Here is a 57671-nt window from a genome sequence, read left to right as displayed (position 1 = left end):
AAAAGAAGAAGCTCACAAAAGAGTGTCTGAATCTGTTTTAGCATATAAAAAAGGTGAACTAAAAACTGTACCTTATGAAGATGGTATGGATAAAATAGATAATTGGCTCAAAACTGTCTAATGTTCAAAATAGAAAAGAACATAACTTTCAATGATAGTCTTTTTTCAATCTTAAAATATATTGCAAAAGATTCTCCCTCAAGAGCAAAAAACTTCAAAATCCAAATAGATAACAAAATAAGAAATATTCCAAATATGCCTTTTAAAGCTAGAAAATCATTTCATTTTAATGATCATAATACAAGAGATTTAGTCTTCAAAGGTTATACCATACCTTATTATATAGATGAAAATTTATCTATTATAGTTATTCTTGATATTTTCAAATGGCAAAATAAGTAATAAAAAGAGAGCAAAAACTTGCCCTCTTTTCTCTTAGAATATTTCACAACCCAGAAATATCTCCCATTTCAACTTCTACACTATGTCCAGTTCCACCATCAAACAAGATATAAAAATTCATATTTGGTTTATCAAAAGAAACACTTGAAAGTTTATCAAGCTTTTTTTCTTCTAAAACCTTACCATCATCATTCATTAGCTTTATTTTTACTCCACTTGCACTTGAACCATCTGAATATCCACCTTCACAATGTATTTTTCCATCATCATATTCACACATAAAAAAAGGTGAATGAGCCAAAGCAACATTTGGTAAAAGTACAAACAAACATAAAAACATAAATCTTTTTATATTTTTTATCTTTATCATTTCATATTCTCCATTTTATATTTTTCTAGCCATTCCAAAGTTTTTGGAAAAGTCTCTTTTATATTCCAAGATTTTTGATAAACTTCTCCATTGCTACTTACAACTGTAAGCCAAAGTTCACTTTTCTCATTTAGATTATTTAGTTGAATTGTACTTGTCCTATCCCAATAAGGTGAATCAAAAACTATTCCTGCATTACTTAAATTTCTTGGTTTATTTATTCTTAAATAAGCATATTTTATTTTCAAATCACATTCTTGGCAAAATCTCAAATGAAAAGTTTGCATAGGCATACCTTGAGGAGTAATAAATCCTTTTCCACTTATATGTTCAGCTAACACAAACTCAAACTCACCTATTTTATCTTTTATTGCATTTTCACTTACAAGTGGGTGTTTTGGAAGTGTAAATAAACTATAAGCAACACCTAAAGGCAATAAAACTAAAGCTATTATTCCTACAATTTTTGCAAATCTAAACTTCTCTAAACTCTCATTTTCTACTTTAGAACTTATATTTTCAAAGTTATTTTTCTCTTTTTTATAAGCTTTAAATCCTATAAAAACTATCACCAAAAGTGAAGCTAAAATCAATACTGCTAAATACAAAAACATTCCATAAGAAAAAGTCCAAAGATAAACACAAATAAAAAAAGTAACTACTAAAAAACTCCAACCAAAACTTTTAAATAAAATTCTTTCTTTATTTGAAATTTCGCGATTTAGTAAAACTAAACTCTCTTTTTTACTTCCCATTGCCAAAAATAAAAATCCAATAATTGCCAAAATTATTACAAATAAATATCCAAAGATAGAAATATTAGGCATCATAAAACACCTCCTTTAAGTAAATAAAAACTTAAAGCAAAAGATACAAAAGTCCAAACAACTATATAAATCAAAGTTTTAATTATATTTTTTGTATAAAAAACCCAAAGTATAACTGCAATTCCTATTAAAAACTCTATTTTAAAAGCTTCAACTATCTCTTGAATATTTGGATTTATTTCTAAAAGAACTAAAATAAAAGTAGTAATTGCAGAAGCTAAAAAGTAAGTTCCAAAAGTAGCAGCTAAAACTCTAAAAAACATATCCATATTTTTCATAACTGCTCCTTTAATTCTTCATCTTTTACATTTTCAACTCTTTGCCATTTTTTTTGAAGTCTATATCCAAAAAGAGCAAAACACAAAGCAAATAAAAGCATAGTTATATCAACCATTGCTAGTACAAAATCACCCTCTTTTAAAGTAACTCCTAAATGTCTATTTGTAGTTAAAAAGTTTATTATAGGGATTAAGGCAAAACTAAAACTAGCTATATAAAAACTCTCAACCCAAGCTTTTTTAACTGGTTGCACAAAAGCATAAAGTATAAACCAAAGCCAAACTAAAAACAGAATATGAACTTCCCAACTAGCTCTTTCAAACATAATAGTTGGTAAAACTCTATTTGCTATAAAAAATCCTGCAACTCCAACTAAAAGTCCTACAGAAACACCAATATTTAGTTTTTCTACAACTTTAAAACCAAAAGAGATATTTTTTTCTTTTCTTTTTAATACCCAAAGATTTAAGCCAGTTACTACCATAATACAAGACATTACTCCACAGATAAACAATAACCATCTTAAAGGATATGAAGCAAACCAAGCTTCATGAAGTGAAACTAAACTTCTAAAAAGTTTTGTTCCTGTACTATAACTATCAATAATTTCTAATTTTTCACCCGTAATTGCATCAAATCTCATAGTTGTATCTGATGATTGACTTCTTGTAAGTTCACTTCCAAAAGGTGGTTTTAAATCTATAAATAAACCTTGTGTTATATTTTTACCAACTTCTATATAAGCTATATTTCCAACTCCAAATTTTTTTTCAGCTTCAACTAGCATATCTTTTATATTTGCTGTTGGTCGCTCCAAAATAGTCAAAGAACTACTATCCTCTAAAGCTTTTTTTGTTTCTTTTCTTTCTTCTTTTTTATCAGCTATCATCTTATATGGAATAGTTACATAATAAGGACTATAATATACAAGTCCAGTATAAAGTATCATCACTACAAAAGGTAGAGTTAAAACACCTGAAATATTATGAATATCAAGCCAAGAGCGTTTATTACGATTGCTTCTAAAAGTAAAAAAGTCTTTAAATATTCTTTTATGAATAATTACTCCACTAACAACAGTAACTAAAGCCAAAAAAGCCAAAATTCCAGTAAGGATAATCCCTAAATATTTATCTATATAATAAAACTGATGATGTAAGGTTATGAAGAGTTCTCCACCTTCCGTTTGTCTAACTTGTGTTGGTTTTATCTCTTCTAAAGTTAAAGGATTAAAATACCAACTTTTACCCCAATCCAAAGAACTTCTTACTTTTATCTGAGTTCTAATAGCTCCATTTGGAGTTTGATTTTGTATATGTGGAAGTTTTATTTCCCACTCTTTTGCTTCTGAAGCAACTTTTTCCATAAAATCAAACATAGCATTTAACTGTTCATCTTGTGGTTTTTGCACTAGATTTACTTCAAGTGGTCGTTCAGGCTCTAACCATCTTGTAATATCATAATTAAAAAAAGAGAGAGTTCCAGTTACAAGTATAAAGAATATAGCCCAACCAACTATCAAAGAAACCCAAGTATGAGTAAACCTCATACTTTGATTAAAACTATTTTTCATAGAAATTTATAGCTTAAAATTTTAATGTTACATTAAAAGCAACACTTCTAGGATCACTTAAAATATAAGAATTTGCCCAATATTTTTCATCAGTTAAATTTGAAGCATAGATTCTAAAAGTAGTATCATATCCATCTAGTTTTGTTTCATATCTAGCACCAAAATCAACTGTTGTATAAGCATCAAGTTTTTGCGTATTTGCACTATCAACCCATTGAGTTCCAGTATAGTAAACTCCACCATTTAAAAATATTTTTGGAGAAACTGGAAGTCTATATTCTGCATACATTTTTGCTTGAACTTTTGCTACATTTTGAGACTCTTTGCCTTCAAGTGCTTTATCTTCTGTTTTTTCTACTTTTGGACTAAGATATGTAACACCACCCATCAAAGTTAAACTATCTGTTGGTTTTCCAGTAAGTAAAATTTCAATGCCTTGATTTATTTGTTCACCATCTTGAGTTGTTGTTTGTGTTTTACCATTTCCATTATCAGCAAAATATTCTGTAAAATTATTTGCTTTTTCTATTCTAAAAAGTGCAGTACTTAAAAGTAAATCAGGATTTATACTCCATTTTGCTCCAATTTCATACTGTTTACTTGTAAGTGGGTCAAAAACTTGCCCATCTTTTGTATCTGCTGGATTATCTATAACTGAACCATTTTCAAGTGACTCTATATATGTTACATAAGTTGTTAAATCTTCTATTGGTTTATAAATAAGAGATATTGTAGGAGTTAATTTAGATTTATCATAACTTCCATCTAAATTTCCATTATTATCATAATCTTTCATTTCCATTGAAGTATAGTTTACTCCAATTAAAGCACTCCATTGTTCATTAAAAGTGATATTATCACCTAAAACTATATTTGATTTAAATTGTTTCCTAGATAAACCTTTTTCTACTGTACTATTTGGAATTGTATAGTTCCAGTTATTATAATCAGCCAAATTTTTACTACCAAGAGGAGCATCCCAAGCATTATCATGCCATCCACTAGCATAAAACTTTTCTGTTCCTAAAGAGCCACCAAAAGTTAAAGAGTGATGAATAGAACCTGTATTAAAATCTCCATCTAAATAAGCATAAGCTCCATCATTTTTAGTTGTTTGTTTGTAATTCCAATCTAAAGTTCGTCCTAAATTTCCTGTATTTGTATTTATAAAATTATAAAAATATGGTCTTATTCTATCTGCATCTTTATGAATATATGCTGTTCTAAGCCTTAAATTATCACTAAAGTTATAGTTTGCTTTTAACTCTAATTTATCACTATCAACATCTACATTAGCCCAATCAGGAATATATCCTTTCTTTGTATCAAAACTAGAAGCATCAGGTCTCTTCCCCGTTATAATCCAAGTAGGTTTTACACCAGTTGTTGATTCTCTATGAGCATAATATAGTCCTAAATCAAGATTATCAGTTGGCTTATAAGCAAATGATACCCCTATGAGTTTTTCTTCATCTTCATAGTTTTCTATTGCAGTATCTCCACCTTGATAATTACCAAATACTCTAACACTTAATTTATCAGTAATATTTTGTGAAGTATCAACTGAAGTATAGTAGTTTTGTCCACCATTATTTCCTAGTGTTACTTTTGTAAATGGTGTTGCTTTTGGATATTTTAAAGCATAGTTTATAGTTCCACCTACATTTCCACCACCATATAAGAACCCACTAAGACCAGAAATAACTTCTATTCTATCAACTTCATTTGTACTTGTACCAAAAAAAGAAAAAGGAAGTGGTATTCCATCTATTAAAGCTTGTGCAACACTAAATCCTCTAATTGCTGTTGAAATCTCACCATTTTGTGAAGCATTTTCATCATTTTTCATAACTGGATTTACTTTTGCAACTTGATTCATATTTGAAGTAATAGTATTTTCTAATAAATCACTCGATAAAACTGTCATTGAGTACGGTGTATCTTGAAGAGATAAATTTCCCCAAACTCCTAAAGTTTTTACATCTTCTACTAAATATCCACTTTCAGCACTTCCATTTTTATAATTAGAACTAGAAACAGATATTTCATCTAAAACAGTAGTATTACCAAAGTTTTGATATTGTGGTTTTTCTATTATATAGATTATGCTATCTTCTTCGATAGCTTTGAGATTATGTTCTTCTAGTACGCTATTTAGATTACTTAATACCGTACCCCCCCCCGAAACTCATTTTTTGCGAATCTATACTTTTATCTTTCAGATTATTAGCTTTTGAAATATATGTTACATTATATTTCTTTACTATATTCTCTACTGCTTCTTGCAAACTTATCTCTTTTGCATTTAACATTGTTCCACTTAACATCATTGATGTTAATACTGATATGAAAATCTTTCTTTTCATCTTCTAATCCTTTGTATTAATTTTGAGAATTTGTTTCTCTATATAGTAAGACGATTTAAATGAAAAAAATGGACAATTTTTGCAAAAGAATTTTGAAATTTGTTGCTTGGAGTTACTTTTTGTAACAAAAATGAGTAAATTATTACATCTATAATTTTAATTTAGTTTCTAAAGAAGTAAAATTTATATTGACAAATTTATTACAATTTGTAATATTTTTAGAAGATATAAACTTATTATGTTAGAATCCATTAAATTTTAAAAGGTTTTTTTATGGCAAAAAAGAAAATTACACTTTTTGAGTGTCAGCATTGTGGAGAACAATCTACAAAATGGCTTGGTAAATGTCCAAATTGTGGCTCTTGGGATAGCTTTATAGAGTTAAATCAAGAACAACAAGAAGTTTTAAAACAATCTATAAAAGTTTCAAGTTCAACTTCAAAAGCAAAACCAATAACTGAAATTTTACAAGATGATGTTACAAGATTTTCTTCATTTAATTATGAATTTGATTTAGTTTTAGGGGGAGGCATAGTTCCAGGGAGTTTAACTTTGATAGGTGGAAGCCCTGGGGTTGGTAAATCTACACTTTTACTAAAGGTTGCTGGAAGTATCGCAATCAGTGGTAAAAAAGTCCTTTATGTATCAGGAGAAGAGAGTGCTGGTCAGATAAAACTAAGAGCAAATAGACTTGAAGCAAATAGTGAAAACCTATTTTTATTGAGTGAGATAAAACTTGAAGAGATTATGGATGAACTTCTTAGAGTTGATTATGAAGTTTGTATTATTGACTCTATTCAAACTATTTACTCTTCAAATCTAACATCAGCTCCTGGAAGTGTAAGTCAAGTTCGAGAGATAACTTTTGAACTTATGCGTAAAGCAAAAGAGTCAAATATTGCTATGTTTATAATTGGACATATTACAAAAGATGGAAGTATTGCAGGTCCAAGAGTTTTAGAACATATGGTTGATACAGTTTTATATTTTGAAGGAGAAGCAAGTAGAGAACTGCGAATGCTTCGTGGCTTTAAAAATCGTTTTGGAAGTACGAGTGAAATTGGTATTTTTGAAATGACTGCTGAAGGACTAATAAGTGCAAAAGATATAGCTTCAAAATTCTTTGATAAAAGTAAATCACAAAGTGGTTCAAGTTTAACTGTATCTATGGAAGGAAGTCGTGCGATAATACTCGAAGTTCAAGCACTTGTAAGTGAAACAACTTTCCCTAATCCAAAACGAAGTGCAACTGGATTTGATACAAATAGATTAACTATGCTTTTAGCACTTTTAGAAAAAAAACTTGATTTACCTTTTAATCACTATGATGTTTTTATAAATATTAGTGGAGGAATAAAAATAAAAGAGAGTAGTGCTGATTTAGCTGTGATTGCTGCGATAATTTCTAGCTTTAGAGATAGACCTATTTCAAAAGAGTCAGTTTTTATAGGTGAAGTTAGTTTAACTGGTGAAATAAAAGATGTTTATAGTATAGATTTAAGACTAAAAGAAGCTCAAGCACAAGGTATAAAAAAAGCTGTAATTGCTCAAAAAACAAATTTAAAACTAGATATCAAAACTTTTGAAGTTGATGAAGTATCTAAAATGATAGAGTTATTTTAACTCTATCATAAAGCCCTACTTTTCGAGTCTTTTTTTAGCACCAGTCATAAGTCTTTCATTTGAAACTATCGCTCTTGTGTGAGTACCTATTCCACAAATTCCTCCACTATCAATAACTTCTATTTCAAACTTATAAAGTTTTCCTTCCATTCCTATAAAAGTTGCAGTTGAAATAGCTATATCATTTTCCAAAGTTGGGGCAAGATGTTTTATATCAACTTCTACTCCAACACTTAATTCACCTTCTTTTAAAAGAGGTATCATCATCTTTGCAGCACTACACTCCATCAATGCAACCATTCTAGCAGTTGCAAAAACTTCTGGAAAACCATCATCTTTTGAAATTTCAAGATTTGCAGCTAAATCTTTTTTCAATACTTTATACTCTATATTCGCTTTTGTTCCTACTTCTAAAATCATCATTTCTCCTTAGATTTATAGTAAAAAGTATATACTACAAAAAAAGTTTTAAAATAGGATAAATAATTGATAGATTTAGACAATCAAACAGATTTTGGATTTGATATAGCAATAATAGAAAATATAGCTTCAAAACTTACACAAAAAGATATAGAGCTTTTAATAGTAGATAACTTAACAATACAAGAAATAAATAAAGAATATAGACAAAAAGATAAACCGACTGATGTTTTAAGTTTTCCTTTTGAAGGAGATTTCTCACATGTTCCTTTAGGAACAATAATAATTTCAATAGATTTTGTAAAAGACAAAGCCAAAGAGTATGGACATAGTGAAATTGAAGAGTTAAGTTTACTATTTATTCATGGAATTTTACATCTTTTGGGATATGACCATGAAGTTGATAAGGGTGAACATAGACAAAAAGAAGAAGAGTTGATAAAAGAGTTTAATCTTCCAGATAGCCTGATAATTAGAAATTCATAAATAGTCTAAAATTAGACTATTTAGAACATTTTATACAAATACCATTTAAAACTATATTTGTACTCTCAATTTTAAAAGAACTTATTTTTGAAACTTGCTCAAGAACATCGCTTGAATCAAGTATTATATCTTCAATGTACCCACAGTTAGAACAAACTAAGTGTGCATGTTCAGCTTTTACTAGCTCATAAACAGTTCTTGAATTTGGAATCTTAACTTCACTTAAAAAAACTTTTTCAACCATTGAATTAATATTTTTATAAATTGTTGCTAATGAAACAGATGGAAATCTATCCAATAATTTTTTATATAAATCATCTATATTCATATGTCCATTTTTATAAAGTTCTTCTACAATAGCTACTCTTTGAGGTGTTACTTTCAAATCATATTCTTTTAGCAAATTTGCAAAATTTGTCATTATTTTCCTTTAAATTTTTAATAAATTATATTCATTTAATTAATTGTTTTACTAGTATAACATTTTTTACCTTTCTTTAATTTACAAATAAATCTTATTAAAAAATATTTAATTAAATATCCAATTTTTAACTCTTAAAAAACTTTATTTAGCTAATATTTCAAAAAAATTAGGAATAAGTTTTGTATAAATATTTGATCATTTTTATTTTTAGTATAGTTTTAAATGCCCAAAATATAAAAGTTGCTTCATACAATGTTGAGAATTTTTTTGATTTAAATTATGATAAAACAGAGTATGATGAGTTTATACCAAATAGCAATTTTTTATGGAATCAAAGAAATTTTAATATAAAACTAAATAATATTATAAAAGTTATTGAAGATTTAGATGCTGATATTATAGCTTTACAAGAGATAGAAAATGAAAGTTTAATGAAACTTTTAAAACAAAAACTTCCAAAATATAGTTATTATAGTTTTATAAAATATCCAAAATCTGCTGTTGGTTTGGGAATTTTGTCAAAAATAGAGATAAAGAATTCTGCTTCAATTGATGTAAAATTTACAAATGCAATTTATCGCCCTATTTTAGAAACAACTTTTGTAAAAAATGATATTGAATTCAAGATATTTAACAATCATTGGCCATCAAAAAGAGCAAGTGAAACTTATAGAGTAAAATATGCAAAAACTTTACAAGATAGACTAAAAGATTTGCCAAATGACTATGACTATATTTTAGTTGGAGATTTTAACTCTGATTACAATGAATTTCAAACTTTTAAGAAAAACTTAAAACTAAACCAAACAAATGGAATAACTGGAATAAATCATATTTTAAATACAACTATTGAAGATAAATTTCTAACTTTAGATGATATTTTAGGAAATAAAAAAAGAGTTCATTATAATTTATGGCTTGAAGTAAAAAATTTTGAAAGATTTTCAACAAAATTTAAAAATCAAAATAATACTCCTGATAATATCATAGTTGCTCCTGCACTTTTTGATAATAAAAACCTATCATATATTCCAAATAGTTTTACTATTTTTAAGCCAGATTATCTTTATAAAAATGGTCAAATAGTAAGATGGCAAATGAGCCAAGGGATAAAGAATAAAATCCATAAAGGAGAAGGATATTCAGACCATCTTCCAATATTTGCAAACTTTTCTTTAAAAGAAAATGATACAAATCCTATAAATATCCTAAATTTAGATAAAAAAATCACAGATATTGCAACTTTATATGATAAAAATAAACTTATTTTACCTGCATTTTTAGATGATATTGTAGTAATTTATAAAAATGAAAATCAAGCTATAATCAAACAAAAAAATAGTCGTGCAATATATATTTTTAAAGATGCAAAAGATTTAAAACTAGGTTATTCTTATGATATTCAAGTAAATGAAATATATGATTTTTATGGATTAAAAGAGATAAAAGAGTTTGTCATTTTAAAAGAAAAAAATCAAGTAAATGATTATAAAACTTTATTTTTGGATGCTTCAAAGATTGATATTTTTGACTTTAAATATGAAAATGAAGTTATAACAAATCTAAGTGGTGAAATACGAAAAGGAAAGTTGTTTTTCAATAATAAAACTATAAACATTTTTGCAAAAGATAAGTCAATTCTTCCAAAAGATGGTGAAAAAATCAACATCTTAGAAGCACAATTAGGTTCATTTAAAGGAAATATGCAAATAATTTTTCATAAAAAAACAGATTATAAAGTAGAAAAATGAAAAATATAAAATTAATAAAATCTATTTTTACAAATAGTAGTGGGATTTTAGTTTCAAGAATTACTGGATTTGTAAGAGATTTAATGACTGCTTCAATACTAGGAGCAAATATATACTCTGATATATTTTTTATTGCTTTTAAATTCCCAAATCTGTTTAGAAGTATATTTGCAGATGGAGCTTTCACACAAGCTTTTATACCATCTTATGCAAAATCGAAGCATAAAGTTAGATTTTCATCTATCATATTTTTACAGTTGATTGCTTTTTTGCTTGTTTTATCTTTGTTTGTAACACTTTTTTCTCATATTGTAGCAAAAGCTTTTGCTATTGGATTTAGCAGTGATACTATCGATTTAGCAGCTCCACTTTTTGCTATAAATTTTTACTATCTACCTTTAATATTTATAGTTACTTTTATGGGAGCATTGCTTCAATATAAACACCATTTTGCAACAACTGCATACTCTACTGCTCTTTTAAATCTTTCAATGATTGCTAGTTTGATTATTGCAAAAGGAATGGATAGTTATACAATCACTTTTTATCTATCTTTTGGAGTTATAATTGGTGGAATTTTACAAGTATTAGTGCACTTAATAGCTATAAAAAGAGCAAATTTATGTAAAATATTCACTTTTAAAAAGCATAAGAAAAAAGAAGAAAGTAAATTTTATAAAAACTTTTTAGCTGCAACATTTGGTTCTTCAACTTTACATATTTCGGCTTTTATTGATACTTGGTTAGCATCTTTTTTAGTAAGTGGTTCAATATCTTATCTGTATTATGCAAATAGAGTTTTTCAATTACCACTTGCTATTTTTGCAATAGCAACTTCAATAGCCCTATTTCCAATGGTCGCACGTGCAATAAAAAATAAAGATGAAAATCAAGCTTTAAAATTGATGAAAAAATCATCTTTTATTTTATTTGGTGTTTTAACTATATCTATGATTGTAGGAATATTATTTGATAATTTTATAATAAAACTTCTATTTGAAAGAGGTGCTTTTACAAGTGAAGATAGTAAAAATACAGCTTTAATATTGACTATGTATTTAATAGGTCTTTTACCATTTGGTTTAGCAAAAATATTTTCACTTTGGCTTTATGCAAAAGAACAACAAATGTTAAGTGCCAAAATATCTATGCAAAGTTTACTTTGGAATATCGTATTTTCATTGGCTTTAATATATCCTTATGAAGCAGCTGGGTTGGCGTTTGCAAGTACTCTTAGTGGTTTTATTCTTTTTTATCTTACTATCAAAGCTTTTGGCTTTGATAAGTTTATTAAAATGTTTAAAAAGTCTTAATTTAGCTAATTTTTGTTAAAATCTATGACTTTTTTTATGCAATTTACTTAGGATATATATGAAAGATTTTTTTAAACAATACTCACCATTTTATAAAAATTATAAACTAGAGATATTTTACTCAATTTTAGGAATATTGATGGTTGCTTTGGCAACAGCTGGGACAGCTTATGCAATACAACCACTTTTAGATGATATTTTTATAAATAAAGACCAACAAATGCTTTATATAATGCCTTTTATAGTTATAGCTTTATATGCAACAAAAGGCTTTGGTGGATATATTCAAACATATTTTATTTCATATATAGGTCAAGATATTACAAGAATTGTAAGAGATAATCTATTTTCTCATGTTTTAAAACTTGATATTTCATTTTTTCAAAAAACACATGGTGGAGAACTTGTAAGTAGAATAATCAATGATATAAATAGAATTCAAGCAGCTGTTTCAAATAATTTAGCAGAGATTTTAAGAGAAAGTTTGACAATTGTTGCTTTGGTGTCTTTAGTAATTTATCGTTCTCCTGAACTTGCTTTTTATGGTCTAGTTGTTCTTCCTCTTGCTGTTTATCCGCTTACTCGTTTAGCAAAAAGGATGAAAAAACTATCTTTTAAATCTCAAGAAAGTAACTCTGATATCACTTCATCTTTAACAGAATCTTTTAATAATATTGAAATTATAAAAGCAAACTCAACAGAAAATATGGAAACAAAAAAATTCTCAGTTTTTAATATGATATTTTTTAAGTACAATATGAAAGCTGTAAAAACAAACGCCTTAACTTCTCCAGTTATGGAAACATTAGGGGCTATTGCTTTTGGTGCTGTTATTTTAGTAGGTGGAAGTAAAGTTGTAAGTGGAGAGCTATCAACAGGAGAATTTAGTTCATTTATTGCAGCACTTTTTATGCTATATACTCCAATAAAAAGAATATCTTCTTTATACAACAAAATGCAAGATGCCTTTGCTGCAAATGAAAGAATCAATAATATTTTTGCAATAAAACCAAATATTACATCTGGAGATATCACTCAAATAGAAGATGTTAAAAATATAAATTTTTTAAATGTAAGTTTAAAATATGATGATTTAGTAGCACTTAAAAATATAAATCTTGAAGTAAAGAAAGGTGAAATACTTGCTTTAGTTGGAGATAGTGGTGGTGGAAAATCTTCACTTATAAATTTACTTATAAGATTTTATGATGTAAATAGTGGCGAAATAAAAATCGATAATAAAAATATAAAAGATTTTGATTTACAAGCATTAAGGGATTGTGTTTCAATAGTTACTCAAAGAGTTTATATTTTCAATGATACAATCGCTTCAAATGTTGCTTATGGACAAGAATTAGATGAGATAAAAGTTATAGAAGCATTAAAAAAAGCTCATGCTTATGACTTTGTATCAAAAATGAAAAAAGGTATTCATACTACTTTAGATGAATTTGGAACAAATTTAAGTGGTGGTCAAAGACAAAGAATTGCTATTGCTAGAGCTTTGTATAAAGAACCAAAAATTTTAATTTTAGATGAAGCAACTTCAGCACTTGATAATAAAAGTGAATCAATTATTAGTGAAGTGATAAATGAAGTAAGTCCAAATAGGATAACTATTGTTATAGCACATAGACTAAGTACAATAAAAAATGCTTCAAAAATTGCTGTATTTAAAGCAGGAGAAATAGTAGATATTGGAACTCAAGAAGAACTTTTAAAAAGTAGCCAAGAGTATCAAAGACTATATAATTCAGCAAATTTTTGATAATATAATTCAATTTTTTACAAAGGAAAGATTTTGTTTAGCTATGAAACACTAAAAAAAATACTATTTTTATTTGACCCAGAAAAAGCTCATCATATTGCAGAATGTGGTTTAAAGACAGTTGGCTCTTGCAAGATTTTAAAATCTTATATGGAGAAAAAAAACTATATTAATGATGAAAAACTTCATCAAGAAATTTTTGGTTTAAAATTTGAAAATCCAGTAGGACTTGCAGCTGGTTTTGATAAAAATGCAACAATGATAAAAGCTATGAAAAGTATGGGATTTGGTTTTACTGAAATTGGGACAATGACACCAATGCCACAAGATGGAAATCCAAAACCAAGAATGTTTAGATATCCTGAACAAAAATCTGTTCAAAATGCAATGGGATTTAATAATTTAGGTTCTCATGCTGTTTTAAAAAATTTGAAAAAAGTTTATCCTTTTTCTATCCCAATTGGTGTAAATATTGGTAAAAACAAAAATACACCTGAAGAGTTTGCATTAAGTGATTACAAAAGTTTAATTAAAAAATTTGAAAAATATAATGACTATTTGGTTATAAATATATCTAGTCCAAATACTCCAAATTTAAGAGATTTACAAAATGAAAAATTTATAAGTGAACTTTTCACTATGGCAAAAACTTTAACATCTAAACCAATTTTATTAAAAATTGCTCCTGATATGGAAGCAAATCAGGCAATTGAGCTATGTAAAACTGCAATTTCAAATGGAGCAGCTGGAATAATAGCTACAAATACAACTATTGATTATAGTTTAGTTCCAAATTGTAAAGATTTTGGTGGATTAAGTGGTGCTTGTTTAACACAGAAATCTTCTAAACTTTTTAAAGAAATTGCACGTGAATTATTTGGAAAAGCTATTTTAATAAGTGTTGGTGGAATTTCAAATGGCAAACAAGCATATGAAAGAATAAAAGACGGTGCATCTTTAGTTCAAGTTTATTCTGGACTTGTGTTTGAAGGACCTTCAATGGTAAGAAAAATAAATCAAGAGATTTTAGAACTTTTAAAAGAAGATGGTTTTGAAACAGTTAGTGAAGCAATTGGAGCAAATTTAAGATAATGAATTTTGTTTTTAAATTTTTTATATTTTTTATTTTTATGGGAGAATTAATGAGTGCAAATAGTTTGCCAAAATATTACACAAAAACTTTAGAAAATGGTTTACAAATAGTAGCAATTCCAATGGAGAATGGCTCAAATGTAATTTCAACTGATGTTTTTTATAAAGTTGGAAGTAGAAATGAAGTTATGGGAAAAAGTGGAATAGCACATATGCTAGAACACCTAAACTTTAAATCTACAAAAAATCTAAAATCAGGAGAATTTGATGAAATAGTAAAAGGTTTTGGCGGAGTAAATAATGCTGGAACAAGTTTTGATTATACACACTATTTTATCAAATCATCTTCAAAAAATGCTGATAAATCTTTGGAGTTATTTGCAGAACTTATGCAAAATTTAACTCTAAAAGATGAAGAATTTCAACCAGAACGTGATGTTGTAGCTGAAGAAAGACGTTGGAGAACAGACAATAATCCAATGGGTTATCTACAATTTAGATTATTCAACAACACTTATATTTATCATCCATATCACTGGACTCCAATTGGATTTATGAGTGATATTCAAAACTGGACAATAGAAGATATAAGAGATTTTCATTCAACTTACTATCAACCAAAAAATGCGATTGTAGTTGTTGCAGGTGATATAAAAAAAGATGAAGTTTTTGAACTTGTTGAAAAACATTTTAAGAATATAAAAAATACAAAAGAGATTCCAAACGCTATTCATACTACTGAACCAAAGCAAGATGGAGAAAAAAAAGTAACTATATATAAAGATTCAGAAGTTGAAATGTTGGCTATGACTTATCATATTCCAAATTTTGAACATGAAGATCAAGTAGCTCTTTCAGCTTTATCTCAACTTCTAAGTAGTGGTAAAAGCTCTATTTTACAGAAAAACTTAGTTGATGAAAAAAGATTAGTAAATACAGTTTATGCTTATAATATGGAGTTAAAAGACCCTGGGGTATTTATGTTTTTAGCTGTTGCAAATGAAAATATTGATGCTTTAAAAATAGAAAAAGAGATTTTAGATATAATTGCAAAAATTCAAAAAGGTGAAATTTCACAAAAAGATTTAGATAAAATCAAAATAAATACAAAAGCAGATTTTATCTTCTCACTAGAAAGCTCAAGTGAAGTAGCATCTTTATACGGAACTTATCTTGTAAGAGATAATATAAAACCCCTTTTAGATTATGAAAAAAAACTTGAAAATTTAAAAGTTGAAGATATTGTTGAAGTTGCTAAAAAATATTTAGTAAAATCAAATTCAACAACTCTTATTTTAAAAAAAGAAAATAAATAAAGGAAAAGTATGGAAACAGTTATTGGTTCGATGACCGCACTTGTTACCCCATTTAAAAATGGTAAAGTAGATTTAGTAAAATATGAACAATTAATTAAAAGACAAATAGCACAAGGAATAGATGCTGTTTCTCCAGTTGGAACAACAGGAGAAAGTGCAACTTTATCACACAAAGAGCATAAAGAGTGTATTGAAGTTGCGGTTGCAACATGTAAAAATAGTGGTGTTAGAGTTGTTGCTGGTGCTGGTTCAAATGCAACTCATGAAGCATGTGATATTGCTAAATTTGCACAAGATATTGGAGCAGACGCTATTTTATCAATTGCTCCATATTACAATAAGCCAACACAAGAAGGACTATATCAACACTACAAAGCAATAGCAAATTCTGTGGATATTCCTTTTGTTTTATACAATGTTCCTGGAAGAACAGGAGTTGATTTACTTCCTGAAACGGCCATTAGACTTTTTGATGATATAGATAATATCAAAGGTATAAAAGAAGCAACTGGTTCTTTAGAAAGAGCAACTTCAATAATCTCTCAAAGAGAAGATTTTGTAGTAATTTCTGGTGATGATAGTGTAGATTTTCCAATGCTCGCAAGTGGTGCAAAAGGGATAATTTCTGTAACATCAAATCTACTTCCAAATTTAAAATCAAAACTTGTAAATAGTGCATTATCAGGAGATTTTAAAACTGCTTTAGCAATTCATAATGAACTTTATCCATTAAATAAAATTTTGTTTTGTGAGAGCAATCCAATACCAATAAAAGCAGCCATGTATTTATCTGGTCTTTTAGATAGTTTAGAATTTAGACTTCCATTAACTGCACCAAGTGCTGAAACAATGAAAAAATTAGAAAAAACTTTAGAAAAATATGAGGTAATAAAATAATGAGTAATAACATGCAAGGGAAAACTTTAGTAATTTCTGGTGGAACAAAAGGTATTGGTAAAGAGTGTGTTTATAAATTTGCAAGTAATGGTATAAATGTAGCATTTACTTACAATTCAAATGGTGAAATAGCAGAAGAAATCTGTAAAGATGTTGAAAAAGAATTTGGTGTAAAATGTAAAGCTTATCCTTTTAATATCCTAGAGCCAGAAAAATATGGTGAGCTATTTGAGGAAATAGATAAAGATTTTGATAGAGTCGATTTTTTCATCTCAAATGCTATGATTTATGGAAGAGCCGTTGTTGGTGGTTATGGTAAATTTATGAAATTAAAACCAAGAGGACTAAATAATATTTATACTGCAACAGTAAATGCTTTCGTATGTGGTGCACAACAAGCAGCAAAAAGAATGCAAAAAATTGGTGGTGGAGCAATAGTAAGTTTAAGTTCTACTGGGAATTTAGTTTATATTGAAAATTATGCAGGACATGGAACAAATAAAGCAGCTGTTGAAGCAATGGTTAGATATGCTGCAAATGAATTAGGTGAATTTAATATTAGAGTAAATGCAGTTTCAGGAGGTCCAATAGATACTGATGCACTTAAAGCATTTACAAACTATGAAGAAGTAAAAGCAAAGACTGCTGAATACTCTCCTTTAAATAGAATTGGTCAGCCAGAAGATTTAGCACAATCTTGTTATTTTTTATGTACAAGTGATGCTTCTTGGATTACTGGTCATACATTAATTGTTGATGGTGGGACAACTTTTAGATAATGAGAAAATCATTAAATCTTCCAAATACTTTAGCTCTTTTTAGAATAGCATTAGCTCCGCTAATGCTATGGTTTTTTATTGATAGAGCAAATCCTATTTTTTCATCTTGGCATATATCTTGGTTTGATTATTTTGCAGGTTTAATTTTTGTAATAGCTTCTATTACAGACTTTTTTGATGGCTTTATTGCAAGAGCTTGGAATCAAATGACAAAATTGGGTGGTATATTAGACCCACTTGCAGATAAAATGTTAGTTTTAGCTGGTTTTTTAGGACTTATGGTAATTGATAGAGCAAGTGCTTGGGCTGTATTTTTAATACTTTCAAGAGAGTTTTTTATAACTGGACTTAGAGTTGTTGCAGTTAGTGAAGGTAAAGATGTAGCTTCAACAATGGCAGGAAAAATAAAAACTGTTGTACAAATGATTGCTATTGGATTTTTAACTATGAACTGGCCTTATGCAACGTATATTTTATGGTTAGCTGTTATTTTAACTATATATTCAGGATATGAATATACAAGAGATTATTTCAAACATTAAGGGCTTTTTTTGGGAACTATAACTTTTATATTAGTTTTATCTTTTTTAGTTTTTTTTCATGAATTAGGACACTTTTTAGCTGCAAGATATTTTGGAGTAAAAGTTGAAAAGTTTTCAATAGGTTTTGGAAAAGCAATATATTCTAAATATTGGGCTGGAACAACTTGGCAATTTGCAATGATTCCTCTTGGTGGTTATGTTCAAATGAAAGGTCAAGATGATTCAAAACCAACTTTGGTTGAAACTGGTAATGATTCATACAATACTAAAAAACCTTGGCAAAGAATTGTAATTTTATTTGCAGGACCTTTTGCAAACTTTATTTTAGCTGCTATTCTTTATTTTACTATTGCACTAATGGGAGCAAACACATGGGCAGCTCAAATAGGGAATGTTCAAGAAAATTCTCCTGCTTTTTATGCTGGTTTAATGGCAAATGACGAGATAATAAGGATAAATGAATCAGAAATAAAATCTTGGGATGAAATAGGAAAAATTATCACAACAACACAGGGGACTTTACAATTTTTTGTAAAAAGAGATAATCAAATTTTAGTAAAAACAATAGCTCCGCAAATTAGTGATAGCCAAAATATATTTAATGAAAAAATTCAAAAAAGGATGATAGGAATAGCTCCTTCAGGAAAAGTAATAACACTAGAATTGACTATTCCTCAAGCTTTAGTATATGCTTATGAAAAAACTATTTTTGCTTCAACTATGATTTTTCAAGGTATTCAAAAATTGATTTCAGGGATTATTCCATCTAGTGAAATTGGTGGCGTTATAACTATTGGAAAGGTTATAAGTGATGCTAGCGAGAGTTCATTTATAGCTTTACTTACAATTACCGCTTTAATTTCTGTAAATTTAGGAGTTTTAAATCTTCTTCCAATTCCAGCACTTGATGGTGGTCATATTATGTTCAATCTTTATGAAATGATTACTAGAAAAAAACCAAGTGAACAAGTTTTTATGTTTTTAACAATTATGGGATGGATAATTTTAGGATGTTTGATGATTCTTGGAATTTACAATGATATTAATAGAATATTCTTGAATGGATAATAAAATTTCTTAAAATTATCTATACTTTTTTATGATTTTTTAGAAAAAAGTATGGAAAAATCAATTATAACATTCTAGGAATTTGGGATGAATGGTGATGTAAAATTGGATTTGGTTTTGAAAGATCTATTACATAACTAAATCTAGCTTCAAAATTTAGTAATTCTCCATCAACTGCAAAACGCCAATTATAAATTCCACTTAATGAAAAGATTTGATTTTGCAACTCTTGTTGAATTAATGTTTTTTCATGTAGAGCAATACTTAAATCTTCTCGACCAGCAAGTTTTTCAAAATAATTTCTTAACTTATCAGGTGTATTTAATAGTCTATTTGAAAATGTTGGTATTAAAACAGCATCTTTATCATATAAACTAAGTAGTTTTTCAACATTACCACTATTAACTGATTGCATCCATTGTTCTAAAATATCTTTAGGGTTTTTTATCATTATTTTTCCTTTATATTTAAATTAAAATTATTTATTCAATACTCCAAAGCAAAGTTTTACCAGCAAACATTGGAACTACTTGTTCATTTTCAAAAGTATAAATTTCTGGAACTATAAAATCTTTTTTGATTAAATTAACTTGTTTTTTAATAGGTGCTAGATTATAAATTCTTTGTGCATTTAAACTTACAAAACTATTTAAATTATCCAATTTTTCATACTTTTCAAATAGTTCCGTTAAAACTTGTAATGCAATTGGTGAAGAGAAAATACCTGCTGCACCATCTGCTGCTTCTTTGTTATTTTTTGGATGTGGTGCAGAATCTGAACCAAACATTATTTTAGAATAAGCTTCTAATACAACTTTTAGTAAAGCTTCTCTATCTTCATATCTTTTAACTATTGGCTTACAAAATAAATGAGGATTTAATTCTCCACCAACAACATCATCAAGTGTTAAAAGAAGATGATGAATTGTAACTGTTGCATATAAGTTTTCGTATTTATATAGTAAAGTTACAGCTTCTTTAGTTGAGATATGCTCCATAATTATTTTAAGATTTGGGAAATTTATCGCTAAAGATTCATAAATAGGTAAAAACTCTTTTTCTCTATCCATCACAAAACCTTTTGTTTCACCATGAACACATAAAGGAATATTAAGTTTTTCCATAGATTGTAAAGTTGGTCTTAAAAGTTCAACATCCATTGAAGCAACTCCTGTTTCGGAGTTAGTTGTAACACCAAAAGGATAGAGTTTTACTGCAATTATCTCATCTTTTATATCTTCTAAAAATGAATAAGTATAATCTACTTGAAAAAATATCGTAAGATAAGGATTAAAATCATCATCTTTACAAGCTTCTTTTATTCTTTTTTTATATTCTAAAAGAACTTCTTTTGTAGTAATTGGAGGGACAAGATTTGGCATTACAACTGCTCCTGCAAAATTTTTTGATGTTAAGGGTACTACAAGTTTTAGCATCTCATCATCTCTTAAATGGAGATGCATATCTAAAGCAGAATTTATAATAAATCTTTCCATATTAAATAATTTCCTTTTTTTATTTTGGGCATTTTAACTAAAGAGTTTTTAAATGCAACTAAGTTGCATTTAAATCTTATTTGCTAAGATTCCAAGATCGCAATAAAATCATGAAAGAGTAAATTATGAATATCGATTTTAAAAAATCTAATGGATTAGTTCCAGTTATTGCTCAAGAATATGGAACAAATGAAATATTAATGCTAGGGTATATGAACAAAGAGTCTTTTGATTTAACAATTAAAACAAAAGTTGTTCACTACTTTTCAAGAACTAAAAATAGAATATGGAAAAAAGGAGAAAGTAGTGGACATATACAAAAACTTATTGATTTAAGAGTTGATTGTGATGAGGATACAATTCTTGTAATAGTTGAACAAGTTGGAAATACAGCTTGTCATACTGGAGCAAAATCTTGTTTTTTTAGGTCATATTTAAACAAAGAAAATGAAAAAACAATTATTTCTTCTGAAATTGCAAATCTTCCTTCAAAATATGGAAATTTTTTAATAAAAGCTTATAAAGATTGTTGCCAAGAACATCTTGCAATTATGAGTAAAGATTTTAAAGATATTGAAGTACCACTTGTTAGAGTTCATAGTGAGTGTTTAACTGGAGATGCAATTGGTAGTTTAAAATGTGATTGTAACAATCAGCTGAATTTAGCATTGGAACTTATTTCAAAAGAAGGTGGTTTAGTTGTTTACCATAGACAAGAAGGAAGAAATATAGGTTTAGTAAATAAAGTAAATGCTTATAATCTTCAAGACCAAGGATATAACACAGTTGAAGCAAATCTAAAACTAGGTTTTAAAGAAGATGAGAGAAATTATATTGCAGTTGAATATATCTTAAAAGATTTAGGAGTAAAAAAAATGAAACTTATTACAAATAACCCAAGAAAAATTAACTTTTTTGAAAATAGTGGGATAGAAATTGTTGAAAGGATTCCTGCAATTACTAAAATAAATAAATTTAACAAAAATTATTTACAAACAAAAAAAGAGCAAATGGGGCATATCTTATAACTTAATTTAATAAACAAGAAGGATTATTATTGACTAGAATTAAAAAAAACACACTGGTGGTGTTAAATATAATACTAAAAAATGACAAAGGTGATATTATTGTTGATAAAGAAGAACTTACATATCTTCACGGAGGTTATAATCAAATCTTTCCTAAACTTGAGCAAAAACTCGAAAATAAAGCAATAGGAGATGTTTTTGAACTTATACTAACTCCAGCTGAAGCATTTGGAGAAATAGATGATTCATTGATTGTAAAGGAATTATTAGAAAATTTACCAAAAGAAATATCTATAGGATTAGAACTCGATGGAGAAAATGGTATGATTTATATTGTAGAAAATATAGAACAAGAATATGCTATATTGAATGCTAATCATGAATTAGCAGGTATAACATTGCTTGCAAGTGGAGAGATTTTAGAAGTAAAACATCTTTCAGATAAAGTAGTAAAGGAGCTGTTAAAAGAAGAAAAACATTAAAAAATAAACTTAAAATTTATGTTATCTCTAATTATATGTTAGATAGTATTTCAAAAAATAGAATATTCTTAATTTAGGTAAAAAATGGATAAAAAAACGGCAACAAAAAATTTAGATAATTTAATAACTAAAGTTGAAGGGGCAAGATTAAAAATATCTGAGCACCATATTGTAAAAATTATTGGTATTTCAAAATATTCTACAACACAAGATATAAGAATACTTTATGAAGCAGGACAAAGAGCTTTTGGAGAAAACAAAGTTCAAGATTTAAAACAAAAAAGTGAAGAGTTAGACGAACTTCCTATCGAATGGCATTTTGTAGGAACTTTACAAAAAAACAAAATCAATAATCTTATAGATTTAAATCCAACTTTAATACACTCTTTAGACTCTTTAGATTTAGCTCAAGAGTTAAATAAAAAATTAGTACTAAAGAATAAAAAACTATCAGCCCTACTTCAAATAAATTCTGCAAATGAAGATACAAAATCAGGAGTTGAAGTAAAAGATGCAGTAAAAATATATAAAGAGATTTTGGAAAATTGCCCAAATATCATCTTAAAAGGTGTTATGTGTATTGGAGCAAATTCAACTGATACAAAACTTATAAAAGAATCATTTAATATTACAAAAAAAATCTTCGATGAATTAGTTCCTTTTGGAGCAAAATATTGTTCTATGGGGATGAGTAGCGATTTTGAATTAGCAATTGCATGTGGTTCTAATATGATTAGAGTTGGTTCAACTTTATTTAAAAAATGACACTTACAATGAATTGCAACAACTTAAATAATTATTTATAAAGTGTTTATATAAATTAAATAATTTTTGTGATATTATTCCGAAATTACTTTATAACATTAAGGCCATAGAATGTTTCCCAATTTACATACAAAAAAAAGATTCCTTTTAAATATGATTCTTGCTCAATTAGGTTTCACTATTATAAGTGTTGTTGCTATTTTAAGTGATCATACTATTACTTCTATAATAGTAGTAAATGTGATTTTTGCACTTATCGTTGGATATATTAGTTACAATTCTATGAAAAGAGTTGTTGGAGGGATCAATAGAATAAAAGAATATATTGAAGATTTAATGGACTTTGTATTTTTTAGAACAAATCATATTAGAAAAGCAGAATATATAAAAGATGATGATATTGGTGATATTTTAAGAGAACTAAATCAGTATTTTGATAAGTATGATAAAATGAGAAAAGATGATATGCATGTACTTGGGGAAATGGTTATTGCTTTGGATAAAGTAGCACAGGGTATATATGCAACTCAAATTCACTCTAATACAAATAACTTTATGGTACATACCTTAAAAAACATTGTAAACAATATGTTAAAAAGATCAAATCAAAATATGACAGATTTAGTTGAAATTGTTGGACTTTATGCTGAACACGATTATAGAAAATCAGTAAATATTAATCCTATTCTCAAAGGTGAAATGAAACTTGCAATGGAACAAATTAATCAACTTGGTGTTGAATTAAATAACAATGCGAAATTAAACCTTACTAATGGGAATCTCTTAGAGAAGAATTCTTTAATTATGAATAAGAGTGTTGAAAGTTTGGCTTCAAAAGCAAATTCTCAAGCAGCCTCTTTAGAAGAAACAGCTGCTGCACTTGAAGAAATCACTTCAATTACAAAAAATAATACTCAAAATGCTTTCAAAATGGCAAATTTAAGTAAAGATGTAAAAAACTCTGTAATTTTGGGTGAAAATCTAGCAAATAAAACTGCTCTTTCTATGGATGAAATCAACTCTAAAGTTGAATCTATTAATGAAGCCATTGAAGTAATAGATCAAATAGCTTTTCAAACAAATATTTTATCTCTTAATGCAGCTGTTGAAGCAGCAACAGCTGGAGAAGCTGGAAAAGGATTTGCTGTTGTTGCTCAAGAAGTAAGAAACTTAGCAGGTAGAAGTGCTCAAGCTGCAAAAGAAATAAAAGATTTAGTTGAAAATGCAACTTCTAAAACAAATGAAGGTAAAAAGATATCTGATGAAATGAGAGATGGATATAACAATTTAAATAGCTTAATTGGTGAAACAATAACTATTATTCAAGATGTTAGTCAGGCTTCAAATGAACAGTTAAAAGGAATCGAACAGATTAATGATACTGTTTCTATATTGGATAGAGTAACTCAAGAAAATGCTTCTGAAGCAAATAATGTAGCATCTATAGCAAATGAAACTCTTCAAATGGCTCAAGTCCTAGTACAAGATGCTAAAACAAAAAAAATAAATTAAAGGGATTATTAAAAATGTCAAAAGAGATAATTTTAGATGAATACGCTTTCTTAGTAAGTGAGACTAATGAAAAAGGAATTATTTTATTTGCAAATGATGATTTCTGCACAATAGCTGGATATAGCGTAGATGAGTTAATAGGTCATCCACATAATATTGTAAGGCATCCTGATATGCCAAAAGCTGCATTTAAAGATTTATGGGAAACAATAAGAAAAGGGGAAGTTTGGACAGGATATGTTAAAAATGCCACAAAAGGTGGAGATTACTATTGGGTATATGCGACAATTTTCCCTACAACAACTAGTGAAGGAACAAAAGGTTTCTTATCTTGTAGAAGAAAAGCTAGTGAAGAAGAGATAGTAACATATACTAAACTATATAAAGAGTTAAAAGAAAAAGAGAAATAAGTTTAGGAAAACCCCTAAAACTTATTTTAGCTTTCCAAATAAATTGTACTCATCCCAGTAAATATCTAAAGCTTCTTTTAGCTCTTTATCACTTAACCTTGTTTTCTTTTTCAATCCAAATCTTTTTATAAGTGCTTCAGACATCAAACTTTTTTCTTTAGTAGGATTTTTTATGAATTCAAACATAGCTTTCTTAACTTCTTCTTCACTACTATATTCTAGTAAATATCTATAAAAATATTTATCTATTGTTACAGAGATTCTATTATGACAAGTTACACAGTTTCGTTCATATATATTTTTTGAGTTTGAAAATGAAAAAGTAAATATTAATATTAAAAAAAGAGTAATTCTTACCATCTTATTTTTATCCTTGTTCCAACTTCAATTTTAGATATAACATCTATTTTAAAATCATATTCTTTAGCAATCATAGATACAATATTTAACCCTATTCCAAATCCACCAACACTGGTATCAAATCTTTTATATCGTATAAATAAATTTTTTATATTATCTTTACTCATACCTTTTCCACTATCTTCAATAATTAAAATTCTATCTTTTAATGTGACTTTTATAAATCCTTGGAATTTATTGTATTTTATAGCATTTGAAAGAAGGTTATCTATTAATTTTGATAGTTTTTTTTGATCACAAATAATAAAAATATTATCTTTTATATCTAACTTAAAAGATATTTTTTTAGAACCTGCAATACTAGAAAAGAACTCTATTCTTTGCTTTAAAAGTTCACTTAAATTTAACTCTATATTATTTGAAATTATCTGATTATTTAAAGAAATAAATGTTAAATCCTCATAAATATTAGAAATAGTTTTTGCTCCAATTTCTATTCTATTTATCTTTTTAGCTAGTTTTTCATCTAAACTATTTTTATCTATCATTTGAATATTTGAAATAATTGCTGCAATAGGTGTATTCAATTCATGAGTTGTATCTTTTATAAATCTATCAAGTAGATGCAAAGCATCTCTCATTGGTTTTAAAAACATTTTTGCTATATAGTAACCAATAATCATCATAAATAAAAAGGATACGAAAAATGAACTTATCATCTTGTATTTAATATTTTCAAACCAAACATTATCATCAAGTATTTCAACAACCACATATTTACTTCCTAAATAGTAAGACTCAGGTTCATTTATAAAATGAATATAATCATCTTTTAAATAAATGACTTCATTAAAATTAATATGTTTTAGGTCTAAAGTTGAAAAAATCTCTTTTTTTGAACTATCAAAAATAGCTGAGTTAAATCTTTCATCTCGCGGATAAATTTTTGATTTATCTATATTTATATGTAGTTCTTTTAAATGTGAGATAAGATTATTTGAATAATTCTGAAGAATCTGTCTTTTTTCTTGAAGCATTAAATCTTTTTGAAATTTATAATATAAAAAAGTAATTACACCTAATATAACTAAAACTAAAAAAGAGTATAAAAGACTAAAACCCAAAAGGGTTCTAGCTTCACTCTTGGTTAAATCTATACCCGAGCTTTTTAAGGCTAACAATTTTATCTCTTCCTAAAAATTTTCTAAGATTTTTAATATAAGTTCTTAAAGAGTTATCACTGTACTCTTCATCATAATCCCAAACAAAATCATAAATCCTTTCATGTGATAAAAGTTCATTTGGATTTTGCAAAAATAGTTTTAAAAGTTTTAACTCTTTTAAATTTAATTTCACCTCTTCATCATCACATCTTAACTCATTTGAAATAGAGTTAAAAGTTACATTTGGCAAAATTTGTATAACTTCATTTTTCTTTGAAAACTCTTTTTTTATCAATGTTTGTACTCTTAAAAGTAATTCTTTTAATTCAAAAGGTTTTCTTATATAATCATCACACCCACTTAAAAAACCTTCTTCTAAAGAATCCATAGAGTTTAAAGAAGTTATAAATATGGCTGGAGTTTTTTTTCCTTCATCTCTTAACTCTTTTAAGACTTCAAAGCCTCTTTTCTTAGGAACATTTACATCAAATAAATATAAATCAAAATTCTCTTCATAAGCTTTAAAAACTGCTTCTTCACCATCAAATACACAAACTACTTCAAAGCCTTGTTCTTCAAAATACTCTTCAATAGTTTCACTTAAATTATAATCATCTTCAAGTAATAAAATTCTACTCTTCATCTTCTATTGGCTTACTTTCTGGTATTTCTTGTAATCTCTTTTCATATTGAGCCTTTTCATTAATATTCATCTTTGGAACTCTTAATTCTAACTCTTTTAGAAAAGATGCCTTGTCTTTTTCACTAACAAACCCAATAATCTCAATGAGTTCTTGAGTACTCATCTGGCTAAAGTTCTCTTTTGCAAATAAAAAGCTTGTCAATAAAACAAATAAAATAAAAAGCCTTTTCATAAATCCCCGATTTTTATTTTTATTGTAAATAAGAACTGTATAATAATTGTAGATAGATTATATCTAAAAATAGTATAATAAGATTATGAATGAACAAATATCTTTAAAATATATATATAAACTTCTTATTAGAAATAAAAAATATTTACTTATCGGACAATTTTTTACAGTAATTGCGATTTTAATAAGTGTTCCTATACCTTTACTTTTACCTCTTTTAGTCGATGAAGTTTTACTGGATAAACCAGATTTTTTTGTAAACAATATAGATAGATTTTTAGGTAGTGGTGATGCTTTTTACTACGTTGCTCTTGTTACAGTTGTAGTTATAATTTTGAGATTTTTACATTTTATTTTCAGTGTTATTACAACAAAAATATTTACAAAAATATCAAAAATAGTTATTTTTGATATAAGAAAAAGATTGTTAAATCACTTGGAAAAAGTCACTATGAATGAATATGAGTCTTTAGGAAGTGGAAAAATATCTGCAAATTTAATCACAGATGTAAATACTTTGGATAATTTCATAGTTTCAATCGCTAGTAAACTTGTAACTTCTGTTTTAACACTTATTGCAGTTGCCATTGTAATTATAAAAATAGATTTAATCTTAGGGCTTATGATACTTTTAATACAACCAACTTTAGCAATAATTTCTAAAAAAATTGCACAAAAAACAGGCGAATTAAAAAAAGAAGAAAATGCTTCAATAGAAGCTTTCCAAAGTAATATAAATGAAACTTTGGATCTATTTTCTCAAATAAAAGCAAGTAATAAAGAAAAACAATTTTTCAAAGAATCAATTTCAAAAGCAAATGCAATAAAAATAGCTTCAAATGAATACAACTATAAAAGTGTTGCTTATGAAAAGTTTTCATATACAATTTTTCTTTTTGCCTTTGAAATTTTTAGAGCAACTGGTCTTTTACTAGTAGCTTATAGTGATTTATCTATTGGTCTAATGTTCGCTATGTTTGGATATATTTGGTTTGTTATGACTCCTGTTCAAGATATCTTATCTATTCAATACTCACTTGCAAGTGCAAAAGCAGCTATTGGAAGAATAAATAAAGTATTAGATTTAGAGTGCGAAAATAATGGAAATATAAAACTAGAAAATTCACAAAAGATAGATATTTCTATACAAAACCTTTGTTTTTCGTATACAAAAGAGAAAAAGACTCTAAATAATATAAGTTTTGATATAAAATCAGGAGAAAAAGTAGCAATTATTGGAGCAAGTGGAAGTGGGAAAACTACAATTTCACAAATAATTGCTGGATTTTATGCAAAAGAGAGTGGAGATATTTTATATAACAATATAAGTATCGATAATATCGATAAACATAGCCTTAGAGAGAATATTTTTTTAGTTTTACAAATGCCAATTTTATTTAATAACACTTTAAGATTTAACATAACAATGGGGGAAGAAAATATAAGTGATGAAAAGATTTATGAAGCACTAAAAATAGCTCAACTTTTAGAAACTGTAGAAAGTATGCCTAAAAAACTTGATACTATTGTAGGTAAATTAGGAATTAGGCTCAGTGGTGGTCAAAGACAAAGATTATCTATTGCTAGAATGATAATAGCAAATCCTAGTGTTGTAATATTCGATGAATCAACTTCTGCACTTGATGTACAAACAGAAACAAATTTATTTAATGATTTAGAAGAGTTTTTAAAACATAAAACTGTTATTACAATAGCACATAGATTAAGTACCGTTAAAAATGCATCTTTTGTTTATATGCTTGATGATGGTGAGCTTGTTCAAAGTGGAATGCATGAAGAGTTAGAGAAGATAAATGGGCATTATAAACAGTTTGTAAATCAACAATTAAGTTGATTTTTTGCTCTTTTAAACTCTTCAATAGCCCTATTTCTTGAATAAGAAATCCATACTATTTGTTTTGGATAATCTAAAAATAAATTTGATTGAACTTCATTTTCTTTGTGTATTGATTTTACTGGAATATCTTTTAATTGTGTTAAAACACTTTTGATAAAAATTGCTTCTTTGTCAAATTTTTCTGATTGTAAATATGGATTAAAAATCCTAAAATAAGGAACACTATCAACTCCTGTACTTGAGGCCCATTGCCAAGAACCAATATTTGAGCTAGCTTCATAATCAAGAAGTTTCAAAGCAAAATATTTTTCTCCTTTTCTCCAATCAATAAGCAAATTTTTTGTAAGATAAGAAGATACAATCATTCGCAAACGATTGTGCATAAGTCCAGTTTGATTTAAGTATTTCATACTAGCATCTATGATAGGAACTCCCGTGTTTCCATCACACCAGTTTATAAAATCATCTTCATTTTGATTCCAATTTACTTTTATATCACTGAAGTTTTCAAATTCAGAGTGTGGGAAATGGTATAAAATATAGTTATAAAACTCTCTCCAAAATAGTTCTCTTATATAAAAATCTATCTCTTTTTGTGGTGCATTTAAACTTTTTATTTTATTAAATAATCTTCTAATTGATATAAGTCCAAATCTCAAATGAACACTTAAATTTGAACCAGCATCTAAATAAAAGTAGTCCCTATTTTCTTGATAGTTTTTAATTTTTTTTGAAAAATCTTCTATTAGTTCATCAGGATTTTTATATAAAAAATCTGGTAAATCTTGCTTATCAAATCCTAAATCTTTCAAAGTTGGTACAAAACTATAATCAAAATCTACTTTTTTTAAATTTGTCTTATTTAAAAACTCTTCAATTTTAGTAGATTGATGTAGATAATCCAAAGAATTATAAAAAGCTGTAAATACTTTGTATGGTGTTTTATCGGCTTTTAAAACATCTTTTGGATTTAAAATAAATGAATCAATATATCTTTTTAAAGGCAATATTTTCTCTATCTCTTCATCTCTTTTTTTTGCGAAACTATAAAAATCTATTGAAGTTAAAACTTCATCAAAACCATCATTTTTTAATTTTGTAAAAATATCTTTTGGATTTCCATAAAATATTGCTAAATCTAGACCTATTTTTTGTAATTTTTCTTTTAAACATAAAACACTTTGATATATAAAAGTTACTCTTTTATCATCTTTTGGAAGCTTTTCCAATATATTTTTATCAAAAATAAATATAGGTAAAACTTCATTTTGGGCATTTGAGAGTATGGCACTATCTTCAACTCTTAAATCTCTTCTAAACCATAAAATTTGTTTCATTTTACCAAACTTTTCAAAGTCTCTTCTATATTCTTATACTTAAACTCAAAGCCTAAATCTAGTAATTTTTTTGGTACTGCACTTTGTCCATCACTTAAAACTTTTGCACCTTCACTAAAAATAAGTTTCAATAAAAACTCTGGAACAGGAAAAATTGTTGGTCTATTTAAAACTTTTCCTAAAGTTTTTGTAAACTCTTCATTTGTTGTAGGAGTTGGAGCAGTTAGATTAAAAACTCCATCAAAATTATTTTCTATTACAAAATCATAAGCTCTTAGCAAATCTTCTATATGAATATACGAAAAGTGCTGTTTTCCACTTCCAATTACTCCACCAAGTCCAAGTTTAAAAGGAGTTATCATTTTTTTAAATGCCCCACCATCTTTTCCTAAAACTATTCCAAATCTAAAAATAGCTACTTTTGTAAAATCATTTTTAGCTCTTAAAGCTTCATTTTCCCAATTTTGGCAAAGATTTGATAAAAAATCATTTGAAAAAGAGCCATTTTCATCATATTTTGCTTTGTTGTCATATATTCCAACAGCTGAAGTTGATATAAATAGTTTTGGTTTTTTAGATACTCTATTTATGGATTCAACTAAACTTTTTGTAGTTTCAATCCTACTAGAAACAAGAAGTTTTTTATAACTTTCACTCCATCTATTTATGATATTTGCACCACTTAAATTTATCAAAATATCGATATTTTCTACTATTTCATCTAATTTTTGATTACCTTTTAAAATTTCTCTTTTTATTGATACTATTTTGTAGTTGTGGTTAGAAAAAAACTTAATCAAATTTTGCCCTACAAATCCACTAGCTCCTGATATTGCGATAGTTTTCATAAGTTTTCCTTTTATTCTTGTATTGTATATATAAGTTTTGATTTGTCAAAACCTAAAATTGTAATTTTTTGCAACAATTTATTTAAAATTTCATCATTCATATATTTTTCTCTTGAAATTATCCATAAATAATCTTTTGAAGGAGTACCAATAATAGCATATTTGTAATTTTCATCAAGTTCTAAAATCCAATAATCTGCATAAAAAGGTCTAAAAAAACTAACTTTTAATTTGCTATTTGTATCATCAACACTATAAGCTATCGCTTTTGCTTCTTTGTATTCATTTGTAGTTATTTTTGTGCAACTATTTAAAACATCTATTTTATTGTCATCTCTTAAAGTATAATTTGCTTTTACATTTTTACAATCTTTTTGAAAGTAGTGTTCATATCTTGCTATTTCATACCAAGAACCTATATATCTTTGTAAATCAACACTATTTACTGTTTTTAAATCACTTTGTTTTGCACTACAAGATACAAAAAATATAGATATAAATACAAGCAATAAAAAGTTAAAACTCTTTTTCATAAACTCTCCTATTTTTTGACAATTTACAATATATTAAAGTTTTTTTGTAGCCACTTTTTGTTAATTGATATAACAAATATATCTATTATTTATATTGTTTTTCTATCCAAATACTCTCTAAAATCTTTTGCACCATCTTTTGAACTTACAATAAACTCTTCTATATCATCAAAATATATCTCTAACTTAGATTGTTCTACACTTTTTACAGATTTTATCTTATCAACGTTTACAATATATGACCTATGAACTCTAAAAAAATCTCTATCTTGCAAAAGCTCTTCAATATCACTTATTTTCTTTTTTGCATAAATAAAATTATCTTTTGTTCGTATCATAATCTCATATAAATCAGCTTTTATATAAAAAATCTCATCTATTTCAACTAAATATATTTTATTTGAAACTTTTCCTAATATCTTTTTAGATATTTTTTTCTCTTCTTTATATAGATATATTTTTTCCAATATCTTTTTTACTTCCAAACTATCAATTGGCTTTAGCAAATATCCAATTCCACCTTTTTTAAAAGCATCTAAAGCATAATCTTCATAAGCTGTTTGAAATACTATAAAAGTTTTTGGTTCAATGTTTAGTATAAGTTCTGCTAGTTCCAAACCACTAAAATTTGGCATAGAAATATCTAAAAATGCTACATCAAACTTTGTTTTTGATAACTCTTTTATAGCTTCAAGTGGATTATTAAACTCAAATATATCAAAAATATTATTCTCATTTAAAACTCTTTTCAATCTTGATAATGCCAATTTTTCATCATCAACTATTAGTGCTTTCACTATTTATCCTTTAAAATTATAGAAAAAATCATAAATTTTCCATCTGTATTAAATTTTAATTCTCCAATATTCAATAAACTTAACCTATTTTTTAAGTTATTCAAACCTGTTTTAAACTCAATATTTTCACTTATTTTTCCATCATTTAAAACTTTTATATAATTATTTTCAAATTTTATATGAATATTTAAAATATCTCCTAAATAACCATGTTTTATACTATTTTCAACCAAAAGTTGTATTGAGAATTTTGGTATTTTAAAAGATTTAAACTCCTCATAATCATCTATATTCAAAATTATTTTATTGTCAAATCTTATATTTTCAATACTTACATAAGTTTGAACCATAAAAATCTCACTTTCAAGAGTGATTAAACTCTCTTTATTTATAGCATTTCTTAAAAATTTAGATAGCTGTAAAACTGCATTTTCTGCTTTTATTTTATCTATATAAATAAGCTCTGATACAGAATTTAGAGCATTAAATAAAAAGTGTGGATTTAGTTCATTTTCGAGTGATTTTAGTTTTGTGTCCAATATCTCTTTTTCAATTTCAATATTTTTATTTTTTAATGATACAAATTTATGTAAAATCAAAGCTATCAATAAAGTCAAAAATCCAATAACAACTGCGATATTAAGCCAAAAAGTTTTTATCAATAGTATTAGTTCAAAATCTACATCAAAAAATATAAAAAAACTTAAACAAAATCCAAAAAATCCAGATAAAAAAGAGAAAAATAGACTAAAAAAATACCAATATTTTTTATCTATTTCGGGAAGAAAATATCTATTTGAAATACTTATCAAAAAAACAGCAAAAATAGTTATGAAAAATGCAGTGCAAATACTAAAAATAACAGTAAAAATATTTTGTAATTTTTCATTTAAAAAATATAAAATCAAAGATTGAAAAAAGCCAAAAAAAGCTCCAATTACAATAATATTTAACCAATCTTTAAAAGATATTTGAAGTTCATTTTTTAACATCTTTAACCTTTTTTCTAATATTATCTAAATTAGGTTTGAGTTTAAGACTTTTACTCCCAAAGCAACTCCAGACCAACCTTGACCAGCAAAAACACTATCACCTATATTGTATAGATTTTTAAAAGGTGTTGTACAGCTTGGAATTTTTAAAATATTATTCAAATTTAAAGGAGATGAACCACAATTAAATCTATTTATATATCTTTTAAAAGTTTTACTTGTAGCACAAAACTCTATTTTTATATCATCTTTTTTTATATTTTGAAAATTTCTTAAAAACTCTTCTAAAATATAATTTTTTGTAAACTCTTTTTTATTTTCATACTCAATTTTTGACATTTCACTCCAAACTATTGCTTTGCTATGACAAGATATTGTAACAGAATAACCATTTTGCGACAATTTTTTATCATCTTTACTACTAAATGATACAAAAAAGCTTTTTGATACAGTATTTGGAATAATATCTTTTAAAATTATTTGGTAATGGTTTAAAAAATCTTCTTTTGAGTCTATTTTAAGATAGATTACAAAAGCACTTTGATCATAAAAACTAAATTTTTTATAGTAGTTTTTTATATCTTCATCTAAAAAAATATTGCTACATTCAAAAACAGGTATATTTAACACAACTTTTGAAGCTATATATTCATCTTTTAAAGAGATTAATCTATATGAATTTTTCTCTTTTTTTATAAATTTTATCTCTTCATTTCTTTTAAGATTTATATCTTTTAGCATATCATCAAAAAGTTTTCCCATTCCACCATTTGGATAAAAGACCTTATGAAATGGGTAAGATAAAGCAATAGCGAAAGATAAAAGTGGAATATTTTTTGAAGTAGATTGTAGAGTAATTTGAAGTTGTGCATCTATAAAATCCTCATACTCTTTTGAAATATCACCCAAAATATCCTTAATAAAACTATTTGCTGTTTTAAACATCAAAAATTTATACTCTTTAAAAAGAGTTTCGATAGTTTTTAAGGTTTTAAAATATGAATTTAAACTATGTTTTGCGAAATATATATCTTTTAAGCCCCAAAATCTTTCATCAATATCTTTTAAAGTTTGCCAAAAATATCTATTATTTTTATGATAAAAAACACTATTTAAACTATCCAAAAAATCTTCAAAATCTCTTTTCCTATCTATTGTTTTACCATTTATAATTGTTCTATATGCACAAGAACTCTCTTTTATATCAGGGATGAAACCTACACTATCAAATATATCTTTTATTATATTATTATCTTCATATCCCACAAAAGTTGTGGCTGCTGTATTGAAATAGTTTCCAAATCTCTTAAAAGTTGATGCTGTTCCACCCAAATTTTTATCTTTTTCAAACAACACAAGATTTTTATCTTTATTCATCAAGGATATTAAACTTCCACCAATTCCACTTCCAATAACTGCTAAATCAAAATTGTTCACTTAAAAGCTCCCAAATCACTTCTAAGAGCAAGTTTTGATGGATATGGATTTAGAAATTTCTGATTTTTTAAATAAGATATATCAAACCTATTTATATAAATATTAAATATTTTTATTACACTTATCAAAGGAATTACTCTATTTTTAAAATCAAATAAACTCTCTAAAATATCTGCTTTTTCCTCTTTTGTGATATGTTTTTTAAAGTATCCAAAAATATGAAGTAAGATATTAAAAGTTTTATTTAAACTAGATTTTATAGCTATTGCTTTTAAAAACTCTTTTTCATACTCAAAGTAAAGTTCTTCTATATTTTTCATTTGCTGATTTGCTACTAATTTTCCTAAAATTTTATAAGAGTTTTGAGATTTTGAATATATTAAATATTTGTATGAAGTATGAAAATCTATTAAATTTGATATTTTTTTCTCAAGCTTAAAAAAATCTTTCAAATCACCATAAGAGTAAACTTGCATCAAAAAGTTTTCTCTAAGCCAAGCATCATTTAATCTTCCCTCTTCTTCAATAGGAAGATAAGGCATCTTCTCTTTTAGCTTTTTTGCAAAAACACCAACACCATTTTTAATGCTTGTGGAATTGAAAGGTTTATAAATTTTTACTCTCTCCATTCCACAAGATGGAGAAGATGATTTTAAAATAAACCCACACAAATCATCTTTTTGTGCCTTTAAAACCATCTTTTCACAAACTTCTTCAAGTATACTTGTAACATCTTTTTGTTCTTTTGTAGATGTAACTATTTTTATTTTATCATCAATCAAAACTTGCCTAATTGCATCTCTTGGAGCTTTCCAAATAGAGTTTTCAGGACAATAAGGCAAAAGTTCAAAATAGTTTTTTAAATGAGTAAATACAAAATCATCTTTTGCAGCATGCCCATCATATCTACACATATTTCCCAATAAACAAGATGAAACTCCCAAAATCATAATAAAACCTTTTTTATTTGATTTTACAATTTAAAAAGATTATTTTGTATCTATTTTATGTTATCTTATATAAGTTATTTAATACTTTAAATAACCAAAGTAAATTTTTGAGTATTCTCTTTAGTAATACTCCACAATTTCAATTCTAGTCTTTCAATAGAATCAATATCCAAATGATTTGTAGGTTCATCAAGTAATATAACATCAATTTCTTGATATAAAGCAATTGCTATTTGTACTCTTTTTTTCTCACCATAACTTAAAGTTTCCCATCTATAAAACCACTCATCTTGGATATGAAGTAACTCTTTTAATCTAAAAGTTTTACTATTGAAAGTATAGATAAACTCTTCAAAACCATCAGGAGTTTTATCGAGATTTTGTTCGCAATAATAGACCAAATCATTTCCAACTATATTTCCAGTTTCTGGTTTGATTTTTTTTGTAATAAGTTTTAAAAGTGTTGTTTTTCCTGATCCATTATTTCCAACTATACAATTCCAAGAAAAAGGTTCAAAACTGAGATTTAAATTTGTAAAAATATCTGTATCTTGATATTTAAATGTAAGATTGTTTATTTGTAAATGTTGCATAAAATTCCTTGATTTTTGCCGTTTGAGTATCAAGGATAATTGTAATTTTTAGATTTTATCCTTGAATTAAAATAAAATATTCATTGTTTTTTCCTTTTAAATTTTATTTATTATATAGTTTTTTTCAACTATTTTTGCTTGTAAATCCTAAAATATAACCATTTATATCTTTTATATAAAACTCTTTTTTACCATACCAAGTAGTTTCGATTTCTTTATAAATAGTTACTTTGTCTTTTACTTTTAAATATAATTCATCTACCTCTTCAACTTCAATATACATAGTCAAAGAAGCTCCAATATTTTCAAAAAAGTTTCCTATATCTTCTTTTAAACTTTCTATACTTTGAAGCATTAAAGAAACATTATCTTTCTGTATCATAGCCCAAACATAGTTTAACTCTTCTTTGATTTGTGTATCAAAAATCGTTTTTGATTCATCAACTAGCATTTGTACCTCAAAATCAAAGTTTTCTTGATAAGATTTTATAGTTTCTTTTATATCTTTAACCGCTAGATTTAATGTCATTGCTTTCATTTTATTTATTCTCTTTCGCAAAAAGAATAGCATTAGAAACAGACTTTTTAGCTTGTGGAGAGTTTTTCCAACAACTACTTCCTAAAATATCTGAAACTATATCTGTTATCTCTTCTACACTACTATTTGAAAGCTTTTCTAAAGAGTCAATTCCTATTTGCTCAAATCTTTTTATAACAGTTTCACCTACAAACTTTACTTTTAAAAGTTCTGCTTTTTCTTCTTTTGAAAATGCCATATCTTATCCTTTTATTTAATTCATTTTTCCATACTAAAATTCACTAACTCAATATTTTCTTTTAGCACTAAATTTTTTCTAACTTCTTTAAATCCAAATTCTTCAAAAAATGGTTTTGCAGTGATACTTACATCAGCTTTAATTTTATCTATATTTTCTTCTTTTAATATTTTAAATACATGATTTAAAAGTAGTTTCCCTATGCCACAATTTTGATATTTAAAATGAACATAAAAACAATCAATATATCCATCATAATACTCACAAAATCCAACAACTTCATCTTCTAAAATGCAAATATATGGTTTTGATTTTTCAAATCTTTTTTCCCAAATTTCTAAATCATAATTTTGATTTGCCCAAGCATTTAACTGCTCTTTTGTGTAATCTTTTTTATTTATATAATGAACTGTATTTGTAAATAACTCAACTATTTGTTTTAAATATTTTTTATCATAATCAACTATTAAAAATGAAACATCAGGAAAAACATCTATCATTTCATCATAAGTTTTATTTTTTTTCAAAGCTTCAATCACAACATCTAAAGGTTTTGAATAAATATTTGGTAAATCAAACTCATCTTTTTCTAGTTTAAAAGCAAGTTGTTCCAAAGGTGGAGTAAACTGCGCATTTACACCTTTTTTATTTCCTCTTGCATCAACTTTATACCAGCCAAACTCTTTTAGATAAATTGCATTTAATCCATGTAAACAATAAATATCTTTTTTATATTCACTACAAGATAATCTTTGATAACAAAATCCCGTAGGAATACCATTTGCTCTTAAAAGTGCAGCCAAAAGATGAGATTTTGCATAACACCAACCAGTTTTGTATTTTAAAACATCACTTGCTTTATAAGTTGTAATTTCATCTTTAAAATCACCACTATGATGGATATTATCTCGTACATACAAAAAACAATTTTTTGCTATTTCTTCATCACTTTTACAATCTTTTGCCAACTCTTGTGCGAGACTAAAAACCTCTTCATTTTTAAAGTCAATTATTTGCGTCTCTTCTAAAAACTCTTTCATTTTAAACTCTCAAACTCTTTCAACTCTATTTTTAAGTTTTTCATTCATAGCTTCAAAACCTTTTTTAGTATTCGAAATCATTTTCCCAAAAAATGGTATTAAAATTCCACAAAACTTTTCACCTTGGATAAATGTAGAAGTTCCATCACTATTTTCTTTTATTAAAAAATAGTGTTCACCATCAAATATTCCACTAAATATAAATTTTCCAAGCCATCTTAGTTCTTTGTTTTCTTCACATTTTAAAATAGTTGGTTTAAAAATCATAGTTTTTTCATCTATTTTTACTACAATTTTTAGAGTCCTATTTTCACCTAACTCTCCACTAGCATCGATAATAGATGGATTCCAATTTTTATATTCATCAAAATTTATAAGCTCTTGCCATATTTTATCAGCTTTTGAATTTATTTTTATAGATGTTTCTATCTCATTTTTAAACATTTTATTTCCTTGTATTTTATATATTATTTAATAATTTATCAATTTTTTTATTTGACTCAATAATCTTTTCTAAACTTATATTTTCACTCAAAATTTCACTATAAACAGTATCGACAATCTCTTTTAAAGTTACTGGTTTTGCTAGTTGATTTGCAAAAAGTAGTAAATTCACACCACTATTTATAGACAATCTCAAAGTAGTTTTTAAGTCATAATGTTTGCTTATAGCACTCATTTGCAAATCATCAGTTATCAAAACCCCATCATATTTTAGTTGTTCTCTTAAAAGTTTTGTATTTACATTGTATGACAAAGTTGCAGGATAATTTTTATCTAAGTTTTCATTAAAAACATGAGCTGTCATTATCATATCTACTTTGTTATTGTTAATAAAATATTTATATGGTTCAAGCTCTTTTTTAGTCCAAGTTTTTGTAATATCAACAAAACCTAAGTGTGAATCAGCCAAAGATGAACCATGTCCAGGGAAATGTTTTAATACTGAAATTACATTTTGTTTTTTTAGTTCATCTACAAAAATAGAAGCATATTTTGTAACCTCACTTGAACTTTCTCCAAAGCTTCTTCCACGTGTAACAATAACTTTATTATTTTTATTTAAAGCCAAATCAACAACAGGTGCAAAATCAACATTTATACCAACATCTTTTAAATCTTTTGCCATTGCTTGATAACTATTTTTAGCAAACTCTTCAGCTTTTTGTGCAATTTCACTAGCTTTTAAAGTATTTACAAACCCCATATCTGTTTTAAGTCGCTGTACTACTCCGCCTTCTTGATCAATAGATATAAGTAACTTCTGTTTTGATATAGCTTGTAAATCTTGATTTAGTTTCTTTAGTTGTTCTTTATTTCGTATATTTTTAACTTTATTCTTATCATTTGGATCTTTATCAAACAATATAACTCCACCTAGTCCAGCTTCAATATCTTTGTAAATCTGACTATTTTTACTTACATTTTCACCATTAAATCCCAAAATAACCATTTTTGCTATCATTCTTTCAATATCAGGTTTTGAATAACCTTGTGCAAAACTTGACATTACAAACAATATCAATAATATAAAAATTCTCATTTTTTCTCCTATTTAACCCAATTTTTATAGCTTGTAAATGATGGGAATTGATGTTTAAACTCTTCTATTTCAAAAGAGTAGCTATAATTATCCATATACTCACAAAGTAAATCGTAACTCTTTTTTAGTTCTGTAAATTTTTCATGACTTCCATCACTCATATCTGGATGATATTTTTTTGATAATTTCAAATATTTACTTTTCAAATCTTTTTTTGACATTCTTGTCAAAATACCAAACATATCAACAGCTTTTTCAAACTCACTATAATCCACAAAAATCCTTTATTTCATAAATATTCAATTAATTTTCTTTTTGTATAATACCCAAATTTATTTAAAGGCAATTTTTATGGATTTTTTAGCTTCAGTTATAAGACTAGCAATATTTTTTGGAATTTTATACTTAATATTTACAAATTTTGGAACGTTTTTGATGATTATAGGTGGAATTATATTGGTAATTGCACTATTAATTTACTATATAAAAAAACAATTACTAAAAAAAGCTCAACAATATCAATTTAGATTTGATAGTTCATCTTTTTCAAACCAAGGTTTTAACTACAATGAATTTAAAAATTTTGACTATAATAGCTTCAATAATAGTAATTTTCAAGGGAATTTTTATACACAAAATTCAAAATTAGATGAAGCAAAAGATTTTTTTGGTTTTTCTTCAACTCCTACAAAAGAAGAAGTAAAAAAAAGATATAAAGAGTTAGCAAAAAAATATCATCCAGATTTGAATGGTGGAGATGATGAAAAGATGAAAAAACTAAATGAATATAGAGATATTTTGATGAGTATTGTAGAGAGAGTTTAAAATCCACTCTCTCTAATTATTACTGAAATTGCTTTTTTAAATATTTTTGATATAAAACTAGAATATTCACCAGAAGTCACTAAAATACCAACTTTTCTATTTTTTAAGTTTAGTAGAGCTTTATCTCCTAAATCAACAGTTATTTTATAGTAAGCTTGTTCTGTTTTTATCCCTTTATTTTTATCTTGTCTTGTTGCTATTTCTCCACCAAAATCTGAAGATAATTCTATAAATTCTAAATAAGGAATAGAGATTTTTGAAATTGTTGTTATATTTGAATGAATATCTTTTATATCTCCTGAACTAAAAATAAATTTACTTTTAGTTTTATCTTTTAATAATTTAAAATCATTTTCATTACAAAAGCCAACTATTCTATAATCTAAGTTATCATATAAAGTAAAAATTGGTTCTTTTTTACTTATCCATTGATTTTGTTTAAAAGTATCATTAAAATATATTTTTCCGTCAAAATTAGCCCTTACTTCAAACTTTTTTATAATTTTTTCTAAGCCCTCTTGTTCATTAAATTTTTTTTGTAAATTTTCTTCTAAAATAAATCTTTTATCTAGATTTTCTTTGAAACCTGCTTGTTTATCTACTTCAAGTTTTATTTGTTGTATTTCTTTTTGAAGTAAAGAGAGTTTAAAATCAATTTCAGGGGATTTTATGATAAGTAATAATTGTCCTTTTTTTACACTATCTCCATTTGTAAAATAAATATCTTTTATAAAACCATCTTCACTTGAATAAAACTCAAAATAATTTTTTGATTCTATTATTGCTGGCATTTTTATAGTACTATTCCATGGAATAAATATCAAAAGTAAAAAAAACAAAAATAAACCTAAAGAGATTTTATTTCTTCTATTAAATTTTAATTGAGCTTTTTTACTCCACCAAATTTTTAATTCTTTATAAACTGGTAATAAAATAAACCAAATAATTTCGACTAAAAATAATATTATTCCTAAAACTTTAAAAGCAAAATAGTAAACTAAAACAGCAATTCCTAAAAATAAGAAAAATCTATAAATCCAAGTTCCAACAGCATAAATTATAAAAAATCTCTCTTTTTGTTTTGTTAAAGTTTCAGGTTTTATTTCATCCAAACCTAAAATATTTTTTCTTATAAACCATCTAGCCATTGCAAAAGAACGAGGTTGTAGATTTTTAGTATCAGTTATATCTGAAAGTGCATAATATCCATCAAATCGTAAGAATGGACTAATATTTATAAGAAGTGAACTAATCCAACTTGTTGTTGCTATTATAAATAATATACTTTTTAAAATTCCAGTAGGAGCAAAAGACCATAGAAATGTAGCAATCAATGCTAGATAAATTTCTACTTTCATCCCTGCAACTACTATTTTTAATCTTTGATATTTTGATTTTAATTTCCATGCATTAGTTGTATCAGTATATAAAACAGGAAATAAAACTAAAAAAGCAACTCCCATTGTTGGAACTTTACAACCATATCTTTTTGCTGTAAAAGCATGTCCTAATTCATGAAAACTTTTAACAAAAACTAAAGATAAAAAATAATATAAAAATCCCTCTTTTGAAAATAAATACATAAAAGTTGAACTAAAATTTTCCCAATCTCTTAAAACAAAAATAATTCCTATAAAGCCTAAAATCAAAACTATATTTTGCCAAAGATTAGAATATAAAAAATCAACTTTTGTTTTATTTTTTTCAAGCCAAGCATCTGGTTTTAGTAAAGGAATCCTTATAAAAAGATAGTTATGAATCAACCACTTAAAAATATTTTGTTTTGACTGTTTTTGAATATTTATCATTCTATTTGTATATTTCAAATCATCACAAATTATTAGGTTATTATTAATTAAAAAATCAATAAAAGTTAGCAAAGATTCTTTATCAATTTCATATTCTTTATTTTTTAAAATCTCTAAAAACTCTTCAACTTCAATACTACTTTGCCAATTTGAAATTAGTTCAAAAGCATCAATACCAATATCAAAATATTTATTTAAAATAGGGTCAAATAAAAGCCATTTTTTTGAACCATCTTCAGAAACTGAAGTTTCTAGTAGATTTAAATCATCTCTAATTTTTGGTAAAAATATTTGTTGTTCTTCAAGCATTACCAACCTATCCATTGTCTTAGACTTGTTATTGGTTTTCTAAACAAATAGAAAAATAAAGATACTTTTTTTGAATAAATTTTTGCTGTTCCTCTAAGACCAATTGAAGGAACATAGCCATTTTCTTCTATATCATCAAAATTTGCAACTATTTTATAAGATAAGATATTTTGTTCAGTTAATTCAGGTTTATAAGAGATATATTTTACTTTTGCACTCCACGAGTTTATTGGATCGTTATCAAAAAATGCTTTTATTATTGCATTTTCTTCTAAAAAAATAGCATCACTAACAGGAAGCATAATCTTTAATTCTATATTATTTGCATTTGCTATTAAAAAAATTCTTTCACCCATTTGTACTGGTTTTCCTTTCCAATCATTTGGATTATTAATAATTGCTATACCAGTTTCTTTTGAATAAATTTTTGTTTTATCTAATTGCTCTTTAGCATAAGATAGTTCTGCCTCTTTTAATTTTACTTGATTTTCAAGTTGAGATATTTGACTTTTTTGTTTTGGGTCTAAAAAACTACTTTGCTTAGTAGAAAAAAGTTCTGCATTTGTTACATCTAAAGTTCTTTTTGCAACTAGATAATTATTTGTAAAATCTACATCATCAAACTGAACTAGAAGTTGATTTTTTTCTATTTTATCATTTGGAAAAACTTTAACTTCTTCAATTACAGCATTTAAAGGTGAAGACACAACATAAGGATTTTTTGCATCAACTTCAAAGGGAGCTAAAACAGACAATCTCACAGGTAAGAACATAAAAAGTATTAAAAAAGCTACAGATATTCTAAAATATTTGCTTTTAAGTGACAATTTTTTTAAAGATTGAAAAAAGCCACAACTTCTCATAGCAAATAAAAAATAAGATATTGATGAAGAGATATGTTTTAACATTAGAAGTTCATTTTCTTGCCATTTTTCTTCTTTAAATAAAAGAAAAATATATTCACTTTCTTTTTGTTTTAAAGGTATATAAACTATATTTGAAGGTGTGAATTCAGGCATTAAATTAAGATTTATCTCTTTTAAATCATCTTTAACCTCAACAATAAATATATCTTTTGATTTTTCTTTTTGGTTTAAATCTACAACTACATCTTCTACCCATTGAATATAAGGAGAAGTTGAATCAATAACTGAAATATCAGATACTGCTACAACTTTATATTTTCCTTTTAAATCAATAGTTAATAAAACTCCTTGAGAATAATTTACAATACCTCTTACACCATTTACTATTTGAAAATATAGCTCTTTTATATTTTCACAGTTTCTACAATTATGTTCTAATTGTAGAAGTTTTGATATATTTGATTCCAAATTTTACTCTATGCTTTAAGCAAATAATTTCATAAGATAAGTTCCATAACTATCTAATTTCTGATTTTCAAAAGCAATTTGTTCTTGTAATCCTATAAATTCTTTAGCTTCTGCTTGATTTTTATTTTTTAACTCTTTTAAATCAAGTTTTAAATTTAAAACTCTTGTTGTTCCATCTGAATTTATAGCTTTAATAGTTATTTTTAACTCTTCTAAATCTTCTGGAATTGAACCTGTAATATTTCCTGTTTTTGGATCAAAATACAACCCAGCAGGAAGAGGACTTCCATCTATTTGAGTTACAACAAAATTTTGAGATAAACTTGTATCAATAACTTTAATTTCAATATAGTTATCTTTTATACTAATATCTTCAATCGTAATTCCAACAATAGAAAAAGAATCTTGATTTTCTTGAACAAAACTAACTTGACCATTAGCTAATACATTTAGATCTATATTAGCTTGAAGAACTCCTTTTTCATCATTTTTTCCATTTGATTGTGAATTTGTATTTTGGTTAGTTTGTTCAGATAAACTATCTTTTTTACTATTTTGGCTATTATTATTTTGTGAAGAGTTATCTTCTGATGATAATGCATTATTTTCAAAAGAAGAATTATTGCTTAAAAAAGAACCATCACTATTAAATGTTCCTGTATTTAAAAATCCAACTCCTATATTAGAAATAATCCCAGAATTATTCCCATTACCAAAATTTAATACACCTAAATCACTATTTGATAAACTATTACTATTTATATAATTATTTAATCCATTACCATTTAATGAATCATTAGATAAACTATCACTATTATTTAATCCATTACTTGAATTATTATTAATAATATTGTTCATATTATTGATATTGTCAGATATATTATTATTTATATCATTGATATTACTATTACTTCCACTAGAATTTCCATTATCACTATTTTGAGGAGGTGCAACAACTAACATATTATATGTTCTTGTTATACTTACACCTTGAGAATCTGTCGCTTTAATAGTAATTACAAAAGTCCCCGATTGAGAAACTCTTCCAGAAATAACTCCAGTATTTGGATCTATACTCAATCCTTGTGGTAAATTACTAGCTTCAAATTTGAGAGTATCTGTTATATCTTTATCATTAAATAATTTTGAAATATCTTTTGAATATGTATCTCCAAAAGAGATTTTAGTATCTATATTTTCTGAAGAAACTGTTGGAGCATCATTTATTCCTGCAATTGTTACTGAGAAATTAGAAACTGTTGTTAGTCCTTGAGCATTAGTCACTTTTATAGGAATTATTATAGTATCTGTTTCTCCTTCTCCTATATAATTATAACTTGAAGAATCAAAACTATATGAACCATCACTATTTAATATAAATCCTTTAGGAACTTCTCCATCTACACTAAAAGTAACAGAGCCACCATCAACATTACTTGCTGGTAAAACTCCTGTTATTTTAGCATTTGCGTCTATATTAGTAATTTGTTCAGTAAATGTTGGTACATCATTTACAGCATTTATTGTTATATTTATAACTTTTGTATTTTCTAAAATATTTCCCTCACCAATATTTCCTTTATCATTTAATTTGATAGTCAGACTATCACTTCCATTATAATCTTGATTTGGAGTATATTTTAAACCATTAATAGCATTTTGTAGATTTGATAAACTTCCTTGAATTTTAACTATTGATGAGTTATTTGAACCTTCTAAAATAGTTAATCCATTCATTTTAGATAATTCTAATTTACCATTATTTACTTTTAATGTTAATTCTAAAATTTGTGTATTATCAATAACATCTAAATCTGCTAAAGTTATTGTATTACTATTTTTAAATATTATCGAATTATCTTCATTTATTTTAATACTATTATTTATAACTGCAATTGTAGGATTATCATTAACAGGAGCCACAAATATAGCAATTCGTGCTATATTACTTACTTCGTTATCATTTGAAGTAAATTTATAAAGGAAAGTTTCAACTCCATACCAATTTTCATTTGGAATAAATGTAAATTTAGCAAAATCAGCATCATCACTTCTATTTTTACCCTCATTTAACATAAGTTTACCGTTAGTTAATTGATAACCTATAGTTTTTCCATTTCCATCTTTAATTTCTACAGTAGAACTAAAAGCTACCAAACTTCCAGCTGTTGTTATATTTCCATTCGAATCAGTTATATCAGGTGTTCCTGTACCAAAGATATAAGTTCCACCACTATTATTTATATCTGTAACTAAATCATTTATATTTATAATTGAACTATTATCTTCTTTTCCAATTACATTATCACTATAAATATTTGGAATTGCTGGCATTACCAAAACTAACTTTTGAGAGGTTGAAACACCACCTAAATCATCTATTGCAGTAACTTTTAAATAATTTGCTCCCGGAGTTATAAAATCATTTCCATATCCAGCTATATAAGTTACACTATTTATAGCATTTAAAGTAGCATTTATTTCATCTACTGTTCCTGTAATTGTAACTATATTTGAACCATTTCCACTGATTTGTGAAGCATCAACACCATTTAAAATAGAATCACTCACAGTAATTGTTCCATAATTAGTAGCTTCAATTTTTACTGTTAATGTACCTCCATCTAAATCTACTACACTTAAAATGTTTCCTAAAGATAACGTTCCATTATCATTTTGTCCTATAATTTTTTCAACTATAAATGTATTTTCACCTAAATTTATAGTTGGCAAATCATTAATAGATTCTAAATTGATATTAGCTGTTTTAATACTGTATCTTGAAGCTGTTTCTCCACCATTTCCACCGTCATTTACTTTAATTTCAACTGCTCTTGAATTGTCATTAAAATTATCAGATGGATTATTAAATGTTATTGCTCTAGCCAATGCTTGAACTTCAGAAGAGTAAGCATTTTCATTTAGATAAATTCTTAACTCTTTTCCAGCTTGACCATTTAAAATAGAGTCTATTGTACCTATTATTTTATTTCCATATTTTACATTTGTACCATCGACTGAAATACCTCCAATAGAAGCTATTGATAAACTATCTAAATTATCTTTATTTGTAGTTATATTAAATGATAAATATCCATCATCATAGCTTGTACCTTCTAAATCAGTTATAGTAATATTTGGGTCAATTTGTACTGCTGAGCCATTTTCTACAAAAGTTTGAGGATTTTCAACTCCTCCTAATAATGGTGCATCATTAACTGACTCTATTTCAATAACTAAATTTTTAGTATCAATAGAACCTTTACCATCACTTACATTAAATAAAAATATTTCAGAGGCATTTGTTGATAATGAATTTATAGCATTTGCATTTGGTGTATATGTATATACTCCTGTTTTTGAATTAAGAGTAAGTGTTCCATATGTTCCTACTTTAGTGACTATTAAACCAGATAATGTTCCACCATTTATACCATAAATAAAATCAGTGTTACTATCTATATCAGTTGCACTTAATTTTGCAGTTGTTGGAGTAAATATATCATTTCCATCTGTATCTGTATAGTAAATTGTAGCTACAGAATTTAAAGAAACTGGATCATTTATCCCTACAATATCAATAGTTATAGTTTTTTCAGCAATTCCATTTCTTGAATCTACTACTTTTATAGTATATGTTAGAGTTAAAGTTTCACCTTTTGGTAAATATTTAAAATACTCATTTCCTGAGTTAAATGTCCAATTAATTTTTTCATTTTGAACACTAAGAGAAAGCATATTTAATAAACTACTATTATTTGCTAACAATCCTGTTGTCATTCCAGAAGCTACTACATTTACAGTTGAAGGAGTAAAAGAGGTACCTGTCAAATTATCTGTTATATCTGGATCCGTTATACTTAAAGTTCCACTAGATGTAAGAGAAGAATTTGATTCAACCAAACTTTTTGCATCTGAATCTCCTGTTTCAACAGTTATAGTTGGAGCATCATTTGTTCCATCAATTAAAATAGTTACCGTTGTAGTCGCAGTTGCACCTTGATTATCTGTTGCAGTTAAAGTATAAACTAAACTAAGAGTTTGTCCTGCACCTAAGAAGTTAAATGTATAATCACTTCCTGAATTAAATTCCCAAGAAACTGTTCCTGTCGTATCACCACTACTTATAACTGGATTTGAGTTGATACTTAACATATCTTTTAATATATCATTTGTATAGTTTACTGGTATTACTAAACCATTAGGAGGAGTTACAACAACAGAAGTTATATCAACATTAACTTCATCAGTAAGATCTAAATCTGTTATAGTATAGTCACTACTTAAAACTAAAGAAGTACTACTTTCTTGAAGATTCCTTGATGTTTCACTTTCTAAACTTGAAGTAATATCAGATAATTCAGATACAGCACCAGCTGCATAATACCAATCAAACATTACTGTTTTACCAGCTTCAACATTATTCAAATTAGTAAACATAGCGTATCCACCATCATCATAAGTTTGATTTATTACTGAATTTAATGGATCAATTCCTGGTGAATATTGATTTGATGTACTCCATCCATATCCTGGAGCAATAACTGTATTTACATTTGAATTAGTTGAATAAAATAATACTGCTGTTGCATTTGCTCCTGTTCCCGTATAAACTTTGATAGCTTTTGCTTGTTCACTTTGATTTGAAATCATTGTAAATTCACCATCTACAATATTACCTTTTTGTTTAGCAGGACTATCAGTTCCTGCCACATAATCATCTCTTGTACCAACCCAAAATCTCAAGTTTTCAGTTGAAGTAGTACCAATATTTTTTATATATGTATTTGCTTTAACAAATTTTGAATCAGCATTTAAAGTATATACATTTGTAACTTCTAATCTTGCTGTTCCAACATTTATTTCACCCGTCCAAACAATAGTTCCTGTACCTGTTACAGAGTTAAATCCAGAATTATCCACTCTTGTATTTATAAAAGTTGGAGTAAGATTTACTGTACCTTCAAGATTCCAATCAATATCTGTTTTACTACTTCCTGAATTATAATCTGCAGCAATTGCCATATTTAGTTGATAAGAACTAAATGTTAATTTATACCAAGTCCCATCTTTATAATACCAAGGTTGTTCAAGCATACCTGTACTTGCATTTACTGAATCTATTGAACCATTTCCAAATCTAAGTGAACCATTATTAAATACCTCAACTCCTGCATTAGGACTTGTTGAACCTGCTATTGGAGCTTCTATTGTAGGGTTTGTTGTTTCTATTGTTCCAAATACAGGAGCATCATTTGTTCCAGTAATTGTAAAGTTTATAGTCCTACTTGCAGTTGTACCAGCTGTATCAGTTGCAGTTACAGTATAACTAAATGTGATTGTTTCACCTTGTGCTAAAAAGTTTAAATCAATATTTCTACTATCATAAGTCCAAGTTCCATTTCCCAATTGAGTAGTACCATTATTTGTTATTGAAGTAGTAAAGTTATTTATTAAAGCTGTTGCAACTGCTGAATCAAGAGTTCCACCACTCCAAACAACACTACTTGGTGTTGTTGATATAGTTACATTATTATCTAAATCAGTAAAAGTTATAGTTCCTGTTTTTAAAGCTAAGTTTTGAGAGTTTAAATCTGTTGTTTCTGTAAATTCATTAGTAGTATTTGTTACTGTAATTGTAGGAGTATCATTTACTCCTGTAACATTTATAGTAGAAGTATCAACAACACTACTTAAACTTCCATCATTTATAACCCAAGAAATTGTTCTAGCAGTTTGAGTTAAACTCAAAGCTTCACTTGTTGAATCATAAGTTATACTTCTTAAAGCATTTTGCCATTGTTCTAAAGTTGCAGTTTTTCCAGATGAAGTTAGTGTTAAAACTCCAGTTGAACTATTAAAAGAAGCTGTTATATTACCCATCGTTGAACTGTTATTTGTGAAGTTTAATCTATCTCCAGATATAAGTCCTGAACTTATACTTACTGTTGCACTTAATAATGTGGGATTATCAACATCATTTAAAGTTAAAGTTGGAGATAAAACTACACCATTAGCATTTTCTATATAATTTACTGTATTTGTAGCTTCTATTGTTGGTGCATCATTTATAGCAGTTACAGTAATAGTAAGATTTGCAGTTTGTAAACTATCACCTGCTAATCCACCATATTCAACGATATATCCAGTAATATTACTATTATTCCCTGCAAAATCATTCCATTTAGTATAATTAGTATCGCTACTAGTTCCATAAAAATGTGCATAATCTTCACCATTAGAATCATTTGGTTCACCACTTGCCCAGTTAGTATAACCACTACTTAATAGTGTTCCAGCTTCAGGTCCAGTTACCCATCTCCAAGTGCCTTCAGAAGCTGCATCACTAGCTCCTATCCAACCATTTCCATTTGCTTTAGAACTAATAAGTTGATTTTCCGCTGCACTAGTTATAGTTACTAAATATCCTTTTAAACCATAAAGTGTTTTAGCAGCTGCAGCATTTTTTGCATTTTCCCAAGTAATACCTGAAGCATTTACAAATTCATAATAGTGTCCAGTTACAGTACTAAAAAACTTTCCTGTTTGACTAATTCTATACCCTTGTTCTTCACTACCATCATTTACAGTAATAGTTAAAGCATCTGAACCAGAATAATTTGCATTTGGAGTATATCTTAGAGTATTTAAAGCAGTATTTAATTGAGATTGATTACTTCCAGTTATTTCTAAAGTACTTGTATCAGTACCACTAACAGTTACTCCTGTTGTAGTTGTTAAATTTAAAGTTCCATGTTGTGATACTATTTTAACTGTTAAAGTATCACTTGTATTAGCATCACTTACTTCAAAACCATTAATAGTTATAGTTCCATCTTCATTTACAGTAGTAGCTTCTTTTCCTAAAATATAAGGTACAGAATTAGCTAAAGAGTAATTATAATCTTCAATAACTAAACTTTGTGTTTCTATATTTCCACTACTAACTTCTAGTTCCCAATCACCACCTAAAGCACTACTTCCAGTTATATCATCTGAAGAAGCAACATCAGCTTTAGTTATATTTGCAAGAGTATTTATAAATCCTTGCCCAGTTCCATCACTTGCTACATTACAACCATAAAGTAAAATATCACCATTTTCACTTAAAGAAGATTTCATAGTTTGTAAAACTTCATCAAAGTTATTTAATGTATTTTGATTTAATACATCATTTCCAACTTTTATTTCACCTATATCTCCATGAGATAGGATATGAATTGCATCTATATTTTTTTCATTTTCAAGTATTGAATTTATTTCATCCATAGAACGAACTAAGTAAGTTTCAACACCCTCTCCTATTCCATCAACTAAAGTTTGATAATCTTTAACTGTAATATCCACAAAAGCAACTTCTTTCTTTGTTCTTTCAAAACCTTGAACTGCTTGTGCTTCATGGACACTATTTTCAGCATTATTTTGTGTAACATCATTTGAAGTTTTTGTAGTAGATTTTGATTCAAAGCTACTATTATCAAGAACATCAACAGCAGTTACTACTGCTGCTCCATCAAAAAGGATTCTTTGCTCTAAAGCACTTATTACTGGTTTTTTCATATTTCTTCTTTTCATAATCTACTCCTAAAATTAGTTACTTTCTTGATAAAATTTTGCTGTTGCACTCATTCCGGGAATAATATTCTCATACGGTTGCACCAACTTTGTTCTTACAGTTATAGATTGACTTGTAGGGTCAATAATTGAATCAATTTGTACAACCAAAGCTTTAATAGTTGATTGTGTTTCATCAATACTTAAATCAATTTCCATTCCTTTTTTTAACCAAACAAGCCAAGAAGAAGGTACAACAACTCTAGCTTCAAGATTTTCTAATCCTACTATTTCTAAAAGTTCATCTTGAGGTTTAATACTTTGATGTTTTGATACTTTTTTAGAAGCAACTCTTCCAGAAAAAGGTGCTTTTATTTCACATCTTGAAATATTTATTGAAGCAATATCACTTTCAGCTTTTTGTTTATCAAAATTTTCTTGAGAAATTTGTATTTCAAAAGTTCCAACAGAACCATAAGCATCAAGTTTTTTATTTTTTTCAAGTTCTAATCTTGCTATATTTTTTTCAACTTCAATTTTTCTCTTTTGAGCTTTATAAATAGAGCAATCAAGTCTTATCAAAGTTTCACCTTTTTTAAAAGAGTCACCTTCATATTTTGATAATTCTATGATTTCACCTGCAATTTCACTTGATAATATAGTTTTATCAAGTGAAACAATAACTGCTCTTGCAGTTAAATCTTCATTTGCATATATAGTTGAAAATAACAATATAAAACTGAAAAACTTTTTCATAAAAAACCCTTATATTTATTTAAACTCTATTCTATTTTTTTCTACTAACCAAAAATTATCAATTACTATTGATTTTAGTGTTACACCTTTCTGTACTGCTATTTTTGATATATCATCTGATTTTTTTACAATATAATCTTCACCATTTATAGAAAGTTTCTCACCTTCATAAATTGATATTTTTGATTTATAAAAATTTTTCTTATAAAAGCTATCATCAACTTTAATCTCTTTTTTTACAGGAGTTTCATCTTTTTTTATCTCTTGTTTGATTTCATCTTTTATATCATTTTCTTTTATTTGTGTATCTTCTTTAGCTACAATAAGATTATTAGAAGAATTATCTACTTTTATTTCTTCTTTTTGTAAATCTTTTTTCTCTACTCCTAAAGAAGCAAAAATCCTTCCATAACTATTTTGTACATTTGCATAAGACGATGAATATCTCAAAGTTGCTAAAATATGATTCAATTTTTCTTTAATTAAAATCAATCTACTATTAAGATTTAACTCATTTTGAACTTGTGTTAAGTCAAAAATATCATCAGTAACATCTAAATAATCTTTTGCAAGTAAATACTCTTTTTTAGCTTGATTAAATTTCACTATTGATAAATGAACTTGAGATAATACAGCCATAGAAAGAGCTAATTTTTGCTCTTTTGCTACTTCTACTTGAGTTTTTGCTAATTTATTCATCTCATTAGCCTTAAATACATTTAGTAAATTCCATGAAACATTTGCACCATAAGAATACCAATCATTATTCAATAAGTAGTCACTATTTTCATAAGATAATGATGTACTTAAATTTATACCTGGTAACATTTTAAGTTTTGCAGCAGTAATCTCTTTTTGCGAAATTCTCTCTTGGTATCTACTTTCAAGAAGTTCAGGTCTATTTTCTAAAGCTATTTTTTCCATTTCATCAAGATTCATATTAAACTGTGGAATCTCATAATTTTCTTCAACTTTATCTGCTAGTTCAAATTCAATTCCTGGTTTTAATCCCATTAATTCTGCTAATTCAATTTTTGCAGAAATCAATCCACTTTCTAAAGTATGTAAAGATCTTAAAATATCAAGTAACTCTCTTTGATAAGATAAAGCTTCCATTGGAGATTTTGCCACTCTTTGATTTTGTACTTGTTTAGAATCATTTAAAGCTTGATTTACTTCAGCTAACATAGGTTGAATTCTTTTTAATAAATCTTGTGCTGATACTGCTTGATAGTATGCTCTTCTTATCTCTTGAGTTAAATTATGTTCTACTTTTTTCTCTTTCTCTTTTGCTATTAGTAACTTATCTGCTTGTTGTTGAGCTCTTACATATGATAATCCAAAATCTAAAATATTCCAACTAAAAGTAATATCAGCTGTTGTTCTTTCTTTTTCTTGAGAAACTGCATAAGAAGGATTATTCCCTAAAGGTTGAGGTTTTCCATCAACAAATGAAGTACTTGCACTTGCAGAATAGTTATTTCTTTCTGAATATCCTGCACTTGCAGTAAGACTTGGTAACATATCATAATATACTAAATCCAATTGTTGTTGAGATAATGCAGTTTCTAATACTTTTACTTTTTTTTGTAAATTATATGTTAGTCCTCTTTGTATTGCTTCATCTAGTGAAATAGGTTTAGTCACAGGTAAAACAACTTCATTTAATACACTTAAATCTTTTTCTACTTGTTGTTTTACCTCTTCTTTTAATATTGGTTCAGGCTTTATAGCACACCCCGTAATCACAAAAGAAGTTACAATTGACAACACAATTACCTTTGAAGCTTTTTTTACCATTTTTAATCCTTCTATTTTCTATTTTTTATCTAAAAATTATACAATTACAAAGTCGCTAAAAAGTCGTTGTAGTATTATTTTATAAAAATTTAAAGATATAAAAAATTATTTTTAAAAATTTGTAAAAATATATAATTTATTATATACTTATCAAAAAGTAGAAAAAGGAGTATTTTTGTACATTAATATGACAAAAGTTGCAAATATTATTTTATATATGTTACACAAACAAACAAAAGCTTTAAGTAATAAAAAAATAGAACTTATGCTATTTTTTATGGAATACAATCATTTTAATTTTTGTAACTCTAAAATCATAAATGAAACATTTATAAAAGATAAAAGAGGTGTAAAAGCTTTGGTTCTAAGTGAACTTTTTGAAATCATTTTAAATGAAGAAATTTTAGAAGAAGATGATGATAGAGTATATTTCATACAAGAACTTATGGATTTTTTAGATATTGAGATAGTAGAAAAAGACAATTTTAAAGAGTTAAGATTTGCAAAATTAGATGAGGATTTTGATGAAGGAATATTCTCAAAAGATGAGTTAAGATCTATACATAAAATAGTTCATTTATATAAAGATAATAGTGTTAGAAATATATCAAATGACTGTTTTTCAATAGATAAAGTAAGAATTTGCAAAAATCAAGAAATAATTCTTTGAGTATTTAATTTTGGTAAATCTCCATAAAAATATATAAAATGATTTATAATTTTTCTTTCAAAATCTCTATATTCAAAACTTTTAAAAAATCTAAAATATAAAACATCACCTTTTTCTAATATATTTTTAATCTCTTCTATATGTACATATTTTGTAGTATAAGTTTTAAGTCTTTTTTTTAAATTTTTTGATGACCCAATATAAATTACCTTATTTTTTAAAAATGGATATATAATATCTTTATTTGATGATATTTCATAAACTCCTTGAATATTATTTGACAATAAGGATATGTTTTTTTTATTTAATACTTTTTTACTTGAAAAAAATTTTGAGATTTGTAATACATCTATTTCTCTAATTTTTGGAATTAAATATTTATTTCTAATATCACATACAACTCTTCTTGTTAATTTGATACCATATTTTTCATATAAAATATTAGCTATATCATTATCACTTTTTAGTACACCAAAATTATTATTTATTATGTCTTTTATATAAATTGAATATATAAATCTATTTTTAGGTATTAAATGACTTATTTTATGAATAGATTTGTTGAATAAAAAATATGTATTAGTAAGAATCCTAGACAATATAGATTTATCTAAATATCTATTATATATTTTTTTATAATTATTTATAAATTCTTCTTTACATATTATTTTCATATTAAAAAAGTGATTTGTATCTAAAAAACCTTTTTGTAAATTTAATAAATAATTTATAACATAAAATCTACTTTCATTTACTATATTTATATTTAATAGTTTTAAGTGATTATTATCTTCTAATTTATTCTTGTATTCAAATTTTAATAAAAATAGTTTATAAAAAAGACTTTTGTTATTATCATATTTAAAATATATATTTGATGATAAATTTGTAAAATAGTCTTTTGATAGATATTTAACAACTATCTTTTTCTCTTTACAAGCTTTTTTAAACCATTGTGTATTTAAAACTTCTTCTTTTAAATATTTGATATATTTAAAAAGACTTATATTGTATAGCTTATTTATTATTATATAAAACGAAATATTTCTCATAATTTGTATTATATCTAAATATATATTTTGACATAAAATATTTACTAAATTCAAATGGTTCATTAATTGAAAGATAAGATAAGATAAGATTTAAACAAACTCAAAGTGGGGAATATGGAAAATAAAGAAACTTTAGAAATTTATAACCTAACTATCAAATTACTAGAATGTCTTGAAAAAGAGTATTCAATACATAAATATAATTTCGATGATATATCCAAAAAAATGTTTTATAAAGATAGCATTGAAAAAGTTCATGATGTAAGAATAAGAATAGAAAAAAAAATGATGAAGGATAAAAAAGATGTTAGGAAAATTTAACACAAGAGGGAAACTATTTTTGTTTCCAATACTATTTATATTAATAGTTATATTTTCAGGATTTGTGTATAACTACTTTAGTTCTATAGCAAATGCAAGAAATAATGTTGCAATATCAACAGAAGAATTTATACAGCAAAATTTAAAAGGTAGAATTTCTGTTTATCAGTTTTTAAAAACACCTAGCGAAAATAATATACAAAATGTTGTTAATAACTTTAAAAAGTTGGATGAAGATGTTGTAAAACTAAAATCCATTTTAGTAGATAAAAAGAATATTCAGTTAAGTGAAGAAGTCTTAAAATTATCAAATAATTATATGAAGTTTTTTGATGATTTATCACAACAACGATTAGAAAACTTTAAGGTTGGCAATTTAGAAGAATCATTAGAGATACAAAATAGAATATCTGAAATGGTAAATATAGGTTTAGAATTAGAAAATAAACTTATTGAAATAAATACAAGTGCCGTAGAACTAAGAGAGGAAGCTTATAAAACACTTAATATAGATTTAGTAATTCTTGCTATATTTTCAATAATAACATTTGTAATAATATCAATGTTAATATCAAACTCAATAATAAGATCAATAAATAACTTTAAAGAAGGATTATTGGGATTTTTTGCATACTTAAATAGAGAATCAAATACAACAGAACTTTTAGAAGATAGTTCAAAAGATGAATTTGGACAGATGGCAAAAGTAGTAAATGAGAATATAATAAAAACAAAAGCAGGAATAGAAGAAGATAGAAAATTAATAGATGAAACAATAGCTGTATTAGGTGAATTTGAACAGGGAGATTTGTGCCAAAGATTAAATATAACTGTTTCAAATCCAGCTTTGATGCAATTAAAAGAAGTTTTGAATAATATGGCTTCTAATTTAGAGAATAATATAGATAATGTATTAAAAGTATTAGAACAATACTCAAACTATAATTATTTAAATAAAATTAATGAAAAAGGTTTAAAAGAACATTTATTAAAACTTGCAAGTGGAGTGAATCATCTTGGAGATTCAATAACTCAAATGTTAGTTGAAAATAAATCAAATGGATTAACATTAGATAAAAGTTCAAATGTACTATTAGGAAATGTAGATAAATTGAATTTAAGTTCAAATGAAGCAGCAGCTTCTTTGGAAG

At 26.3% G+C, this 57671-nt stretch carries 56 protein-coding genes and 2 pseudogenes (1 of these 58 running past the window's edge); 24 read left to right on the top strand and 34 right to left on the bottom strand.

The window, feature by feature from the left end; translation table 11 throughout:
- Window positions 1-121, top strand: the final stretch of a protein-coding gene (locus CRU91_RS09120) for a hypothetical protein (RefSeq protein ID WP_113894919.1). It extends 128 nt beyond the left edge of the window; the window shows 121 of its 249 coding nt (coding positions 129-249); its start codon lies off the left edge, out of view; the stop codon is at window positions 119-121.
- Window positions 121-402 (top strand): type II toxin-antitoxin system RelE/ParE family toxin, encoded by a 282-nt coding sequence (locus CRU91_RS09115; protein WP_113894918.1) that lies wholly within the window; start codon window positions 121-123, stop codon window positions 400-402. Before CRU91_RS09120 ends, CRU91_RS09115 begins: the two co-directional genes overlap by 1 nt.
- A 43-nt stretch (window positions 403-445) precedes the next feature.
- Here the strand turns inward: CRU91_RS09115 and CRU91_RS09110 are convergent, their stop codons facing one another.
- From CRU91_RS09110 to CRU91_RS09085, 6 genes are all read right to left on the bottom strand, one after another.
- Window positions 446-772 (bottom strand): hypothetical protein, encoded by a 327-nt coding sequence (locus tag CRU91_RS09110; RefSeq protein WP_222718443.1) that lies wholly within the window; start codon window positions 770-772, stop codon window positions 446-448.
- The gene (locus tag CRU91_RS09105; protein WP_113894917.1) at window positions 769-1602 is read right to left on the bottom strand and encodes a DUF3325 family protein; all 834 of its coding nucleotides are present in this window, start codon (window positions 1600-1602) and stop codon (window positions 769-771) included. Before CRU91_RS09105 ends, CRU91_RS09110 begins: the two co-directional genes overlap by 4 nt.
- Entirely contained in the window at window positions 1599-1877 is a 279-nt protein-coding gene (locus CRU91_RS09100; protein ID WP_113894916.1) for a hypothetical protein, read from the bottom strand. The genes CRU91_RS09105 and CRU91_RS09100 overlap by 4 nt, the downstream gene beginning before the upstream one ends.
- Complete coding sequence (locus CRU91_RS09095) at window positions 1874-3451, bottom strand: PepSY-associated TM helix domain-containing protein (RefSeq protein ID WP_113894915.1); 1578 nt, start codon at window positions 3449-3451, stop codon at window positions 1874-1876. Before CRU91_RS09095 ends, CRU91_RS09100 begins: the two co-directional genes overlap by 4 nt.
- A 13-nt stretch (window positions 3452-3464) precedes the next feature.
- Window positions 3465-5495 (bottom strand): TonB-dependent receptor, encoded by a 2031-nt coding sequence (locus CRU91_RS09090; protein ID WP_257119028.1) that lies wholly within the window; start codon window positions 5493-5495, stop codon window positions 3465-3467.
- Window positions 5496-5610: 115 nt separating this feature from the next.
- Window positions 5611-5817 carry a hypothetical protein gene (locus CRU91_RS09085; RefSeq protein WP_113894913.1) on the bottom strand — a complete coding sequence of 69 codons (207 nt, stop codon included), beginning with the start codon at window positions 5815-5817 and terminating at the stop codon, window positions 5611-5613.
- A 273-nt stretch (window positions 5818-6090) separates the two neighbouring features.
- Between CRU91_RS09085 and radA the strand changes: the two genes are divergently transcribed.
- Window positions 6091-7440, top strand: a complete 1350-nt coding sequence (radA, locus tag CRU91_RS09080) for a DNA repair protein RadA (protein ID WP_113894912.1) — start codon at window positions 6091-6093, stop codon at window positions 7438-7440.
- A gap of 15 nt (window positions 7441-7455) precedes the next feature.
- Here radA and CRU91_RS09075 read toward each other — a convergent pair whose 3' ends face one another.
- Window positions 7456-7860, bottom strand: a complete 405-nt coding sequence (locus CRU91_RS09075; protein ID WP_113894911.1) for a thioesterase family protein — start codon at window positions 7858-7860, stop codon at window positions 7456-7458.
- 66 nt (window positions 7861-7926) lie between these two features.
- Here CRU91_RS09075 and ybeY point away from each other — a divergent pair, with 66 nt between their 5' ends.
- Window positions 7927-8346 (top strand): rRNA maturation RNase YbeY, encoded by a 420-nt coding sequence (gene ybeY / locus CRU91_RS09070; protein ID WP_113894910.1) that lies wholly within the window; start codon window positions 7927-7929, stop codon window positions 8344-8346.
- 16 nt (window positions 8347-8362) lie between these two features.
- Here the strand turns inward: ybeY and CRU91_RS09065 are convergent, their stop codons facing one another.
- Entirely contained in the window at window positions 8363-8767 is a 405-nt protein-coding gene (locus tag CRU91_RS09065) for a Fur family transcriptional regulator (RefSeq protein WP_113894909.1), read from the bottom strand.
- Between the two features lie 182 nt (window positions 8768-8949).
- Between CRU91_RS09065 and CRU91_RS09060 the strand changes: the two genes are divergently transcribed.
- Genes CRU91_RS09060 through rseP form a run of 9 tightly spaced genes read left to right on the top strand, consistent with a single transcriptional unit; the run spans window position 8950 to window position 19296 of the window.
- Entirely contained in the window at window positions 8950-10521 is a 1572-nt protein-coding gene (locus CRU91_RS09060) for an endonuclease/exonuclease/phosphatase family protein (protein WP_113894908.1), read from the top strand.
- Window positions 10518-11834, top strand: coding sequence for a murein biosynthesis integral membrane protein MurJ (murJ, locus tag CRU91_RS09055; protein ID WP_113894907.1), 1317 nt, complete (start codon window positions 10518-10520; stop codon window positions 11832-11834). The genes CRU91_RS09060 and murJ overlap by 4 nt, the downstream gene beginning before the upstream one ends.
- Before the next feature lie 58 nt (window positions 11835-11892).
- A complete protein-coding gene (locus tag CRU91_RS09050; protein WP_113894906.1) occupies window positions 11893-13602 on the top strand; it encodes an ABC transporter ATP-binding protein in 1710 nt (569 codons plus the stop codon).
- 33 nt (window positions 13603-13635) lie between these two features.
- The gene (locus tag CRU91_RS09045; RefSeq protein ID WP_113894905.1) at window positions 13636-14694 is read left to right on the top strand and encodes a quinone-dependent dihydroorotate dehydrogenase; all 1059 of its coding nucleotides are present in this window, start codon (window positions 13636-13638) and stop codon (window positions 14692-14694) included.
- Between the two features lie 50 nt (window positions 14695-14744).
- Window positions 14745-16010 (top strand): M16 family metallopeptidase, encoded by a 1266-nt coding sequence (locus CRU91_RS09040; RefSeq protein ID WP_371317927.1) that lies wholly within the window; start codon window positions 14745-14747, stop codon window positions 16008-16010.
- Between the two features lie 9 nt (window positions 16011-16019).
- Entirely contained in the window at window positions 16020-16907 is an 888-nt protein-coding gene (gene dapA / locus CRU91_RS09035; RefSeq protein WP_113894903.1) for a 4-hydroxy-tetrahydrodipicolinate synthase, read from the top strand.
- Complete coding sequence (locus tag CRU91_RS09030) at window positions 16907-17686, top strand: enoyl-ACP reductase (protein ID WP_113894902.1); 780 nt, start codon at window positions 16907-16909, stop codon at window positions 17684-17686. The genes dapA and CRU91_RS09030 overlap by 1 nt, the downstream gene beginning before the upstream one ends.
- Window positions 17686-18228, top strand: a complete 543-nt coding sequence (gene pgsA, locus CRU91_RS09025; RefSeq protein WP_222718442.1) for a CDP-diacylglycerol--glycerol-3-phosphate 3-phosphatidyltransferase — start codon at window positions 17686-17688, stop codon at window positions 18226-18228. Before CRU91_RS09030 ends, pgsA begins: the two co-directional genes overlap by 1 nt.
- 9 nt (window positions 18229-18237) lie before the next feature.
- Window positions 18238-19296 carry an RIP metalloprotease RseP gene (rseP, locus tag CRU91_RS09020; RefSeq protein WP_113894900.1) on the top strand — a complete coding sequence of 353 codons (1059 nt, stop codon included), beginning with the start codon at window positions 18238-18240 and terminating at the stop codon, window positions 19294-19296.
- A gap of 64 nt (window positions 19297-19360) precedes the next feature.
- On the opposite strand, the gene CRU91_RS09015 is transcribed toward rseP, so the two are convergent.
- Together CRU91_RS09015 and pyrC are read right to left on the bottom strand one after the other, a co-directional pair.
- Complete coding sequence (locus tag CRU91_RS09015) at window positions 19361-19747, bottom strand: nuclear transport factor 2 family protein (RefSeq protein WP_113894899.1); 387 nt, start codon at window positions 19745-19747, stop codon at window positions 19361-19363.
- 31 nt (window positions 19748-19778) lie between these two features.
- The gene (gene pyrC, locus CRU91_RS09010) at window positions 19779-20792 is read right to left on the bottom strand and encodes a dihydroorotase (RefSeq protein WP_113894898.1); all 1014 of its coding nucleotides are present in this window, start codon (window positions 20790-20792) and stop codon (window positions 19779-19781) included.
- Between the two features lie 125 nt (window positions 20793-20917).
- Between pyrC and hisI the strand changes: the two are divergent.
- The 6 genes and pseudogenes from hisI to CRU91_RS08985 form a co-directional block, all read left to right on the top strand.
- Window positions 20918-21241: pseudogene (gene hisI, locus CRU91_RS12400) on the top strand (phosphoribosyl-AMP cyclohydrolase); the annotation flags it as partial.
- Window positions 21242-21250: 9 nt separating this feature from the next.
- A complete protein-coding gene (ribA, locus tag CRU91_RS09005) occupies window positions 21251-21820 on the top strand; it encodes a GTP cyclohydrolase II (protein ID WP_235826990.1) in 570 nt (189 codons plus the stop codon).
- Window positions 21821-21849: 29 nt separating this feature from the next.
- Window positions 21850-22302, top strand: a complete 453-nt coding sequence (locus CRU91_RS09000; protein WP_113894896.1) for an FKBP-type peptidyl-prolyl cis-trans isomerase — start codon at window positions 21850-21852, stop codon at window positions 22300-22302.
- Between the two features lie 84 nt (window positions 22303-22386).
- A complete protein-coding gene (locus CRU91_RS08995; RefSeq protein WP_113894895.1) occupies window positions 22387-23067 on the top strand; it encodes a YggS family pyridoxal phosphate-dependent enzyme in 681 nt (226 codons plus the stop codon).
- Between the two features lie 111 nt (window positions 23068-23178).
- On the top strand, window positions 23179-24579 hold the full coding sequence (locus CRU91_RS08990; RefSeq protein WP_113894894.1) for a methyl-accepting chemotaxis protein: 1401 nt from the start codon (window positions 23179-23181) through the stop codon (window positions 24577-24579).
- A 14-nt stretch (window positions 24580-24593) separates the two neighbouring features.
- The gene (locus tag CRU91_RS08985; RefSeq protein WP_113894893.1) at window positions 24594-24989 is read left to right on the top strand and encodes a PAS domain-containing protein; all 396 of its coding nucleotides are present in this window, start codon (window positions 24594-24596) and stop codon (window positions 24987-24989) included.
- A 21-nt stretch (window positions 24990-25010) separates the two neighbouring features.
- Here the strand turns inward: CRU91_RS08985 and CRU91_RS08980 are convergent, their stop codons facing one another.
- From CRU91_RS08980 to CRU91_RS08965, 4 genes are read right to left on the bottom strand one after another with little or no spacing between them, the layout of a single operon-like run.
- On the bottom strand, window positions 25011-25349 hold the full coding sequence (locus CRU91_RS08980; protein ID WP_113894892.1) for a hypothetical protein: 339 nt from the start codon (window positions 25347-25349) through the stop codon (window positions 25011-25013).
- Window positions 25343-26473 carry a sensor histidine kinase gene (locus CRU91_RS08975; protein ID WP_235826988.1) on the bottom strand — a complete coding sequence of 377 codons (1131 nt, stop codon included), beginning with the start codon at window positions 26471-26473 and terminating at the stop codon, window positions 25343-25345. The genes CRU91_RS08980 and CRU91_RS08975 overlap by 7 nt, the downstream gene beginning before the upstream one ends.
- A 13-nt stretch (window positions 26474-26486) precedes the next feature.
- Complete coding sequence (locus CRU91_RS08970) at window positions 26487-27155, bottom strand: response regulator transcription factor (RefSeq protein WP_113894890.1); 669 nt, start codon at window positions 27153-27155, stop codon at window positions 26487-26489.
- The gene (locus CRU91_RS08965; protein ID WP_113894889.1) at window positions 27145-27387 is read right to left on the bottom strand and encodes a DUF1104 domain-containing protein; all 243 of its coding nucleotides are present in this window, start codon (window positions 27385-27387) and stop codon (window positions 27145-27147) included. The genes CRU91_RS08970 and CRU91_RS08965 overlap by 11 nt, the downstream gene beginning before the upstream one ends.
- An 85-nt stretch (window positions 27388-27472) precedes the next feature.
- On the opposite strand from CRU91_RS08965, the gene CRU91_RS08960 reads away from it, so the two are divergent.
- Window positions 27473-29242, top strand: coding sequence for an ABC transporter ATP-binding protein (locus CRU91_RS08960; RefSeq protein ID WP_113894888.1), 1770 nt, complete (start codon window positions 27473-27475; stop codon window positions 29240-29242).
- Here the strand turns inward: CRU91_RS08960 and CRU91_RS08955 are convergent.
- The 14 genes from CRU91_RS08955 to CRU91_RS08890 form a co-directional block, all read right to left on the bottom strand.
- A complete protein-coding gene (locus CRU91_RS08955) occupies window positions 29227-30582 on the bottom strand; it encodes a cryptochrome/photolyase family protein (protein ID WP_113894887.1) in 1356 nt (451 codons plus the stop codon). The genes CRU91_RS08960 and CRU91_RS08955 overlap by 16 nt on opposite strands.
- Window positions 30579-31430: a TIGR01777 family oxidoreductase gene (locus CRU91_RS08950; RefSeq protein WP_113894886.1), complete on the bottom strand. Its 852-nt coding sequence runs from the start codon at window positions 31428-31430 to the stop codon at window positions 30579-30581. Before CRU91_RS08950 ends, CRU91_RS08955 begins: the two co-directional genes overlap by 4 nt.
- A gap of 11 nt (window positions 31431-31441) precedes the next feature.
- Complete coding sequence (locus tag CRU91_RS08945; protein WP_113894885.1) at window positions 31442-31963, bottom strand: lipocalin family protein; 522 nt, start codon at window positions 31961-31963, stop codon at window positions 31442-31444.
- An 89-nt stretch (window positions 31964-32052) separates the two neighbouring features.
- Window positions 32053-32760, bottom strand: a complete 708-nt coding sequence (locus CRU91_RS08940) for a LytR/AlgR family response regulator transcription factor (protein ID WP_113894884.1) — start codon at window positions 32758-32760, stop codon at window positions 32053-32055.
- Window positions 32760-33752: a sensor histidine kinase gene (locus CRU91_RS08935; RefSeq protein WP_113894883.1), complete on the bottom strand. Its 993-nt coding sequence runs from the start codon at window positions 33750-33752 to the stop codon at window positions 32760-32762. The genes CRU91_RS08940 and CRU91_RS08935 overlap by 1 nt, the downstream gene beginning before the upstream one ends.
- Before the next feature lie 24 nt (window positions 33753-33776).
- The gene (locus tag CRU91_RS08930) at window positions 33777-35189 is read right to left on the bottom strand and encodes an NAD(P)-binding protein (protein ID WP_113894882.1); all 1413 of its coding nucleotides are present in this window, start codon (window positions 35187-35189) and stop codon (window positions 33777-33779) included.
- Entirely contained in the window at window positions 35186-36139 is a 954-nt protein-coding gene (locus tag CRU91_RS08925; RefSeq protein ID WP_113894881.1) for a DUF523 and DUF1722 domain-containing protein, read from the bottom strand. The genes CRU91_RS08930 and CRU91_RS08925 overlap by 4 nt, the downstream gene beginning before the upstream one ends.
- 86 nt (window positions 36140-36225) lie before the next feature.
- A complete protein-coding gene (locus tag CRU91_RS08920; protein ID WP_113894880.1) occupies window positions 36226-36732 on the bottom strand; it encodes an ATP-binding cassette domain-containing protein in 507 nt (168 codons plus the stop codon).
- 124 nt (window positions 36733-36856) lie between these two features.
- Window positions 36857-37270: a VOC family protein gene (locus CRU91_RS08915; protein ID WP_113894879.1), complete on the bottom strand. Its 414-nt coding sequence runs from the start codon at window positions 37268-37270 to the stop codon at window positions 36857-36859.
- Window position 37271: 1 nt separating this feature from the next.
- Window positions 37272-37508, bottom strand: a complete 237-nt coding sequence (locus tag CRU91_RS08910; RefSeq protein ID WP_113894878.1) for a helix-hairpin-helix domain-containing protein — start codon at window positions 37506-37508, stop codon at window positions 37272-37274.
- Window positions 37509-37528: 20 nt separating this feature from the next.
- Window positions 37529-38548, bottom strand: coding sequence for a GNAT family N-acetyltransferase (locus CRU91_RS12260; RefSeq protein WP_222718441.1), 1020 nt, complete (start codon window positions 38546-38548; stop codon window positions 37529-37531).
- A 9-nt stretch (window positions 38549-38557) separates the two neighbouring features.
- Window positions 38558-38992: an SRPBCC domain-containing protein gene (locus tag CRU91_RS08900; RefSeq protein WP_113894877.1), complete on the bottom strand. Its 435-nt coding sequence runs from the start codon at window positions 38990-38992 to the stop codon at window positions 38558-38560.
- A gap of 16 nt (window positions 38993-39008) precedes the next feature.
- A complete protein-coding gene (locus CRU91_RS08895) occupies window positions 39009-40091 on the bottom strand; it encodes a glycoside hydrolase family 3 N-terminal domain-containing protein (protein WP_113894876.1) in 1083 nt (360 codons plus the stop codon).
- Window positions 40092-40099: 8 nt separating this feature from the next.
- Window positions 40100-40366 (bottom strand): DnaJ domain-containing protein, encoded by a 267-nt coding sequence (locus CRU91_RS08890; protein WP_113894875.1) that lies wholly within the window; start codon window positions 40364-40366, stop codon window positions 40100-40102.
- A 76-nt stretch (window positions 40367-40442) separates the two neighbouring features.
- Here CRU91_RS08890 and CRU91_RS08885 point away from each other — a divergent pair, with 76 nt between their 5' ends.
- Window positions 40443-40916, top strand: a complete 474-nt coding sequence (locus CRU91_RS08885) for a J domain-containing protein (RefSeq protein WP_113894874.1) — start codon at window positions 40443-40445, stop codon at window positions 40914-40916.
- Here the strand turns inward: CRU91_RS08885 and CRU91_RS08880 are convergent.
- The 5 genes from CRU91_RS08880 to CRU91_RS08860 are packed head-to-tail and all read right to left on the bottom strand — an operon-like array spanning window position 40913 to window position 54477.
- Complete coding sequence (locus CRU91_RS08880; protein ID WP_235826987.1) at window positions 40913-43033, bottom strand: site-2 protease family protein; 2121 nt, start codon at window positions 43031-43033, stop codon at window positions 40913-40915. The genes CRU91_RS08885 and CRU91_RS08880 overlap by 4 nt on opposite strands.
- Window positions 43033-44367: an efflux RND transporter periplasmic adaptor subunit gene (locus CRU91_RS08875; RefSeq protein WP_113894872.1), complete on the bottom strand. Its 1335-nt coding sequence runs from the start codon at window positions 44365-44367 to the stop codon at window positions 43033-43035. The genes CRU91_RS08880 and CRU91_RS08875 overlap by 1 nt, the downstream gene beginning before the upstream one ends.
- 15 nt (window positions 44368-44382) lie before the next feature.
- Entirely contained in the window at window positions 44383-51942 is a 7560-nt protein-coding gene (locus CRU91_RS08870; RefSeq protein ID WP_113894871.1) for a DUF4347 domain-containing protein, read from the bottom strand.
- Between the two features lie 15 nt (window positions 51943-51957).
- A complete protein-coding gene (locus CRU91_RS08865; RefSeq protein WP_113894870.1) occupies window positions 51958-52677 on the bottom strand; it encodes an efflux RND transporter periplasmic adaptor subunit in 720 nt (239 codons plus the stop codon).
- A 15-nt stretch (window positions 52678-52692) separates the two neighbouring features.
- Window positions 52693-54477, bottom strand: a complete 1785-nt coding sequence (locus CRU91_RS08860) for a TolC family protein (protein ID WP_113894869.1) — start codon at window positions 54475-54477, stop codon at window positions 52693-52695.
- 175 nt (window positions 54478-54652) lie between these two features.
- Here CRU91_RS08860 and CRU91_RS08855 point away from each other — a divergent pair, with 175 nt between their 5' ends.
- Window positions 54653-55147, top strand: a complete 495-nt coding sequence (locus tag CRU91_RS08855) for a DUF4065 domain-containing protein (protein ID WP_113894868.1) — start codon at window positions 54653-54655, stop codon at window positions 55145-55147.
- On the opposite strand, the gene CRU91_RS08850 is transcribed toward CRU91_RS08855, so the two are convergent.
- On the bottom strand, window positions 55129-56253 hold the full coding sequence (locus CRU91_RS08850; RefSeq protein WP_222718440.1) for a GIY-YIG nuclease family protein: 1125 nt from the start codon (window positions 56251-56253) through the stop codon (window positions 55129-55131). The two genes, CRU91_RS08855 and CRU91_RS08850, sit on opposite strands and share 19 nt — an antisense overlap.
- Window positions 56254-56313: 60 nt before the next feature.
- Between CRU91_RS08850 and CRU91_RS08845 the strand changes: the two genes are divergently transcribed.
- Both CRU91_RS08845 and CRU91_RS08840 read left to right on the top strand, forming a co-directional pair.
- Window positions 56314-56520 (top strand): hypothetical protein, encoded by a 207-nt coding sequence (locus CRU91_RS08845; RefSeq protein ID WP_113894867.1) that lies wholly within the window; start codon window positions 56314-56316, stop codon window positions 56518-56520.
- Window positions 56504-57671, top strand: a pseudogene (locus tag CRU91_RS08840) (methyl-accepting chemotaxis protein); the annotation flags it as partial. The gene CRU91_RS08845 and the pseudogene CRU91_RS08840, both read left to right, overlap by 17 nt.

Source organism: Aliarcobacter vitoriensis (assembly GCF_003316695.1).
In the GTDB taxonomy this organism is placed as follows: domain Bacteria; phylum Campylobacterota; class Campylobacteria; order Campylobacterales; family Arcobacteraceae; genus Aliarcobacter; species Aliarcobacter vitoriensis.
Note: the sequence above shows the minus strand (reverse complement) of the source record. Positions and strands in the feature narration are given on the sequence as shown.

Bases quoted from the DNA above. Each gene is read 5' to 3' on its own strand.
- CRU91_RS09115 (WP_113894918.1), top strand. From the start codon at position 121: ATGTTCAAAATAGAAAAGAACATAACTTTCAATGATAGTCTTTTTTCA.
- CRU91_RS09110 (WP_222718443.1), bottom strand. From the start codon at position 772: ATGATAAAGATAAAAAATATAAAAAGATTTATGTTTTTATGTTTGTTT.
- CRU91_RS09105 (WP_113894917.1), bottom strand. From the start codon at position 1,602: ATGATGCCTAATATTTCTATCTTTGGATATTTATTTGTAATAATTTTG.
- CRU91_RS09100 (WP_113894916.1), bottom strand. From the start codon at position 1,877: ATGAAAAATATGGATATGTTTTTTAGAGTTTTAGCTGCTACTTTTGGA.
- CRU91_RS09095 (WP_113894915.1), bottom strand. From the start codon at position 3,451: ATGAAAAATAGTTTTAATCAAAGTATGAGGTTTACTCATACTTGGGTT.
- CRU91_RS09085 (WP_113894913.1), bottom strand. From the start codon at position 5,817: ATGAAAAGAAAGATTTTCATATCAGTATTAACATCAATGATGTTAAGT.
- radA (WP_113894912.1), top strand. From the start codon at position 6,091: ATGGCAAAAAAGAAAATTACACTTTTTGAGTGTCAGCATTGTGGAGAA.
- CRU91_RS09075 (WP_113894911.1), bottom strand. From the start codon at position 7,860: ATGATTTTAGAAGTAGGAACAAAAGCGAATATAGAGTATAAAGTATTG.
- CRU91_RS09065 (WP_113894909.1), bottom strand. From the start codon at position 8,767: ATGACAAATTTTGCAAATTTGCTAAAAGAATATGATTTGAAAGTAACA.
- murJ (WP_113894907.1), top strand. From the start codon at position 10,518: ATGAAAAATATAAAATTAATAAAATCTATTTTTACAAATAGTAGTGGG.
- CRU91_RS09050 (WP_113894906.1), top strand. From the start codon at position 11,893: ATGAAAGATTTTTTTAAACAATACTCACCATTTTATAAAAATTATAAA.
- CRU91_RS09040 (WP_371317927.1), top strand. From the start codon at position 14,745: ATGAGTGCAAATAGTTTGCCAAAATATTACACAAAAACTTTAGAAAAT.
- dapA (WP_113894903.1), top strand. From the start codon at position 16,020: ATGGAAACAGTTATTGGTTCGATGACCGCACTTGTTACCCCATTTAAA.
- CRU91_RS09030 (WP_113894902.1), top strand. From the start codon at position 16,907: ATGAGTAATAACATGCAAGGGAAAACTTTAGTAATTTCTGGTGGAACA.
- pgsA (WP_222718442.1), top strand. From the start codon at position 17,686: ATGAGAAAATCATTAAATCTTCCAAATACTTTAGCTCTTTTTAGAATA.
- CRU91_RS09015 (WP_113894899.1), bottom strand. From the start codon at position 19,747: ATGATAAAAAACCCTAAAGATATTTTAGAACAATGGATGCAATCAGTT.
- pyrC (WP_113894898.1), bottom strand. From the start codon at position 20,792: ATGGAAAGATTTATTATAAATTCTGCTTTAGATATGCATCTCCATTTA.
- CRU91_RS08995 (WP_113894895.1), top strand. From the start codon at position 22,387: ATGGATAAAAAAACGGCAACAAAAAATTTAGATAATTTAATAACTAAA.
- CRU91_RS08990 (WP_113894894.1), top strand. From the start codon at position 23,179: ATGTTTCCCAATTTACATACAAAAAAAAGATTCCTTTTAAATATGATT.
- CRU91_RS08985 (WP_113894893.1), top strand. From the start codon at position 24,594: ATGTCAAAAGAGATAATTTTAGATGAATACGCTTTCTTAGTAAGTGAG.
- CRU91_RS08980 (WP_113894892.1), bottom strand. From the start codon at position 25,349: ATGGTAAGAATTACTCTTTTTTTAATATTAATATTTACTTTTTCATTT.
- CRU91_RS08970 (WP_113894890.1), bottom strand. From the start codon at position 27,155: ATGAAGAGTAGAATTTTATTACTTGAAGATGATTATAATTTAAGTGAA.
- CRU91_RS08965 (WP_113894889.1), bottom strand. From the start codon at position 27,387: ATGAAAAGGCTTTTTATTTTATTTGTTTTATTGACAAGCTTTTTATTT.
- CRU91_RS08960 (WP_113894888.1), top strand. From the start codon at position 27,473: ATGAATGAACAAATATCTTTAAAATATATATATAAACTTCTTATTAGA.
- CRU91_RS08955 (WP_113894887.1), bottom strand. From the start codon at position 30,582: ATGAAACAAATTTTATGGTTTAGAAGAGATTTAAGAGTTGAAGATAGT.
- CRU91_RS08950 (WP_113894886.1), bottom strand. From the start codon at position 31,430: ATGAAAACTATCGCAATATCAGGAGCTAGTGGATTTGTAGGGCAAAAT.
- CRU91_RS08945 (WP_113894885.1), bottom strand. From the start codon at position 31,963: ATGAAAAAGAGTTTTAACTTTTTATTGCTTGTATTTATATCTATATTT.
- CRU91_RS08935 (WP_113894883.1), bottom strand. From the start codon at position 33,752: ATGTTAAAAAATGAACTTCAAATATCTTTTAAAGATTGGTTAAATATT.
- CRU91_RS08925 (WP_113894881.1), bottom strand. From the start codon at position 36,139: ATGATTTTGGGAGTTTCATCTTGTTTATTGGGAAATATGTGTAGATAT.
- CRU91_RS08920 (WP_113894880.1), bottom strand. From the start codon at position 36,732: ATGCAACATTTACAAATAAACAATCTTACATTTAAATATCAAGATACA.
- CRU91_RS08915 (WP_113894879.1), bottom strand. From the start codon at position 37,270: ATGAAAGCAATGACATTAAATCTAGCGGTTAAAGATATAAAAGAAACT.
- CRU91_RS08910 (WP_113894878.1), bottom strand. From the start codon at position 37,508: ATGGCATTTTCAAAAGAAGAAAAAGCAGAACTTTTAAAAGTAAAGTTT.
- CRU91_RS12260 (WP_222718441.1), bottom strand. From the start codon at position 38,548: ATGAAAGAGTTTTTAGAAGAGACGCAAATAATTGACTTTAAAAATGAA.
- CRU91_RS08900 (WP_113894877.1), bottom strand. From the start codon at position 38,992: ATGTTTAAAAATGAGATAGAAACATCTATAAAAATAAATTCAAAAGCT.
- CRU91_RS08895 (WP_113894876.1), bottom strand. From the start codon at position 40,091: ATGAGAATTTTTATATTATTGATATTGTTTGTAATGTCAAGTTTTGCA.
- CRU91_RS08885 (WP_113894874.1), top strand. From the start codon at position 40,443: ATGGATTTTTTAGCTTCAGTTATAAGACTAGCAATATTTTTTGGAATT.
- CRU91_RS08880 (WP_235826987.1), bottom strand. From the start codon at position 43,033: ATGCTTGAAGAACAACAAATATTTTTACCAAAAATTAGAGATGATTTA.
- CRU91_RS08870 (WP_113894871.1), bottom strand. From the start codon at position 51,942: ATGAAAAGAAGAAATATGAAAAAACCAGTAATAAGTGCTTTAGAGCAA.
- CRU91_RS08865 (WP_113894870.1), bottom strand. From the start codon at position 52,677: ATGAAAAAGTTTTTCAGTTTTATATTGTTATTTTCAACTATATATGCA.
- CRU91_RS08860 (WP_113894869.1), bottom strand. From the start codon at position 54,477: ATGGTAAAAAAAGCTTCAAAGGTAATTGTGTTGTCAATTGTAACTTCT.
- CRU91_RS08845 (WP_113894867.1), top strand. From the start codon at position 56,314: ATGGAAAATAAAGAAACTTTAGAAATTTATAACCTAACTATCAAATTA.